Origin of the sequence: Paenibacillus taiwanensis DSM 18679 (assembly GCF_000425125.1) — a bacterium.
Lineage (GTDB): Bacteria > Bacillota > Bacilli > Paenibacillales > Paenibacillaceae > Paenibacillus_B > Paenibacillus_B taiwanensis.
The window spans coordinates 346,508-404,178 of the sequence record NZ_KE384307.1; the positions used below are offsets into that span (position 1 = coordinate 346,508).

A 57,671-nucleotide genomic window follows, 5' to 3' on the forward strand; every position below is an offset into this window, starting at 1 on the left:
AAGCCGATAGCCGCAGGCGAGGGCATGAAGGAAGCTGGCTCCGGCTCGGAAGGGCAGCCGAACTTAGCGATGGGTCCATTTGGTATTATTACCCCTTCCTATGCACCTGATGGTGTTGCAATCAAAGAGAGTTTGGAAATTCCAAATAGTGATAACCATGCTGTGCTGATCCGTTATTCAGGCACGTATACGTACACCTTAATGGAATCCCGTCCTAAAGATGTGGAAGTAGGAGTCATATGGGGGCACGGCATTGATCTTGGCTTTACTTTAGGGCAGTTGACGGGAGATGAGCAGAAGTCGCTCACCTGGATGTATGAGGGTGTGAAGTACCGCTTGACGTCCAGTGATCTTCCGCAAAATGAGATGGTAAAAGTCGCACAATCCTTGGTAGATCAGTCGGGAAAATAATAAATGTGATGCGTTTCTCTCTGTAACTTCCATTTCTAATTTCTGTGTTGTTCGTTGACAGTCTTCCTGTTGAGCATTAACATATGTTTGTTAACGGATTGATACGGAGTGAGATGAAAGTGAAGAAGGTGACTGATATGGAAACGTACTATCGTCCGACGCGGGCCGAAATTAACGTAGATGCACTGCGTCATAACATTAAAGCGTTTCGAGAGGCACATCCGCACGAGGTGAAGTTAAGCCTATGTGTGAAAGCCAACGCCTACGGTCACGGAGCAATTGAAGTGGCGCGAGTGGCTGAACAGGCTGGCGCAGATTATTTGAATACAGCATTTTTTGATGAAGCCATTCAACTGCGGCATTCTGGGGTTGTAATGCCAATCCTCGTATTAGGCTACACGCCGCCGGAAGGGATTCCGACGGCGTTTTGCCATAACATAACATTAAATGTGTTCTCTCAGGAGGTTCTTGAAGAACTGGAAAATGTTAGTTCCTCATTAAGTGCGTCATTTGGTGGACGGCGATTGAAAGTCCATGTTAAGATTGACTCCGGCATGGGTAGACTCGGATTACGTACACCAGAAGATGCGGTGGCGTTTATGACACGATTGTCAGCGATTGATGGTGTAGAAGTGGAGGGTGTGTTTACCCACTTTGCTTGTGCCGATGAAGCTGACAAATCATACACTACGATGCAGCATCAACGCTTTCAAGCTGTTTTAGAGGCTTTGGAGCAAGCAGAGCTGCTGCCCCCTGTCATACATGCAAGCAATAGTGCAGCAGCCATTGATACACCACAATACGCACATAATATGGTGCGGATCGGCGTTAGTTTATATGGGTTGTATCCTTCTGCTGAGGTTAATCATCAGACTATTAACCTTCAGCCAGTTCTTGCATTAAAGACCAAGGTTGTGCATGTCAAGCAGGTTGAAGCAGGTGAAGCCATAAGCTACGGAGCGCGCTACCATACGCAAGCAGGCGAATGGATAGCAACTATTCCGATTGGTTATGCCGATGGATATTCCCGCTTATTGACAGGCAAGGCCGAAGTGCTCGTACGCGGCAGAAGAGTACCTGTCGTTGGCACCATTTGTATGGATCAATGTATGTTGTCGTTGTCAGTACTTGGTGAAGAAGCGGGGAACATACAGACTGGTGAAGAAGTAGTCCTGATTGGCTCGCAAGGAAGTCAGCAGATATTAATAGATGAAGTTGCCGACAAGTTGAATACGATTCATTATGAAGTCGCTTGTATGTTAGCGCATCGGATTCCACGTGTGTATGTAAGTGCAATGGAGCCAGATATTGTGGTGAACCCTCTATGGCACTCATCCTCGGATGCGTCAGACTGCACATCTTGTTAGCAGGTTCCTGAATTTACATGAAATTGATCATGCGAATGGGAAGGAATTTGGACAACACGGCTCGAATACAGAGTTAGGGTTGCGAAATATTTTGTATTGCATGAAATTTGCTCCTTGATCAACATACTTGATCTGCATGAGGCATATATATGCTTTTGTATAAATTTTCTATGGATTGACATAATGGTTACTAGGTAGGAAAGGTTTTGGGGGTGCGAGGACAGGTGGCCAACATTCAGAACACCAAAAGGATTATGATCAGCTTGCCCGACCAATTGTTGCAAGAAGTGGACGGCATTGTAGCTATGGAGAATTCTAATCGTAGTGAATTTATCCGACAAGCGATGAAATTGTATTTGAATGAACGCAAGAAGCGTCATATTCGTGAATCAATGCAGCGAGGCTATATGGAAATGGCCAAGATTAATTTGACGATGGCATCCGAGGCGTTCTATGCGGAAGAAGATGCAGATGGCACGCTTGGCCGTTTAGTAAGCGGGGTGTAGACATTGATCGTAAAGCGCGGCGACGTTTTCTTTGCCGATTTGTCACCCGTCGTTGGTTCGGAGCAAGGAGGGGTGCGTCCCGTCCTTGTCATTCAGAATGATATTGGCAACCGCTTTAGTCCAACTGTAATTGTAGCCGCAATTACTGCGCAGATACAAAAAGCGAAGCTTCCGACCCATGTGGAGATTGACGCGGCTACTCATGGCTTTGATCGGGATTCGGTCATTTTGCTGGAACAGATCCGCACGATTGACAAGCAACGCCTGACTGACAAGATTACGCATCTTGATGAAGAGACGATGCGTAAAGTGGACGATGCGCTACAGATTAGCATCGGCTTAATCGATTTTTAGTAAGTATATAAGTTAGAGAAGGGATTGGCGCGTTGAGCCGATCCCTTCTCTTTGTATTTGCACGGCGTGGCGTAGCGACGATAAGGTGGTAACGTCCACCCAAGCGGACATATTGGGGTGATGCTGCCTCTTTGAGAGCTGTTGGCTGAACCCAGCTTCACTTTTTCTTTGTTCGAAATATATAGGTTTTAATTACATACTCAAACAAGAGATACATCTGCCCCATCATGGAAACGAAAAGCGCAATAGAAAAAGCGGCTGCAAGCCCTGAGATGGATACATGCGGGAAAATGTGAAACACCACATAAATCACAAGCGTATCTCCCAGTACATTCACAATCAAAGCTGTAAATTTTGTCGGTCTTTTTTTGAGCAGTGCAACTATTGCAGCATACATAAACGGGTGTATAAAGGACTCTATCACCACAAATAAAATGATAATGTAGATGGCTACCGTAAATGCAGCGTAGGTATTCGGGAATGATAATGCATTGAAATAATCGCCAATACTTAAAAGGGTTAACGAGAATAAAAAAGAGATGGCAGAAACGATAGTCAATAGCAAAAGCGCTAATAATGGAACCAACCATAATTTAATCATGAAGGGCGGCTTATGCTCGTTGTCTTCACGGCTCACGATATAATGAATAAGGTGCATAAAGCCAACAAAAATGATCACAACAAAAAGTAAATATATCATATTCTCACCTTCATAATCAGGAAATAAGGGGCAACACAATTAATTCAATGTATCGTGGATAGGGGAAGGCACAGCTAGGGATGGGAACGGGGCAGTCTTTTACGGAAAATAAAAGAGAAACAATAATTGTCAATTATAAATATATGTTGGACTTATGGGGAAGTCAAAGGAACATCAAACTTTAGCAACGATTATTATGTATATATCAGCATACTTACATAAGAGTGGATTTTATAGTTCATTTTTGCGACAATAAGGGATAGGTTTGTAAAGGGTTACACGAACAGGTATGGAAAGGAAGTTTATACATGACCGTACGTGATGAAACGAAAGAACTCAAGGCGTTAGATGCGTCGATTGAACAAATGAAAGCAAGCGAACCAGAACGTTTGCTTAAGCAGCTTACGGCTGAATTGTCTCTTGGGAAGGGACAAGTTCAGCGTACGATTGAGCTATTGGACGAAGGAAATACGATCCCTTTTATTGCACGCTACCGCAAAGAAATGACAGGTGAGCTTGACGAGAATCAGCTTCGTGCGATTGAAGAAAGACTGGGATATTTACGTGGATTAGAGGAACGCAAGCGAGAAGTGCTACGTCTGATCGACGAGCAGAATAAGCTTACGGATGAGCTGCAGCAATCTATTGTGAAGTCGGTCAAGCTGCAAGAAGTAGAGGACTTGTACCGTCCTTATCGCCAGAAGCGCAAGACACGGGCGAGTGTGGCAAAGGAACGCGGCATGGAGCCGCTTGCGAGCTGGATACTAACAGAACCGAAGACTGGCAGTGTAGAGGCAGAGGCAGCCAATTATGTAGATGCTAATAAAGGTGTCGATAATTATGAACAAGCACTTCAAGGAGCGCTTGATATTATTGCAGAAATGATCGGAGACGATCCTGATATTCGTAAATGGGTTCGCCAATATACGTTTGATCAAGGTATTTTGCGTACAGAAGCAAAAGACAAAGCACAAGAGTCCGTATACGAAATGTATTATGCTTACCAGGAGCCTGTGAAACGATTGCCATCACACCGTATTTTAGCGATTAATCGTGGTGAACGTGAGGACATTTTAAAAGTCGCTCTTGATGTGCCAACGGAGAAAATAGCGGCTTACATGGAACGCAAGACGATTCGTGGCGCATCTATCGTTCGTGATTTGCTAATTACGACAGCAGAGGATGCTTACAAGCGTCTTATTGCGCCGTCTATCGAACGTGATGTGCGCAATGAGCTGACGGAGAAGGCAGAAGAACAGGCGATTCAAGTATTCGCGAGCAATTTACGCAGTCTGCTCCTACAACCGCCTGTTAAGGGGAAGACCGTGCTTGGCGTAGACCCGGCTTTCCGCACGGGCTGCAAGCTGGCAGTCGTAGACGATACGGGCAAGTTGTTGCAGGTAGCGGTTACTTATCCGACGGCGCCGCATCACAAGGTGAAGGAAGCGGAACGTACCTTTACAGAGTTGGCCGATCGTTACGCCGTGGAGTTGGTCGTTATTGGGAATGGTACCGCATCACGCGAGACAGAGCAATTCGTGGCCGATTGGATCGGTAAGCGTAAAGCAGAGAAGGGCGAATTGCTGCAATATGTCATCGTTAACGAGGCAGGTGCAAGTGTATACTCGGCTTCCAAGCTAGCACAAGAGGAATTTCCGGATTTGGATGTTGCAGAACGAAGTGCAGCCTCAATTGCACGCCGTATGCAAGATCCGCTGGCAGAACTTGTTAAGATTGAACCCAAAGCGATCGGCGTTGGTCAATATCAGCATGATGTCGCACCTAAGCGGCTTGAAGAAAGCTTGGGTGCAGTTGTCGAGTCGGCTGTTAACCATGTCGGCGTAGATGTGAATACTGCTTCACCTTCACTATTATCTTATGTATCAGGGATAAATACGACGTTGGCCAAAAATATTGTCAAATATCGTGAGGAAAACGGCAAGTTTACTGAACGCCGTCTGTTGCAGAAAGTTCCCCGCTTAGGGCCAAAAGCGTACGAGCAGTGTATCGGTTTTATGCGGATTACGGATGGGATAAACACACTCGACAGCACACCAATACACCCGGAATCGTATAAAGTAGTGGCGCAGCTATTTAAGCAGCTTGGCGTAACGGACAGTGCAATCGGAACAAAAGAGTTGACGGATAAGCTTGCTCAAGCAGACGCTGCAATTCTGGCCGATCAGCTCGGCGTAGGTATTCCGACATTAAAGGACATTGTGGATAGCTTGCTTCGTCCGGGACGTGATCCACGTGAAGAATTGGCGCCGCCGATCTTCCGTACGGATGTATTGCAGATCGAGGACTTAAAACCAGGTATGGAATTGCAAGGAACGGTTCGTAATGTGATTGATTTTGGTGCATTTGTAGATATTGGCATTAAAAATGATGGGCTTGTTCACATATCACAATTGAGCGGCCGTTTTGTTAAACATCCACTGGATGTTGTATCGGTGGGAGATAACGTAACGGTATGGGTACTCAGTGTGGATCTTAAAAAGGGACGAGTAGGTTTAACGATGCGAGCACCAGAGCAGTAAAGCGAGTTGTAAATAAATTGGATTTGGACAATGTTGAGTAATCTAAGTCTGCCTGTCGTGAAGACAGGCAGGCTTTTTGCTATTGAGATAGGCGTACGCCCTGACACAGCCACATACATCTTCATATGCTACAGATAGGCAGATATGGACTCCTATAAAGGGGAGGGATGTAGTTATGGCGAAACGTTGCAAAAAGAGTAACAGAGGAATCTCGGTCAGTAACCCACTGCTGGCGCAATCCCAACTCTCCGATATGGCTGAGAACATCACCAACAATAAATATGAGCTGACATCCGACGATCTCGCCTTAATTGCCGGTTATCTCGGTGCTTTTGGCAGTATTATTGCACTGGCTTCCTTAATCAAAGCGAATCAAGAGAAAGCGGAGGAAGAGCAGCAGAAAGAGGATCAAAAAGATGCACCGCTTAATACGGAACAGATCGACGAAGTTGTGCTAGCCAGTATCAAGAGGCTGAAGCAACGTAAGAAGCTATAGCCTCTTGCTTAAAGGTTAATACCAGAACATCGGATACCGTCTTCCGGGTTCCAGATTGTTGATTACCAGGGCGAGCAGGACGATAAGGAGTGAGCCGATCAGCACAGGGCTAACTAAATAAGACCAACCGCATCCCGCAGTAATAACGACAATCGGATCGGCACCTGCCGGGGGATGAGTCGTCTTGGTGAGCATCATGGCACTAATAGCAAGTCCGACTCCAAGAGCAAGCGTCATCGGACTTGATCCGCCTAAATGATATACACATAAGCCAATACAAGTGGAGATCAAATGCCCACCGATTATGTTGCGCGGCTGCGATAAAGGCGCATCCCAGAGGCCAAAGGCCAGAACAGCGCTGGCACCAAAGGGAGCCATAATCCAAAGGGTTGAAGTCCAACTGCTAAGAAGTGCGAGCAGCAAAATCGAGATAAGTCCGCCGACAAACCCAATCACCGACGAGCGCAGGGATACTTTAAGGGGTGATCTGGCAGTAGTGAACATTTTAGACCAATATCTCCCTTGGTTCCTTAAAGCGAGTAGGTGCTGCGGAAGCGGAGACGAAGCGGGTTGAGACGGGGATTGAGAAGCAGACTGAGAAACAGACTGAGAATGAGACATGAGTGAACACTCCTTTTTTAATGACAAATTAATAAATACATAGGTTACTAGGTATTTAATGAAATAATAAATGTAATTGTAAGGTGTGTCAATCCCAATTCTTTTCTGCCATCATTTTTGCCTAAGTTTGATGCTACTAGACGTTCACGTTTAAGCACGAGTTATGTATGAGTTAATATTACTTAGGTAAAGCAGGCTGCATCCTCATCGCCGTATTGGGGGGCATACGCAGGGGATTGGCTGCTTGCGTGGGAGGTTCATTTCCGATATTCTAATATTATAAAATCAAAAACATACTTAACTATGTATTTATGTATTGGTTATGAATAGATGAACGATAGCGGGGGAGTTGTTTGTGGACGAGCATCAATTATTTATGCAGGTGGATCCAACGTTAACCTATAGTATGAATACCCAAGTCAAGGAACAACTGAAGTGGCTGATCGGGATTGGGCAGATTCAGCCTGGCGAGCTTTTGCCGCCGGCAGTTCAGTTGGCTGAACAGCTTGGACTTAATCGAAATACGATTAATGCCGTGTATGTGCAGCTTAAGGAGGAAGGGATTGTTTCGATCCAGAAAGGAAAGGGCACTGAAGTACAGCATAGTGAGCAGGTGAGGAAGCTTAAACAAAGCCGAGGCATTATGTATGAGCTATGGCACAGCATGTCTGATGAAGCATGTGATCGTCAGTTGGATGTGCGGGAATTAGCCGTAGCGGGACTCGCTTATACGCAATTGTTTCAGCTTCCTGTTCGCCATATACCTGAAGTGTTATTTATCGAATGCAAGGAGCATGATGCTCCTTTTTATGAACAGGAAATTGTCCGTATTACCGGAGCCCATACAACAACGCTTTATCTGGAGGATATAAGACACTCCCATTTATCGTTAGAAGACAGCTTAAGCCGCGCGCAATATGTGGTGACCACGCTAAATCATGCGCAGGAAGTACAGGCGCTTCTTGGGGATAAGCATGAAGTTATTGTGCTTGGTGCGGCAGTGGAATTTCATGCGCTGCTTGATCTATCCAAGCTTCAGGCAGGGACGAAAGTCGGTTTTGTATGTCTTGGCTTAAAAGGCGGGCAGTGGATGGCTGCAAAAGCAGATGAGGCAGGTATTGACCATATTGTTGCAGTCCCGCTTGGGATGGATCATCCTGATTCATTGCAGCAGTTTATAGCTCAATCTAGTTCTGAGCACAGCAGACTGTATGCATCACAAGCTGTATATCGTCACGTTCAAGCGGTTGCTCCCGATCTTGCCGTCCATTATCCGATGAGGCTGGAAGCAAGCAGTGAGAGCTTGTTACAGAGCATCCGTCAGGAGGAGTAATCGATTTGAAAAATCCCGCCATCAGATAGGATGTGCGGGACTTATGGGCGCCAGCCCGCAAATTAAGTTTGCTGATGAGAGTCGTTGCTACCATCTGGAGGTTCAGGCGGTTGGGGGGAAGAGGCTTGATTAGCTCGTTGCAGACGTCGCTGCTTCCATTTAATAGCGAGCTTGTGGATTCGTACGGTAAAAAAACCAGCACTCATTCAGCAGCTTGATTTGTCGGCGGTCCTTCTTTTGAAAGGCGCGCATCAATTGGTTGCTCAACCATTGCGGCATTCGTATACCTCCTTTGGGGAGATGCGGATTCTCGTTGTACCGCTATATTATGGGCGGGGGTGGAGATACGTGCAGGTCCGCAGGAAAGAAATAAAGACCGGAGACCGTCTGCATTAGATACAGAAGTCTACCGGTCTATTCTTATGATGTCTTACTTATGACAGCTCTGCTTCTTCCTCATACCATTGTTCCAACTGTGCGAGTAATGCACGAATCTCGGTTAAGAGTGAAATCAATGGATATTCCGATTCTTGGATAGCTGCAAAAGCTTGTTCCAGACGTGTCATATATGCGATCCCGCTAGTCAACGTGTCCTGCTCGCGAAGCAGCTCAAGTTGATCACATTCTGCTACTGCAAAGGGAAGGCGAGGCACGTTATTGGCGGTCAGCTTGCCAATCTCTTTATTTAAGCGGAGATTTAATGCGCTTAGTTGATAGGCGTAATCCGCTGGCATTTCGACGAACTCCAGTTGTGTGTCCTGTTGAAAGATGATATAACGCATCTTCGACATAGGGTAGTCCTCTCCTTCATGTCACTTCTATCGTATAAATGGCAAAGTTCTTATGGGATACTCTTGACAGTGTAAAGGAGTTCGAGTACAAATTCAAGTAGGATCACCTTTAGCATAGGTTAGCAGTTAAACGGACGAAAGGCGGACACAATGACAAACAATTGGTCCAATGACGGCCTACAGCGCTGGATCGAGCAAATATCGGCTCGTGACTTCGGAAAACCTTTCCGGCATTACGCGCGGTGGAATACACGCTTGTCTTCGACCGGAGGCCGCTATCTTTTGAAGTCTCATGATATTGAAATTAATCCGAAGCAATGGGAGGCTAACGGTGCAGAGGAAGTGGAACGGATCATTAAGCATGAATTGTGCCACTATCATCTGCATTTAGAGGGAAGAGGTTATCAGCATAGAGACGCTGATTTTAAACGTTTGCTTGCTGAAGTGGGCGGGTCTAGGTATTGCAAGGCGCTGCCAGCCATACGGAAGAAGCGAACGGAACCTTATCGATACTTCTTGTTGTGTCAGGCATGCGGTCAGCGTTACAGACGGAAACGAAAGGTCGATGTAAAGAAGTACGTATGCGGCAAATGCCGAGGCAAGCTAACGCTTGAAGCTATAGCTGAATAACGAGTTAGCATCTTATTGGAGGAGGGATTATCGGATGGCAAAATTGGAAGGCAAAGTAGTCGCGCTGACAGGCCCGCGCAAGGCAGAAGAAATGTCCGCACTTGTGCGGAAGCAGGGTGGGACGCCTCTTATTCGTGCCACACAGGGAACACTGCTTGCAGGGTTCGATCATCTCGACAATGAAGTTGACAAGCTTTTGAATCAGAATCCGCCAATGGATTGGGCAGTCTGGACGACCGGTATGGGGCTGAACATGCTAATTGAAGCGGCAGTGGATGCCGAGAAGCGGGAGCTATTGCTGCAACAGTTTGCAGGTATGAAGCATGCAGCGCGTGGTTACAAAACCATTAATGCACTTCGCAAACTAGGAATTACACCAGATGTCCGTGATGACGACGGCTCCACACTGGGGCTTGTACGTGGTATGCAGAGTCAAGGCATTGAGGCTTGGAGCGGTAAACATGTGTCGCTACAGCTTCATGGCGATCCTGCTCCCACACTGGTCAGCTTTCTAAAGGAAGCTGGTGCAAGTTGGACGGAATTGATGCCTTATCGCCACACACCTCCTGCGGAGCAAGAGTTGGCGCTATTTGTGCAAGAACTGCTTAGCGGCAAGATTGATGCCGTTGCGATGACTAGTGCACCGCAAGCGCGTTTTTTATTTCAATATGCGCATAAACACGGACTTGCAGCTGAATTACGCCGAATATTTGCTGAGCGTACTTTAGCAGCGGCAGTAGGCAAAGTCACTGCTGCTGCGTTGCAGGATGAGGGTGTGTCACGTGTACTTGTGCCTGAAGAGGAACGGATGGGCGTTCTAATTGTAAAATTGTCACACTGGTACGATGAGAAGCTAGTTTAACGAGATAGGTGTGACAGGGGAGTTAGGGTGATACGTCAACGAGGGCTCTCCTGCCACATCAAATGATTCGTATGTAATTGTGGGCTATTTTTTCTTTTGAAATTGTAAGGCGCGGAAATGGTGTTGACACTTATCGTTGTTTATGATAAATTTGAAATTGTCATTCCCTGATAGCTCAGTTGGTAGAGCACTCGACTGTTAATCGAGTTGTCACAGGTTCGAGTCCTGTTCGGGGAGCCACTATGGAGAGATACCCAAGAGGCCGAAGGGGGCGCTTTGCTAAAGCGTTAGGGTGTAACAGCCGCGGGGGTTCGAATCCCCCTTTCTCCGCCAGTTTATTTCATACTTTTGAAGTTATGAAGAGAATCCCGTGAGGGATTTTTTTGTTTTTGGCTTTTATGGATTGCTGCGTTCTTTTTATATGTCCTCCTTTGTTTATCCTCGTTCATGTAATGATTTAGAATATACACCTTATGTGTTTTCAAACCCTTTCAGGCATCTAACCGTCATCGAAACGGAATCGTGCTGCATATCTCGCTAGAATTTAAAGAGGATACTGACCTAAGCGATACGGATGCAAAATATATCTCCAGTGGGCTGCTGCATGGGTAACGAGCTGAGGGAATTCTTGTCGCGAAGCTGAAAAGTGAGGAGAAATACTATTTTCATACCTGCCAAACTTTTTAAAAAGTATCAAAATAATATTCATGCTACATATACATTTATAATAACGAACGTTGCAGGTGAATTTAAACGGCCTCAGTCTATTTAATTCAGGATCAAGGCCGTTTAACTATTTTTTAGTATTTGAGCTGTCTACTGGGCTGGGTGCAGTTCTCTTAAACTGTAACCTCTTAGTACATGCAATACAGAACAAGTAAAATGAAATGGAGTTCTTCATATGTAAACTTATAACTTATGATCTGTTGGAACTAGCCTCATGTTCATAAGAATATTGCGCTCGCAAATGTCTTCTGCTGCTGTTGGTGAGTATTAAGATAAGGGTGATGATTAATGGAACTACGCTCAACGGCTGCGTGGAAATAGTAAGTACGAGATGAAAGATCGTAGAAGTTACGATTGTTTTGAACCATTGATTTTTTATGCTGTACAGGCTTAAGATCACAAGGCATACAGGTATAAATATGCTGCCTATAAGTTTTCCAAAATGTGCCTCGTTGAATTCACTTGCACTGATACCTAGGCGGCTTCCTAAAAATCCATCCTTGAAGCCTTCCCAGACCGAACCTCCAGGAATAAAAAAGGAGCCTGCAAGCAGGATATATGCTCCATAGTATGCTAAACCAATTATTTGTATCCAAAAAACAACCTTAATACTCATAGGTCTGTATGTCATTCTGAGTATCCTCCTGTTCATCTTGTTGTATTCTAAACTTCATAAATAATCTTCTGCTTACTCATTAATGAAATGCCTTCGATTTCCAATTTTCATAATCATATACTTGTCCAAATAAGATTCTATCACAATAAAATAAGTAAAGAACATTTAATACTTTTTCATTTACGCAATTATTGTTTACGATGCTTCGTATGGTGTTAATGGAAAGGATGGGACATGATATACAGATAGATGTCTCTAAGGGGATGAGTTAAATGAAACAGGGACCAAAAATAGAAAAGCGGGCATCGTTGTATGTGGCAGGCAGAGATGTAGCAGAAGCAGCAGAGCAAATATTAAATAATGAGCAGGTGAGTAACCGTGCTTTGATGCAAGAGCAGTTCAAAAAGTGGCAGCCTTATGATCTGTCAGTTGCTTATCGTGAACTGGAGTTAAGGCATAGATCGCTCTTAATTGATCTTATTACACTTGAACCTCTCGTTGACATGATGCGAGAACTCGAGCCCCGGCTTCAAATGGAGGTTCTACAGCTAGTTGGCCGTGCACGGGCGGCTGAGGCGCTTAACCGGATGGATAACGACGACTTGGCGGATATGATGGCAGAAGTGCCTTATGATGCGAAGGAGTACATGCTTTCGTTGATGGAGCAATCCGAGAGGGATACGGTACGTGAGCTGATGACATACGGGCGCGAGACGGCTGGTGGCCTGATGACGAATCGTTACGTATGGTTCTATAACCGGTATACCGTTAGGGAAGCGGTCGAGAAAGTGAAGTCCTTTGCAGAGTTGACTAAGCATGTGCATTATTTTTACGTCGTTAGCGAAACGAAAGAACTGTTGGGGCGTTTAACTTACCGGGAACTGGTGCTTGCACAAGAAGAAGATCGTATTGAAGATCTGATGCAGGAAGATGTCATCTCGGTAACAGCTGATACGGATCAGGAAGACGTAGCCCGCTTATTTGAACAATATGACTACTTATCAATGCCTGTTGTAGATGACAGCAGTAAGCTGCTCGGCGTGGTCACCATTGATGATGTAATCGACGTTTTGCGCGAAGAAGCACACGAGGATATTAATAAGTTATCTGCGACAGACAAGACGATAGATTTTCGTACCCATCCGTTTACAGCCGCGCGCCGTCGTCTTCCTTGGTTGATTATGCTGCTTTTGCTGGGACTTGTATCCGGCAGTATAATTAGTGGTTTTGAAGATACGCTTAGCAAAGCTGTCGCCCTTACTTTCTTTATGCCGATGATAGCGGGCATGACAGGGAATACTGGTACACAGTCTTTGGCTGTTGTCATACGTGGTCTGGCATCCGAGGAAAATTTGGACAGAGGGATCATCACTCGTCTGCTGTGGAGAGAATTGATGGTCGGGCTGCTCATTGGAACGGTATGCGGAGTCAGTGTTGCACTTGTCGCTTTGTTTTGGCAGTCCAGTCTTGCGTTAGGGGTTGTTGTGGGCAGCTCTTTGTTTCTGACGATTATTATAGGTACGATGGCGGGAACCATTATCCCGATCCTGTTGTTTAAATGTAATACCGATCCGGCAGTGGCATCTGGCCCGTTAATAACAACACTGAATGATATCTTCTCATTGACGGTGTATTTTGGAACAGCAACACTATTCCTTAGTTATATTATGGATTAGGAATTTGGCGGGAATGGACGGTACGTAGAGAGGGGATAATAAACGAAAGGTTGTTGTTATAACCGCTGAAGTACTGTACTGTATATTTGCTATTTTGTGGATAGGTAAATGTGAAAAAGCTGTGCATACTGTAGTTAGTCTTGTGGAAATAATAGGTTTTAAAAAAAGGCTTGTCAACTTTGTTTTCGTTTGATATACTCTTACTTGTCGCCGATGAGGTGACGGACGAAGATGAACGACATGGCCCGTTGGTCAAGGGGTTAAGACACCTCCCTTTCACGGAGGTAACAGGGGTTCGAATCCCCTACGGGTCACCACTAACTACTCAACTGTAGTAGAACGTGTGGCACACAGCCGAGTTCAGACATCATGAGCCATTAGCTCAGTTGGTAGAGCACCTGACTTTTAATCAGGGTGTCGAAGGTTCGAGTCCTTCATGGCTCACCAGTTATTATTTCTGGTGAGATGCAATAGCATCAACCCCATATGTGCGGTAGTGGTGGAATGGCAGACACGCTATCTTGAGGGGGTAGTGGGCGTACGCCCGTGGAGGTTCGAGTCCTCTCTACCGCACCATAACTTTAATGTAGACAACCTTCGTGATACGAAGGTTTTTTTTGATTTATTTTAAGGTTAAACTAATGGAATCGCAGTATTATTTTGCGACTCTTTACATATAAACGGGCTCCAATTGCATTTTGTCTTTCTCACGGATTCCTGTTATGATCATAATCATGAACGCGATACGCATCATACTGTGTATGAAGCAGAACGGTTATGTCAACGAGCAAAGAGGTGCTAAAGATGATTATTATTAAGAGCAAGGAAGAAATTGCGAAGATGCATGAAGCTGGCAAAGTGCTGGCTGCTTGTCATAAAGAGATCGCTAAATTGATCCGTCCAGGCATTACAACGCTGGAAATTGATCGTTTTGTTGAGCGGTTCTTGAAGGAGCATAACGCAACACCAGAGCAAAAGGGTTACATGGGTTATCCCTTTGCAACATGCGCTTCGGTTAATGATGTTATTTGTCATGGTTTTCCCAATGAAACCGCACTTAAAGATGGTGATATCGTTACGATTGATATGGTTGTGAACTTAAATGGCTGGTTAGCTGATTCTGCATGGTCTTATGCAGTAGGCAACATTTCTGAAGAAGCGGCTCATTTGTTAAAGATTACGGAGCAATCCATGTACAAAGGGATTGAGCAAGCGATTGTAGGTAATCGACTTGGTGATATTGCAAATGCGATTCAGACACTTGCAGAGTCTGAGGGTTTCTCTGTTGTGCGTGAGTTCATTGGGCATGGCATCGGGCAAGAAATGCATGAAGATCCGCAAGTGCTGCATTATGGTCCTGCGGGCAAGGGTACACGCTTGAAGGAGGGCATGGTTCTTACGATCGAGCCGATGCTAAACACAGGCGTATGGCAGAGTAAGCGAGATCCTGACGGCTGGACGGCTAGAACGCGCGATGGCGGTTTATCCGCTCAGTACGAGCATACACTGGCGATAACGGCGGACGGTCCGCTTATTTTAACCAAGCAGGATTAATCATTAGCTAGCAAGTAATAATATATAACGAAGGGCACCGGTCTATGCTCGGTGCTTTTTTTGAAAATGTAACTGACATTTATCATCGTCTGGTGCACAGTACAGAATAGTACCAAAAAGAGGAGCCATCCAAAGGCTCCTCTTTCCGTTCTAATTACGATTTGATATTGCGTGTTGCCAATTTATAATACAGACAATGAATAAATTTCTATATTAGACATGCGATGTAAAGAATCTACACTACGCTCTTGTTAACACTTGTTCAATTCGCTCTAGTGCCCAATCCAGCTCTTCTGTCGTAATAATTAGTGGAGGCGCAAAACGAATCGTGTTGTCATGTGTTTCCTTGGCCAGCAAACCTAAGCGTTGCAACTGTTCGCAGTATGGTCGGGCTTGTTCATTCAGTTCCAGTCCGATTAAGAGGCCGCGACCGCGTAGTTCTTTAATGAGTGGCGATTGCAGTTGGCGAAGCCCAGCCATAAAGTAATCGCCAAGCGCTTGCGCACGATCAGCAAGCTTCTCGCTTGTGAGAACGTCCAGTGCGGCGCAGGCGACCGCGCTGCCGAGTGGATTGCCGCCGAAGGTTGAGCCGTGCGAGCCAGGCGTATATGTGCCGAGCACTTCGGCATCGGCTGCGACGGCGGACACGGGGATAACCCCACCGCCTAGCGCTTTGCCAAGAATGTACATGTCGGGCACGATGTGTTCCCAGTCGCAGGCGAACATCTTGCCAGTACGGCCTAGACCAGTCTGAATCTCGTCAGCAATCAGCAGAACGTTGTGCTGTTTACACAGGTCCTGTGCTGCCTGAAGGAACCCCGGTGCAGGCAAAATAATGCCGGCCTCTCCTTGGATCGGTTCAACCAAAAACGCGGCTGTATGCGGTGTTATGGCTTTCTCAAGTGCCGCTATATCACCATATGGGATCAACTTGAAGCCTGGTGTAAATGGACCAAAGCCGCGCTTGTAAGCCTCCTCCGATGAGAAAGAGGTAATGGTCACGGTGCGACCGTGAAAATTACCGTCACATACAATAATTTCGGCTTGATTATCTGGAATGCCCTTATGCTCATATCCCCAGCGTCTTGCGGCTTTAATAGCTGTTTCGACTGCTTCAGCACCTGTATTCATCGGGAGAATCATAGCTTTGCCCGTAAGCTTGGAGAGACGTTCGTACAAATGTCCAAGCTGATCGTTATGGAAAGCGCGCGAGGTTAGTGTCACCTTATCAGCCTGATCCTTTAAAGCTTGAATGATAGTCGGATGGCGATGTCCATGATTAAGCGCCGAGTATGCGCTTAACATATCCAAGTAACGATTGCCTTCCGGGTCTGACACCCAGACCCCTTCCGCTTTTGAGATGACGATTGGCAGCGGGGTATAGTTCCGTGCTCCATACTTCTCAGTCTGATCGATGATTTTAAAAGTATGATTCAAGCGTCGCGCCTCCTTTTGTTCATGTTGTAAGGTTACAAAATTTGTTCGCCCAGCAAGGAGCCGATAAGACCAATTGCTAATTGAACGGTACGTTTATTTGAATCCAACAGTGGATTCACTTCAACAAATTCGGCAGATGTAATGAGGTTTGATTCATACATAAGTTCAAGTGCAAGATGTGCCTCGCGGAAACTTACACCTCCAGGGACCGCAGTTCCAGTGCCAGGTGCTTCGTAAGGATCCAAGCTATCAATGTCAAAGCTGAGATGGACTCCGTCTGTGCCGTCGCCGACAATGCGTAAAGTTTGCTCCATAACGTATGGCATCCCTTTGCGATCGATGTCATGCATCGTAAAGCAGGTAATGCCTGCTTCACGGATATAATCACGCTCTCCTTGATCTAATGATCGTGCTCCGATAATGACGACTTTAGCAGGGTTAATAGGGGAACTGTGCTGTCTAATTTGTGTAAGCAAGGGGTGCCCCTGACCTAGATTCACAGCTAGTGACATGCCGTGAATGTTGCCGGTAGGGCTTGTGTCCTCCGTATTCAGGTCACCGTGGGCATCAAACCAAATGACCCCTACGTTGTTATAACGGCGTGTAATGCCGGACAGTGTGCCAATGGCAATGCTATGGTCGCCGCCGAGAATAAGCGGGAACCGCTCTTGGCTTGCGATAGCTGCTACGCGATCTGCCAATGCACGGTTGAGAGCGACAATTTCGTGCAGATGCTTTAGCTTCTTGCTGGCGGGCGGCTGCTCTTCTATAACAGGCGGAGGGGTCACCGCACCCTCATCTATTACTTGCAGGTTTAATTGATTTAAATAACGAACGAGACCAGCCTCCAACAAAGCTGCTGGACCTGCTTCGGCGCCAGCTCTGGCGGCGCCCTTTCCATAAGGGACACTTAACAACGAAATAGGTCTACGGTTCATACGTGGTGCTCCTCTCGAGTGGCAATAATCGATTTTTAGGATGAAAGCGTTAACAAATGCTCGGGGATAAATAAGGATGTAGGGGGAGATTCGTGTATTCATGCTAATCGGTGACGTTCTCATTTTAAGAAAAATAGATTACGACAATATAGTACGACAAGTTCGAGGCATAGTGCCAGAGCTAAATGCTTGCTCACACAACAAATGATGTCGCTAAAAGCTTTAAATTTAAGCATTAAGAAAGGAGGTGATGTATAATATGTGCATATAAAGGCTGCATAAATGTATAAAATGAGGGTGGTTACATTGTAATATCGTACCAGTATGTGGATAATTATTTGTAGATCATGAATGGACTTGAATGTAAATGCATCTATATTAACGGCAAACTGTTTTGAATATTGATAAAAATTATGCGGGAAATGAAATTGAATTTTTGTAAATAGAGTCTTTACATTCGTCATGGAACACGATACAATAGCAATTGTCCCTTTAAAAAGGTAAAACATGCGGTAGTGGTGGAATGGCAGACACGCTATCTTGAGGGGGTAGTGGGCGTACGCCCGTGGAGGTTCGAGTCCTCTCTACCGCACCATCATTTTTTTATAAATAATGTAGGTTATAAATTCAAACTAAAGACCGATATTTACCAAGTTTATTTTTGGTGAATGTTGGTCTTTTTTGCTGCTTGATGAATAGAGGGTTTAAAATGAATAAGGATTTATACAAGTGAAGAGTTAATGGACAGTTGATTTACCTCCTTTAATCTTCTAATTTAGGTAAACTAATGAAACTGATTCATAAGCCCGATAATAATATATAGGTAGACAAAATATATTATTAGGGAGATAGAGAGAATGAAGAAAAAGTCCTATTTATGTATCATTGTTAGTATTTGCGTAATGTTTCTTGTTTCAGCCTGCACAAGCAACGAAGAAAAGGTCGCAGCTATTAAGAGTGAGGTTGATGCATTAGAGGAGAAAGGGCAATATAAAGAGGCTATCATTAAATTTGAAGAAATATTAAAAATTTCTGATGAGGATTCATATAAGAGGGAGCTTACTAAAAAGAAAAAACAATTAGAAGACGACCAAAAACTTATTAACAAATTATCGGAATATCGAAAACTTCTTTTGTCCATACAACGTGATAAATTAGCTAAAACGAAAAAAGAAATTACGTATGTCGACTTGCATTATATACTAAATGATATAAAGCCGATGTATGATGAAATTAGCACGATTAAAGCTGATAGAAACAGGGATGTAAAAATGTATGTTAAAAAGCTAGTTGATGCACAAAGTTTAACTCAATACACTATGCCTAATTTGTTTACTGAAGAATACGCTACATCTGTTGATGCTGCTCGAAGATTAGATCTTCCTGGAATAAATATCGGTGGTGAAATAGGGTCCATGTTGGACGATATTAAAATGCTGGATCAAATGTCCAAAGATTTGCATATATCAGCGGTGGATCAATACGTAGAGGATATATTAGATGTCCCTGTACCTAACTCGCTTAATATCTAGGAATCAATTTAGTAATTGATAATAGTTAATATTATTGCTTTACCCTAAGCCGAATATTACAAGTTGGAATCTTTTAATATGTAAAAAACCTTACTTTAATGGTAAGGTTTTTTTGCGTGTGGATAAGAGAGTAAAGGAACGGTTTATTTATAGTGTTAATATCATTTTGTGTTCAGCGAACGAAAACTACAGGTCTTTATAACTATATGTTATAGTAAAAAGTGTTCATATGAAAAATATTTCACATTAAATTTGGCCTAACTATTAAGTTTGGTAGAAAAATGTCGAAATATATACTGAATATACTTTTTCATTTTTTCATTTTCATTTCATTACGGAAATATAGATTGGAGTGCGATGAGTCAAATCAACAGGAACAGTCATCAAGTCAAAACATTATAGGAGTGAACCAAGTGAATAGACTGAAAAGCATGTCGTTTTTTGTGAAAAACTTATTATTAACCTCCGTAAACATCATTTTAATTGGTACGATCCTTATTACAGTCAACTATTTAAATACGGAGTACATATTAACGGATCAACTGCACAAGCAGATTGAAACCGTGACTGACAGTTGGGTCAAAGGTCTTGATACGAAAGCTATAGCTGCTGCGATTAAAGAGAAAGATTACGACGGACCTGTACAAACCAAGCTTCGTCAGTATTTAAGTGAAGTTTCGAAGTATAACCCTAACATTGCACAGGCTTACGTATTTGGTGTCGAGCTACAGGACGGCAACAAAACCTCTCTAGTGGCCATGCCTAACAACTTAATGGAAGATTTCAGAAAAAATAATGTATTTATCGGGGATTTGTACGAACAACCGGGAGAAGTTGCGAAAGCACTGGGTAAGATGATGGAGTCGGGCGAGCCTACATTTACAAGCTTCTACTCCGACATGTTTGGTACATGGACTACGATCGCTTATCCACTTAAAGATTCAAGCGGTAAAATTTTCGCTTATTTTGCAGTTGATGCGGATGCAAGCATGGTACCAGAGGGGCTTCATTCACTCCTTTGGAACGGATTGCTTATTTTGCTTGTTCTTTTGATTGTTGTGCTAGTTATACAGTATTACATTGTACGACTCACGTTGTCGCCGATTAAAGATCTGATTAAAGGGATTGCAGAAGTTAGTCAGGGCAACTTCGACGTTCAGATTAATACAGGTAAAGATGACCTAGGTGTCGTAAATGAGAGATTTAACGAGATGGTGCTTAAGATTCGCGATATGATCGTAAAAGTACAACAAACGTCGATCGAAGTGACAGAATCGGCTAGAGGACTGCTGGCGATTACAGAAGAGAACACAGAGCGGGCTAACGTCATTACGAAAAATATGCAAGAAGTATCTCAAGGCATTCATATGCAAGAGCAGGCAACAACAGATAGTGCGCGTGCGATGGCTGAGATGGCGACTGTCATTCAAACGATCGCAAGCAGCTCTTCTACAGTATCGGATGAAGCTTATGCGATGGAGGAAAAATCGCTCAAGGGGAACGAAATTGTACAACAAGTGGCAACACAGATGGAATTGATAACGAAGTCAGTTGACCATACGTCCAGAGTCATTAAAACATTGGAAGGCCGTTCAAACGAGATTGGCGACATTTTGCATATTATTACGGGCATTTCAAGCCAGACAAATCTGTTGGCGCTAAATGCGTCCATTGAGGCGGCTCGTGTAGGCGAGCATGGCAAGGGCTTTGCGGTCGTTGCAGGAGAAGTTCGTAAACTGGCCGAGCAATCGGAAAATTCTGCGAAGCAAATTGCAGAACTGATCGGCGAAATTCAATTGGAAATCGTAAATGCGGTTAAAGCGATGGAGAAGGGTACGGAAGATGTGCAGCGGGGACTTGTAATTACCGAACAAACGGGACGCCTCTTTAATGATATTTTAAATGCGACTAAAGCGGTAACAGGTCAAATTCAAGATGTTTCTAGTGCTACGGAAGAAATATCAGCAGGTACGGAAGAACTGACGGCAACCGTACAAGAATTGTTGGCGACAGCACAAACGACCGCTGAGAGCAGCAGCGCGATTACATCTACGGTGGAAGAACAAACGGCATCGATGTCTTCTATCCTGCATGAATCGAACCGATTAACGAAACTGTCTGAACAGCTGGAAGATTTGATTACGATGTTCCATGTGAGCAAGGACACCAATGCAGATGAAGGTTCAAAGTAATCTCGATTAGTCTGGATTAGCAGCATGGCATTAACTTTCAACTATAAAAAAAGAGAAGCCTATATTTAGAGATAAGGTGTTGGAGGCAAACGTACATGATCGCAACTTCTATGAAACCAAACACACTTGACAAAAGTACCATACTGCCTATGCTGCAAGTTCCTTTGGACGCGGCAAGACATCTGCGCACTTACGATTATAATGAGTTAACTTTTGACTTTTCTGGAAAATGGAATAGCGAGCTGGCTGCTGTCATTCAAGCAGACCAGCTTCATCCTGTGTTAATGGCTGCCTATATGGTCTGGATCCACCGTATGTCGGGAGAGAAGGAGCTTATGGTGGCTACCAGCAATACCGATGGACTTATGAGTGCGGTATTTGCCTCGTTGGAAGGTGGGCAGACGTTCCAGACATTAACGGACTCCATTCAAGCTCAGTTGGCTAGCAGTCCGCTGCTGCATGAAGCTGTAGGCACAGATACGGTGTTCCAAGTCAATGCGAAATCAAGCCGTGACGTGAAGCCGATTATGGCATGGAGCGTTCATACGGATAAACAGCAGTTCCGGCTGCTCATTCAGTATGACCAGTCTCTTTTGCAGCGTGTAACGGTTGAACGATACGTTGTTTATTTCAGTAAGGTGCTTGATGCGGTATTTCATGACCCGAATGTACGTATTGGCGACTTTGATATACTAACTGAAAATGATCGCAAAGTGTACGGGCAGTTAAATGATACCCGCGCCGATTATCCCGAGGAGCAGACTATTCACGGCATGTTTGAAGCTGCGGTAAGCCGGTTTGCAGCACGTACAGCTATTTCGTCGCTCGAAGCAAGTTATTCTTATGCGGAGTTGAATGCTCGTGCTAATCAGGTCGCTCACATGCTGCTTGCTAAAGGATTAAGCAAAGGAGACTTTGTGACGATCTATATGGATCGGAGTCTCGACACCGTTATTAGCTTGCTAGGGATTATGAAGGCTGGTGGTGCTTATGTTCCGGTTGACCCTGAGCATCCAGAGGAGCGTAATCAATATATCGTAGAGGACACGAAGTCTGCCTTTATTGTTACGAAACGACAATATACGGACAAGGCAGCACATTTATCATCTACCATTTCGACGGTAAAAGAACTCGTCCATATCGATGCTGACCTGAGTGTGTATTCAACCGTTGATCCGGCAGTGGACGTTCAGCCTGATGATCTCGCCTACATCATCTACACGTCAGGCTCGACGGGCAAGCCTAAAGGTGCACTTATATCGCATAAAGGTGTCGTTAACCTGGGATTTGTCGTTCAGCAGGATTGCCAAATAAACGAGCATGAGGTGTTGACCCAATTTGCCACCTACAGCTTTGACGCATCGGTTTGGGATACGGTAGGTGCGCTGTTCTTTGGTGCACATTTGTACTTGTTGTCGGCGGAAGAACGTGTATCTGTAGAAGAGTTTGCAGAAGCCATCGCACGGACCAATACGACGATTATTACGATACTGCCGACCGTATTTTTTAATCAATTGGCGGCACATCTGTCTGATGAAGGCTATAAGAAGCTGTCCAAAGTAAAATTAATTACGGTTGCGGGTGAAGCCCTTTATGGCGAGCAGGTCCGTGCATTCCAGCGTAAGTTCGGCGAGCAGATCGAGATTGTAAACGTCTATGGACCAACAGAGTGTACTGTTTGCACCACGACACATAAAGTGAGTGAACTCGTACCGGAATCTTTAAGTAACATTCCGATCGGGAAGCCGATCAGCAATTATAAAGTGTATATTGTGAACGAAAACGATCAGCTTTGTCCTGTTAATGTACCTGGTGAAATATATATTTCAACGGTTGGACTTGCCAAAGGATATTTAAATCAGCCTGAGCGCACGGAGCAGTCATTTGTTTCCAGTCCGTTTGATGCAAATGAGCTCGTGTACAAATCAGGTGATATTGCACGTTTGTTGGCGGATGGAACGATTGAATATGTGACCCGTAAAGATTCGCAAATTAAAATTCGTGGACATCGGATCGAGATTGGGGAAATTGAGGATAAGTTGGCTCAATATCCAAATGTTCAGGACGTAGCTATTATTGCCAAGAAGGACGATGAGGATCAAAATGTTCTTGCTGCGTTCTTTACGACCAAGGATCAATCACAAGTATCGATTGCAGATGTACGCGTGTTCTTGGGAGAAAAGCTGCCTTCCTATTTTGTGCCAAAATATATGACGCAATTAGAGGCAATGCCAATTTCGCCTACTGGAAAAATTGACCGCAAGGGACTAGCGGCGCTTGAGATCGAGCAGCAGCAGCTAGCAGAGCGTGTATACGTAGCGCCACAAAATGAAACGCAGCGTCAAATTGCGGAAGCATGGGAGCAAGTGCTGCATGTGAAGCCGATTGGCATCCATGACAACTTTTTTGAGATAGGCGGAGACTCTTTGCGTGTAATTCACGTTCTGGCCCTGCTCAAGCCGCATTTTCCGAATTTGCGAATTAATGATTTCTTCCAATATAAGCAGCTAATTGAATTGGCAGAGCGTGTGCAGGCCCTGTCGGAATTGTCCAGCGTGACGGATGAAACGCAGTCAGCGGAGTGGATCGTAACGGATTTGAATGAGCATCCGGTCCGGTTAGAAAGTTCACATGCTGCGCAGAACTTTAAGCAGCCACAGCATGTCCTGTTAACGGGAGCAACGGGATACTTGGGATCACACATCCTGTATGAACTATTAAAACGATCAGATGCGACCGTATACTGCTTGGTGAGAGCGTCGATGTCAGGAACAAGCTTTGGACGGTTACAGGATACGATGAAGCAGTATTTTGGCGATTCAGTAACAGCGCTTATGCAGGATCGTGTACGGGCTGTTGAAGGTGACTTGGAACGTGATCATTTAGGGTTATGTGAGGATGATCAGGTTTTACTGCGTGCGTGTGTTGATACAATCATTCATAGTGCAGCAGATGTACGCCACTTTGGCGAAGTCGAGCAATTCGCGAAAACTAATGTGGCAGGTACGAAGTTCCTGTTGGATATGGCGATGGCAAAGCAAGGTGTCCGATTCCATCACGTGTCAACGATGGGGATACCGGAGGACTTGGCACTGGAAGGCAAGTGGGATAAAGCGCTGCAGGAGCAGGAACTCGCAGCCGATCTTGCTGCGGAAAATGTATATACGAACAGCAAGCTAGAAGCGGAGAAGCTGTTGTTTGCCGCGGCAAAGCAAGGGGCAGCGGTTAATATTTACCGCGCCGGTAATTTAACTTGCCATTCGGAGCATGGCCGATTCCAGAAAAATATCGACAGCAACGCTTTCTATCGTATGATTAAAGCGATGCTTTTGCTTGGCAAGGCGCCACAAGCGAATTGGTATGTAGACTTTACACCGATTGATTATGCAAGCCAATCCATTGTCGCATTAGCGTTAAGACCCGACACGAGCGGACAAGTATTCCATATTTGTAATCCACAGCAAGTTTTGTATGCTGATTTTATTGAACTTATTAATCGTTGTGGATACGATGTCGAATTAATGAAGTTTAACGCCTACAGCAATTGGCTGTTTGACGCGGCGATTCATAAAGATACAGAAGCACTGCATCTTGCTATGGCTCAGCTAGAAGGAGACGGTGCTAAGAACTCCAACTATCGTTATGGCTGTGTGCATACCGCAGCAGCGCTTGCAGAGACAGATGTTAAATGTGCACCTGTGGACGAAGCCTTTATTCGTCGGATGATTGCACATGCTGTTGACGTTGGATATTTTCCACAAGGATAATGTATCCTTTAGAACGCTGACGATGTGGTTATATTTATCCCTTATAAAATGAATTTTTGGAAAGCCGCCCCCTACTTGCTGCAAAAGTAGGGGGCGGCTTTCTTAGCTGGATTATTTCCTGGCGGCAGGGTTGACAATAGTCAGTAAATCATATATCTTTAATTCAAGATAAATAAAATAAAGATATATCAACATTAAGTTTGTGTGCACAGATAATAAACAGATTATGCTTTATGCAAAGCCCCAGTTGTGAAATGGCGGATGATAAAGCTCAATTCTCGGATGCATACTCGTCAGGGTTTTGTACGTGTACGTTAGAAATCTTGATCTCAAGAATATTGGGATAAGAATATGTAGTTGAGGTGCGTACAGGAACAACAGTACATGTCACTAAGACGTAGTTCACAGGCAAGAGGCTCTGGGCATTAGCATCACGTCAGGAAGTGATGACAGAGCATGATATCACATAAGGAGTGGATGAAGATGACTTTACAAACAGCAGGAATTCATCATATCACCGCATTTGCAAGAGACCCGCAAGCAAATGTAGATTTTTACGCTGGCGTACTTGGACTTCGATTAGTAAAAAAGACGATTAACTTTGATGCCACTGAAGTATATCATCTTTATTTTGGCAATGAAGCAGGAAGCCCAGGCACAATCATTACGTTTTTCCCGTGGCCAGAGTCACGGCGAGGTCGTGTAGGCGGTGGTCAGGTTGGCATAACGTCCTATGTGATCCCACCTGGTACGATGGATTTTTGGGAGCAGCGGCTGCACAAATTTGGTATATCTACGATGAAAGGCTCCAGATTTTCAGAGAGCTATTTACAATTCACTGACAATGAGGGGTTAAAATTAGAACTAGTGGAGCGTGAAGCAGGAGTCAATAGTGAGTGGTCTTTTGATGGAATAACGCCCGATAAAGCAATAAAGGGGTTTGGTGGGGCTGTCCTTTACAGCGTCAATCCGGACCAGACGATATCTGTGCTGGAGCAGGTGCTTGGTCTACGAAAAGTTGCTGAAGATGTGGGATATGTTCGTTATAAAGGCACAAGTGATATTGGAAATATCATTGATGTTCCAAGAGCCAGCATGGATTGGGGGAGTGGCGGAGCAGGCACGGTCCACCATATTGCGTGGCGCGCGACAGACTATGCCGAGCACGAACAATGGCGAGACGTTGTGGAGCAGCATGGATACCAGGTCACGCCTGTTATTGATCGTCAATATTTTAATGCGATTTATTTCCGCGAAGGTGGAGGCATATTATTTGAGATCGCAACAGATCCTCCAGGCTTTGCTAAGGACGAATCTGCTGATGCGCTTGGTAAAAAGTTGATGCTGCCTGCATGGTTTGAACCCCACCGTGCTGAGATTGAAGCGAACTTACAGCCCATTACATTGCGACAATTGGAGGGGAAATGACCATGATGAAACACATTTTTATAAAAGGTACGGATCCTTCTGCACCAACGCTTGTGCTATTTCATGGGACTGGCGGCACTGAACGCGATCTTTTACCGCTAGCTTCTATTATTTCACCACCATCATCGATATTAAGTTTAAGAGGAAATGTGTCAGAGAACGGCATGCCTCGTTTTTTTAAACGGCTGGCAGAAGGTGTGTTTGATGAAGAAGATCTTTTGCTGCGCACGGAGGAGGTCCATACTTTTCTTGATGAGGCAGCACTTCAATATGGGTTTGAGCGAAATAATATGATTGCAATCGGTTATTCTAATGGTGCTAATATCGCAGGAAGCTTGCTGTTCCATTATGATAACGCCTTAAGAGGGGCTATCCTTCACCATCCAATGGTACCGCGACGTGGTGTAGATCTGCCAGATATGACGGGCATGCCAGTTTTTATCGGAGCAGGCAGCAACGATCCGATATGCGCTCCACACGAGACAGAGGAGCTGCGAGGTCTGCTTGAAGGCGCTGGTGCAGAAGTTAGGCTGCATTGGGAACGATTCGGTCACCAGCTTACAGCGCAGGAAGTCGATGCAGCAGCAGCTTGGTTTAAAGAGCACGTAGTCGATTAAAGTGGGGGCAAGCAAATGGAGGATATAATGATTTCAATTGATCCAGCAGAGCAAACGGATCATGATAATTACAAATTGCTAATCGGAAGTGTCGTTCCGCGGCCGATCGCTTTTGTAACGACGTTGTCGCAGGAAGGAACGCTAAATGCAGCTCCATTCAGTTACTTTTCGATTGTGGCAAGCCATCCGCCGCTGCTGTCTCTATCGGTGCAGCGTAAAGCGGGTAAAGTCAAGGATACGACGAGGAATACGATTGATCGTGGTGAACTGGTCATACACATTACAGATGAAACGATTATAGAGCAGGTCAACCTTACAGCATCGAATCTTCCTCCGGACAAAAGTGAAATAGATCTGACACATTTGACCCCAGTGGCAAGTGATTTGATCGCTGTACCCGGTATTAAAGAACCTAAGATTCGGATGGAATGCAGGTTGGAACAGGCGATTGCACTTGGAGGGACAAACGAGCAGCCTGCTTGTGATTTATTGATTGTGCGTGTAGTTCGCTTTCATATTGCGGAGGACGTATACCAAAATGGCCGCATTTTAGCAGAACAGCTACATCCAATTAGTCGTATGGCAGGGCATGATTATACGAAGCTTGGAGAGAAGTTTACTTTGGCAAGGCCAGAGTGAGCGAGGGCGTCGCAGGGATGAGCCGTTTAAATACGAGTCAGTGAAAAAGCACCCGTTTTCACCTTTCAGGTGAAGCGGATGCTTTTTCTGCTGAACGAAGTCAGAAATGCAGTTATTTTGCGAAATTAAGCAGTACAACACCACCGATGACAAGCAGGATACCTATACCTTGTAAGGTACTAAGTTGGTCTTTAAATAAGACGTATCCTATAATCGCCGTGAGTGCCGTGCCAATACCGGCCCAGATCGCATATGCCGTCCCAAGAGGGAGTGTCTTTAATGTTAATCCGAGCATGTAAAATGCTGTTCCATAACCTGCAACAACGCCAAGCGAAGGCCAAAGCTTGCTGAATCCATTTGAGTATTTGAGCATCGTGCTTCCAAAAACTTCGGTTACAATGGCTACTGCCAAAAAAATATACCCTTGCATCGTAAAACTCCTTTATTTCTGTACAGGTCCGCCATGAACGGTTCACATGTAGACGAGAAGCCTGATGAATCGTTAGCTGGTCCTTTGTTGTCAGGCCGCCTTGGAGGCTGTATCGGAGCCCTTTTCACCTAAGCCGTTAAAGATTAGATTTAGCACAATTGCTGTAAAGGTACCTGCTACGATGCCGTTTCCAGTAAGAATTTGCAAAGTGGTAGGAAGTTGGGCAAACAAGCCAGGCACTGTTGTTACACCGAGGCCCATACCTACGGAGCAAGCGATAATAAACAAGTTTTCGTGACGATTTAAGTCTACCTCTGCGCCTAGCATTCGCATGCCTGAGGAGACAACCATGCCAAACATGGCGACCATCGCGCCTCCGAGCACGCTGTGTGGAATGAGAGTGGCAAAGGCAGCAATTTTGGGCACAAACCCAAGCAGAATAAGCAGACCGCCAGCTACTACAATAACGTCTCGTGTCTTTACGCGGCTCATTTGCAGCAGCCCAACATTTTGCGAGTAGGTAGTATACGGAAATGAATTAAAGACCCCTCCAAGCATAATAGCAAGACCCTCGGCACGATACCCACGCGACAAATCTTTGGAGGTTACGTCCTTTTCTAATATTTTACCGAGCGCCATAAAGACACCGGTTGATTCTGCCACACTTACGATTGAAACGATGATCATAGTCAAGATGGGAGTAATCGCAAATGAAGGCGATCCAAAATAAAACGGCTTAACCATATGGAACGTCTCAGCTGCTGAAACCTTACTAAAATCGACCAGCCCGAAGAAAGAGGCTGCAACGGTTCCCATAAACAACCCGATCAGAATCGATACGGAACGAAGAAAGCCCGAAGAAAGCTTGTTCATTAAAATGATAAAGATTAACACGCCAAAACCAATGCCTAGATTTTGCAAGCTGCCGAAGTCTGAGGCACCGCTTCCCCCTCCCAGGTCTGTGAATGCGACCGGAATCAAGGTGACACCAATAATGGTTACAACTGAACCTGTCACTACGGGTGGGAATAAGCGAATGAGCTTGCCGAACACGCCGCTGCACAACACGATAAAGAGGCCGGAGGCCAAGATTGCACCATATATATACGACACCCCATAATCGGGGTCGTTACCAATTGCAATCATGGGGGTTACGGCTTGAAAGGCACACCCTAACACAACAGGGAAGCCGATGCCAAACCATTTATTTTTCCAAACTTGGAGCAACGTTGCCACACCGCACATTAACAGATCAATCGCAACTAAGTAAGTCAGCTGCTCTTGGGTGAATTGTAAAGCTCCGCCCACAATAAGGGGAACAATAACTGCACCTGCATACATGGCTAGAACGTGCTGTAGCCCTAGTGAAAAGGTTTGAAATGGGTGGCGATTGCGCTGAAAGACGCGATCTTCTAGTTGCATGACAACTTTTCCTCCTCAAGATGAAAGCGTATAGGGGATAATGTTAATCCTTATTAATTTTTACTCTTCTACAAATTGTACTTGTCCATTGTGGAGAGATTTGATGCGCGCCAATGATTCCACACGATAACCGGCTTCTACTAGATTGCCTCGGCCAGGCTGAAACGATTTTTCAATGACGATCCCGATGCCGGCTACAGTTGCACCGACCTGCTCTGCGATGCGGGCAAGACCAAAAGAAGCTTCCCCAACCGCCAAAAAGTCATCGATAACAAGCACATGGTCATCTGGTGACAAATATTTTCGTGACACGGTGACATCATTTGTTGTTTGCTTCGTAAAGGAATGTACTTTTTCAACGATTAAATCTTCGGTTAACGTTAGCGACTTTTGTTTACGAGCGAATACAAGCGGCACTTGTAAGGCCAATGCTGTTGTTAAAGCGGGTGCGATACCGGAAGATTCAATGGTGAGCACTTTTGTAATGTTCTGATCAGCAAATCGGCGCGCGAATTCTTTACCCATTTCCATCATTAACACGGGGTCCATCTGGTGATTTAAAAAAGAGTCTACCTTTAGTACAGTTTCGCTTAGTACGATACCTTCTTGTGAAATTTTGTCTTTTAGCATTTTCATAGTGGAGTTCCTCCTTGGTAGTTGGGTGCACAGAACACGAAAAAGCCTGATCGAGCAGTATCAGGTGTGATACCGGCAACATCAGGCTGAAGAGCTTGTTCGTCAACGATGGATGAAAGGGTGCAGGCAAGCGACTATCGCAGCTGTCAGACTTTCATCCTTCCGCAGGTATGAACAGTTAACTCCCGTAGTCCGATCATTTCGGTGATCTGGTAGAAACGAACAGGCCTATTCCTGCACATATACGAGATAGATAAGTTTTATTGTTCGGAAAAATAGACATATCCCAGTATACTTGATATTAAGGCAGGAAGAAAGTGGTCAATTAAGGTAAATGAAGAGAAAGTGACGGACGAAAGGAAGCGGCTGTGGTACAATCAGGATAAGTTTGGCAGTCGGTGGATAATGAGATGATCTGTGGGTTGGATAAATCGATATATCTGTTCATCGGTACGAAAGGAGACGGTTGTCATGCAATTACATGATGGATACAAGCTAGTTGTTATTGGTGATTCTATTACGGATTGTGATCGAGCGCGTCCTGTTGGAGAGGGGAGCGCTCATAAGCTTGGTAACGGTTATGTTGCCTTATTGCAAGCACTGCTTCAGAATGAACATCCAGCTACCGCCATTCGACTCGTCAACATGGGGATAAGCGGTAATACGATTAGAGATCTGAAGCGCCGTTGGGAGGACGATGTGATTCGGCAGCAACCTGACGGTGTGATCATTTGTATTGGTATTAATGATGTATGGCGCCAATTTGACGTGCCTTGGATGCCAGAGCATGCTGTCTATGCGGACGAGTATGAGGCTACGCTGCACCAACTGGTGCACGATACGTTAGCGTGGCAAATAGATGTCATGCTGCTGACGCCGTTTTACGTAGAACCGAATGAGCAAGATCCAATGCGGGCAGAGATGGACCGATATGGAGCAATCGTAAAGCAGATTGGCGCGAAGAACAACATAAAAGTTATCGATATACAGGCGGTTGTAAACGAACTGTTAGAGCATCTGTATCCTTCCATCATCGCAGCTGATCGTGTACATCCAGGTACAACTGGACATTTAGCCATAGCAAAGGCAATTTTAAAGCAGCTTATCGTATGAGCAATTAGAGCTTTTATTCACACGTTGAATAGAGGCTCTTTTTTGTACAAAGTCGTGTAATTTGGTAAAATAAACAAGTGTTATGAGGTTCAGGTATGAGAAGGAGTGATCATGTAAGGCTATGATTTGGACAACGGATGGTCTGCTCTTTCTGCTTGGTTTGATGCTGCTTGTTGGAGTTGTCGGTTCTAAGATGACAAATAAGCTTAACGTGCCTTCACTTGTGCTGTTTATCGTACTGGGGATGGCCTTGAACCCACTTATTTATTACGACAATGCAAGCTGGACCCAATTGTTTGGTATTTTGGCGTTAATCGTCATTTTGTTTGAGGGCGGGATGCATACGAACTGGAGCAGAATGCGGCCTATCTTGTCTCCTGCCTTGTCATTATCTACAATTGGAGTCGCTGTAACAGCAGGTTTGGTGGGGGTGTGCGCCAAGTTTATTTTGCAGCTGGATTGGTTAGAAGGACTGCTCATCGGTGCTATCGTTGGATCGACGGATGCGGCCGCTGTATTTTCTGTCCTGGGCGGTAAGCCGATTAGGCGTTCATTAAAGGCTACTTTAGAAGCGGAGTCTGGTACAAATGATCCGATGGCGGTCTTCCTTACAATTACGATCATTACCCTTATTGAGCAACAAGAAGCGACTTCATGGGTAAGAATGATCGTGCTTTTTGTTTGGCAAATGGGAGCGGGTTTGCTGCTAGGTCTTCTTTTTGGTTATTTATCTGTTCAATTATTAAATCGTATCCGTCTTGATAATGCCGGCTTATATCCTGTATTAGCGATAGGACTAGGCATCTTCTCCTACAGTGGGGCGGCTTTAATGGAATGCAGCGGCTTTCTTACCGTCTATGTGATGGCCATTATTTTAGGAAATGCGGATCTAACTTATCGATTTTCCATTATACGGTTTAATGAAGGATTTTCTTGGATGATGCAAATCATGATGTTTATTTTACTTGGTTTGCTTGTGTTTCCGCAGCAGCTGCTTGGGATTGCATGGCAAGGCCTGGCCTTGTCGCTTATTCTTATGTTTATTGCACGACCGATTGGCGTATGGCTAAGCTTGTTATTTTCCAAGTTTAATTATAAAGAAAAGACACTCATTGCATGGGCAGGGCTTAAGGGTGCAGTTCCGATCATTTTAGCAACCTATCCGTTAACGGCACATTTAGAAAATGGAAAGTTGTTTTTTAACGTGATTTTCTTTGTTGTTCTGACCTCTGCACTGCTCCAAGGTGCAACGATTTCGCCACTGGCTGAAAAGCTCGGGCTTGCCAGAGGAAGACAGACAGACCATGTACATACAATAGAACTGTTGCCTGGCGCGGACACTCATATGGATATGATTTGTCTTAAAGTTTGGGCTGGCTCTATTGTGGAGCATTCGACGCTGGCTGAGCTGACACTTCCATTAAATACTTCCGTTACAGCTGTCATGAGGGATGCACAGGTGATTGCACCGAATGGAGCAACGAAGTTCCATGCGGGGGATATGGCCTATGTACTTATCGCCAAACATAACCATGAACAGATCAAGGCGCTGTTCCAGCGGCAGATGAGATACGATGAAGACGAAGAGGATAAATAATTATAAATGAACATTTAAGCATATATTAATATTTATTTAATTATGCCATTAAATCTATAGTTTATCTACTGTTTACTTATGCACTTCTAGTGCACAATATAGGCAGGTGCATGTATGCGTTTTCAATGCAAGGCGTTATAACACCGTTATTCCTGTTCAGTTTAACGGGGCATGCTCCATCTCCAGGGGATGAAACACAGCAGGCACATCCGTATCCCCCCAAGATCGATTGATGTTAAATATTGTGTTTTATCCTCTGGCTGAGCGCATATGCACACTGCATTTGCGCTTTTTTATGTTACGAATTCAACATTTTACAAGTTTTTTTGAATTTTTATGTGAAAATTGCAAAAAAGTCTTTTGAAATGCATTCAAACAGCCGATATTATTATAGAGGTTATCCATTAAGAAGGAGTGGGCGAAGTTGGTGTTAACCTATGAAGCAATCAAAAAAACATGTAAACACGTTGGATACCATCCAGGCCGATATTTACATATCGTGGACGTGACCTGCAAGACTATAGATTTTGATTACAGTGAGAAAGAGCGAGTAGATCAACTTGTGATTGGCTCTGACGAACCTATGACTGAACCACAATTGCGGACAACGTCGAGAGAGAAGCTTATTGAAGAACATCCTGACTTTCAGTTTTATCGTGAAGTGGAAATTATCGGATTGGATGTTGTTGAAGCTTTTGACCGCGAGCTGGTTTAATCCCCTTTACATGTCTTACATACCATCAGCACATTTACTTTACTGCCTTTAGCATCCACGAATATAAACAGCATAGATTATGGTTTAAAGTGACAAGCAGATGGGATATCGTTAACGCGTCACCTTTGTCCGACAAGGGATCGTTTAATCTTCTTGTATACAGAGGTGGCCTGCAATACATAGTGCAAGTCATGCATAAGATCATACAGAGACAAGGGAGTTGGACGAGTTATGAACGGTGTTCCGCGTATTAAGCGAACCGTCGAGAAAACGCTTTCCAGTATGAAGAGCTTGCTAGACCTGAAAGCGCTCAAAATGCTTAAAAACCCACTTCAATCCGTGGGTGGAAAGCTGTTTGTCATTTTCGTCGTTAGCATTATTGCATTTGTATTTATTGTGGGGATGCTGTCATACGTGGTGTCCAAAAATGCTATTGAGCGTAAAGTATCCGAGACGAGCTATCAAACGATGATACAGGGCGCAGAAAAGCTGGATATGCAGCTGAGTCAGTACATGAAGATGAGTATGCAAATTATGTTTGATCCTAACTTGACTAAATATGTAAAAAGTTTGAATGATCTTCAAGCCAATACATATGACATGGTGCAAACGTTAGATAGCATTCAAAAGACACTCCAAGGGTACACACTAGGCAATGAACTAATGGAGAACATTTATCTCGTTCCCTTAACGGAGAAGAAGCAGACGTTGGCTGCTCAAGGCTACAATATAGATACACAAATGTTTTATGAACAAAAGTGGTTTGATGAGGTAAAAAATAGCAATGGCCAACCGGTGTGGTTAGGTACGATGCCTAATGGTATTAACAAATCGACGACGCCTACTATTGGACTGGCGCGTCAGATGAAAGATGTGTCCACAGGTACAGCTGAATACGTCATCATCATGGAGCTAAAACTGGCAACTATCGCCAACCCGATCAAGGACATTGAGATTGGTGAGGGCTCTTCTGTCCAAGTGATTAACACAAAAGGCGAATACATGTACGCAGCGGATAAAGCTAAGCTGACAACTGCTGCTGCCAAATGGCTCGTCCCGGAACGCGAGAAAGAGTCAGGCAGTCGATCTGGCAGTGCGCTAGTTTCCACGGATAGTGGAGAGCGTGCGCTGACTGTATTCCATGAGATGCAGTCTACGAAGTGGGTTCTGGTCGGAGCAGTTCCTGTAAAAGAACTGGTGAAGGATGCTTCAATTATTTTGTTAGTGACCTTTATTAGTATGGCAGTTGCAGCCATTATTGCAATTGTAATTGGCCTATTAGTAATGAGGATGATTTCGAAGCCGCTTATGACTATTCAACGGCTCATGAATGAAGGCGCGCAAGGGAACTTGGCTGTGCGGGCTGAAGTGAAGACACAAGACGAGATTGGGAAGTTGTCTGCTGCCTTTAACGTCATGATGGAGCAAATAACAGGACTGGTGAAACAGACGGAGGAAAGCGCTCGTTCCGTACTGGAGACAGCAGCATCATTGTCGGATGCATCACGCAGCACAGCGATATCAGCCAGGGAGATAGCGGTTGCTACCGAAGAAATTGCCAAAGGAGCGACCAGTCTTGCGGTTGAGGCGGAACGTGGTCATGATTTAACACACAATATGGCGGAACAGATGACTAGTGTGGTTGAGGCCAACACACGGATGGATCAATCTGCACAAGATGTCGAGCAGTCCAGCTCTTCGGGCGCATCAAATATGAATGCGCTGATGGAGCGTACAAAGTCAACAGAAGACATGATGCGCTCTTTAGCTGGAAAAGTGAATCAGTTAAGTGACAGCACCAAGTCGATTCGTCAAATATTGGACGTGCTAAACAATATGACAAAACAAACTAACATTTTGTCGTTAAATGCCACTATTGAAGCGGCGCGTGCAGGCGCGGCGGGAAAAGGCTTTATGGTAGTTGCTGACGAAATTCGTAATCTGGCGGATCAGTCTCATCGGTCAATTGACGTTGTTGGACAGATTACGGAGAAAATTCAACAAGAAATTATCGAGACAGTTGAAGCTTTGTCTTCTGCATTCCCGATCTTCCAAATGCAGACGGACTCTGTTCGTGAGACCGACGTTATATTTAATCAAGTACAGCAGCAGATGGGCGGTATGATTGGCAATTTGCAGCATGTGACAGGCTCGATCGAGCGTTTGAGTCAAGCTCAAGCAACACTCGTTGAAGCGATGAGTAATGTGAGTGCGGTCGCGGAGGAAGCCTCGGCAACTTCTGAGGAAGTGGCGTCGTTGAGCGGCGAGCAACTTAACATTTCTACTCGATTAGTAGAGTTGTCGCAACAGTTGGAAGAAGTGTCTACACAACTAAAAGATTCTTTGTCTCATTTTAAATATGAATAATTAGTATACAGAAGTGCGATAGCTCACTGATCCTTTACAGGATGGGTGGGCTATTTTTGTTGGGCAACATACACGGTGACAATAATGAAAGGGTAATGAAAGAAAAATCAGACTCTTTTCAGCATCAATTGGCTTATGCTGTTGTTAACCAACATAAGCAATAGAGGAGATGAACTTAGGTGGAGATGCTCAAAGTCAACAAGCTCGTTAAGACTTACGAGGGCAAAGTTGCCACTCCAGTATTAAAAGGAATTAATTTGGCTGTACGGCAAGGTGAATTTGTAGGTGTAATGGGTCCTTCAGGAAGTGGTAAGACAACACTGCTTAATATGGTGGCAACGATAGATTCGCCATCTTCTGGCGAAGTAATCATTAATGGTATGAACCCGCACACGTTAAAGAAGGATAAACTGGCGTCTTTCCGTCGCCGTGAACTCGGGTTTGTATTTCAATCTTTTAATTTGTTGAACACGTTAACGGTTGAAGAAAACATTGTACTTCCACTTACGTTGGAAGGGGTTAGCGTTCGCAAAATGAGAAGTGACGCTCGATTGCTCGCGGATCGGCTAGGTATCACGCCTATTTTGGACAAGCGTTCGTATGAAATATCTGGCGGTCAAATGCAGCGCACAGCTATTGCCCGGGCAATTATTCATCGCCCGAAGTTATTGTTGGCGGATGAGCCGACAGGCAACCTGGACTCGAAATCTTCCAAAGATGTAATGGAAACGTTGGAGAACATTAATAAGTCGGATGGCACAACGATGATGATGGTGACTCATGATGCATTTGCAGCGAGTTATTGTGACCGTGTCATTTTTATAAAAGATGGTGAGCTGTATCATGAAATTTTTAATACGGGTAATCGCCAAGTATTTTTCCAACAAATTATGGATGCCCTGTCTATGATGAGCGCTGACCACAGCGAATTCTCAACTGTTCGAGTGTAAAGTGGGGGCGGACATCATAAACAAAGCAGATGTGTGCATAATGAGGAGGTACCGCAAGTGAATTTCAGACAGTTTGCCTTTAACAATGTGTTTCGCAACAAGCGGACCTACGCCGCTTATTTTTTAAGTAGTGCGTTCTCCGTAATGATCTTCTTTATTTATTCGGTCATTGCGTTTCATCCAGAGATGCAAGAAGGTATGGTCGTTAATTTAGCATCGCAGGCGATGAAGATTGCACAATGGATCGTATATGTCTTTTCGTTTTTCTTTATTTTGTATTCGGTTAGCGCCTTTTTGAAGACGCGGCAGCATGAATTTGGCGTGCTTATGATGCAGGGGATGTCCCACCGTCAAATGAATCGACTTGTCTTTCTGGAGAACATGATTATTGGGATAGCTTCCATCATTGTTGGTATAGTGGTAGGCCTTGTTATGGCGAAGGTCGGTCTGGTAGTGGGCGGTAACATGATGGACGTTCAGCTCAGCTACTACATTGCGCCTAAGGCATTAACGCTTACAGGAGGGTCCTTTTTTGTTCTGTTTATTGTGATTTCCTTCTTAACGCAATTTATGATAGGAAAGAGCAAAGTGATTCAATTGCTGCAAGGTACAAATAAGCCTAAGCCAGAGCCGAAAGCTTCTTTATTGCTTTCTCTATTAGCAGCGATACTGCTTGGGGGCGGTTATTTCTTAGCAGCAACTGCAAATGCCGGTACGATCGGAATATTAATGCTGCCGGTTATTGTAATGACGATTATAGGATCTTATTTTTTATTTACACAGCTTAGTGTATTTATTATCAATCTGATTAAGAAGAACCGCAATTTTTTTTGGCGGCGAACTAACCTGATTACGATCTCGGATTTGGCATATCGAATGAAAGATAACGCACGTATGTTCTTTATGGTTTGTATCGTGTCCACAGTTGCCTTCTGTGCGGTCGGTTCCTTGGCTTCCTTCGGTGTGCTTGGTAAGCAGACAGAGCTTAGCTATCCGTTCCAGATAAGTTATTTGTCTAAAGAAGATAACAAGCGAGCGAGTGAGCATCTGGATCGTATTGAAGCTGATTTTAAAAATGCGAATGCTATATATGAAAAAGTGACAACGACAGTGCTTTATCAGACGAGTAAGCAAAGTGAAAGCGGCGTGAGCTTGCTGAGTGCTTCAGAATATAATAAACTCGCAGCTTTGCTTCATATCGATCCTATTCAACTTAAAGGTACTGACGCGATGGTTATGCCGCACAACTTCGAGTATAAGAAAATACTTGGTGCGGGTAAAAGGGACATCACGTTAAAAGAGTCCGGAATAAAGCTTCGTTCGATTGGTGTGGCAGAAGGCCCGGTAATCAGTCAAGGGATGGGGTCGAACTGGGTAATCATTAGCGATGAAGTCGTGGAAAAGATTCAAGGCTCGTCTAAGAAAGGGATCATAACCGGTTATCGCCTAGATGCTTGGGAGGATGCAAAGGATGTAGGTCAACATGTTAATGAGGAGCTTAAATCCTGGTACGAAGCACATGCAGAGGATCGGGAGGCTAATCCGAGCTTTGGCTTTACATCGCTTGCTGATTTGCTGGCGATGCAAAATCAGATGTACAGCATTATGATGTTCTCTGCATTGCTGGTAGGTGCTGTTTTCTTTATTGCTTCGGGCAGTTTCTTGTATTTCCGACTATACACTGATCTGGAACAAGATAAGGAACGTTACAAAGCGATTGGAAAAATAGGTCTTAAGGATAAGGAGCTAAGCAAGATAGCGACAACGCAGCTGCTGTTATTGTTCTTTATACCGATTATTGTCGCCATCATCCACAGTGTATTTGCTTTTATGGCTTTACAAAGCTTGATGGATTTATCCATCGCAGGACAGGCCTTTAAAGTGTTAGGCGGTTTTACAGTTGCCCAAATTATTTACTTTATGGCAATCCGCTGGCGTTATATGAAACATTTGCGCGAAGCACTGCATTAAGCAAATTAGAAAAGTAATGAATGAGCAGAAATAAACTTATAAATATGGTTATTAAATGACTCGTCTAACATATTAGTGTTATCTAATGTGTTAGGCGAGTTTTAATTTAATGCATCCTAACATTGATTTAATTGTAGGATGAAACGAAAGTTCACACATAGTAGCACCGCTATCGAAAAGCGATAATTACGTTGTCAGTGAGGAGTGCTCTATTAGATTAGGCTTATCGTTCTCTTTGATCGGATTTGTTTGAGGTACATTCGAAGTAGCTTGGTCAGGTTTCAATGGAGGTGAGTGTGAGTCTAAATTGAAATAAAAGGAATAGACCAAGACTGAAAGGACGATTAGTAAAGCAATTAGTATCGGAAACGTTATAGTTTTTTCAATCATCAGCCTCTTTAAATAAACAAAGAAATAGATTTTATAATTTTTTTTTTAATATTGGATTAAAAATCAAACTATATACTTTTTGGTTACTCTATTTGCCGCCAAACTCAAACCTCTAACGCTGTATTTTCAGCTTTGGACATAAAAATGCTCCTCCTCATGCTAAACAGGTAAAAAAATTCACCTTTTAACGTAGGAGGAGCAAATCAGGTTTTGGGCCAACCTTTTTGTTTGCGCTCTGACGTTGCTTATTTCATGATGATTTACGTTGATTGTGTTAGTTTCCCGATGCCTTAGCTTGGTTGGGGAGGCGACTTGGCTTTAATTCGTTTTTATTGGAACCCCATAAGCCTTTCTTTTGCTTTCGGGCCTTGCGCTCAAGCTGCACGAAGTGCTCTGCGTACATAACGTTAGGCGGAATCGTCATTGCATTGGCGTACCCTTCAGTCACTAAAGTTTCATTAAACATTTGGGAGTTATTATGTATAAATACATAACGCAGAAGCCGACCGTATTTGTCTGTATTTCCTGTGTCTGAAAATAAATAGACCTGCTTGCCTGTCAGCGTTTCTTTAGTGAATTGGCTGGCTTCCTTGCCATAATACTGAACTTTACCATGAGTTTCGGGGGTATTTACCCCAATGAGCCTAACCTTCTGGCCTGATTTGGTCACAAACGTATCACCATCTACGACACGCTGCACGGTGTCTGACTCATATGTTTTTCCTTTAAGCTCCGGATAGTGTTGGAGCAGTTCCTGAACGGTGGGGTTTGCGTTCTCATTTGTTGTGGAAACACATCCAGCTAACAAAAATGCTGCCATCGCGAGTACGACAACATATTTCAATAGCAGCTTGATCATGTGAGCGGGTAAGAATGCTTGATGTTGGTTAGTATGACGCATGTTTTAATCTCTCCTTCTTCTAACAGTATGACAAAACATCATGCTAGGAAGCAAGGTAGAAGTAGTAATGGAAGAAATAACCGAGTATGCTATTGCCATATTGGTAAATTTATGATATTATATGTTCAATCTTAATATGAATCGTGAACGGAAGAACCGTCATGAAGCGATAAGCCACATTAGTGGCTGAAGCTTTATGACGGTTTTTTTGCGTTCCTGAGGAGGGAGTATGACACATTTCGGTAAACAGGACTGGATTATGGCGTTGCCGGATAAGCGTTTAATTGATTGCATCTATGATTACTGGAGACATAGTGTTTATGCGGATGAAGTGCGGCTCCGTGTATTTTCACAGCTGGATACGCTTCAACATTATTTGACGCTCCAATCGGGTACCCTGCTGCTAGTTGTTGATGCAGGATGGTTGGGTGAACTTCGACAGCATCCAGATTGGACCCGTATTAAGAATGCCATGCAGGTTGTGGTGATGTCCGAGCAGAATTCAGATTTTAATGTGGTGGAGCCCACAGTTACTCCTTACCAGCCATTATCGAAGTTATTTGAGCAATTATGTTCTATAGCTCCGCGGGATGGTTCTTCTCCTTTAAGAACAACAGTGGATAAAGGAGAAGGGGTTAGCTGCCAGACTCGGGTATTAACTGTATGTTCGGCAGGCGGTGGTAGTGGTAAGACGACTATAGCGTTTCATTTAGCCAAGCACGCATCAGCATGTGGTCAACGTGTATTTTATTGGAATTTAGAAATGCTTCAAGATTGGAGATCACTTCTTGATCATCCTAAGGATGGAGATTGTTCTACGAATGTGAATCGCTTTTCTAGGCTGCTCTACCATTTACAATCTGCGATAGAGAAGCGAGCGAGCATAGACGTTGAATCCTACACGATCGAGATTCCAGCAATTCGTGCGACGACCTTTACGAGTGATTGTCGTCAAGAAGAGTGGAAGGTGCTTAATGACAACGTGTTCAGTTTGTTGTTGCAATGGCTAATAGATTCAAGGCGGTTTGATTTAATTATTATTGATACAGGTGTTATGAACAGTTGTATTACGGCTGCCCAACTCAAGAGTCAGACTATTATATGGATGCTTCTGGATGATCTTCCATTGCTCAGCAAGACAGAGCAGTGGATGCAGCAGCAAGGAGTAGAGACTCGAGACTGGGCGTTGCAAGTGCTTCCGCGGACTAAGTTTATTGTGAACCGATACATGGGAGCGATGCTTAATCGATGGAACAGTCAGGAAGTAAAGATTAGCGGTTTTCTACCCTATATCCCTTCATGGAAGCAGCTTCATCGACAGGAGCAGTGGTTTGGCTCAGCCGTGTTTCAGGCCGCGTTAGAAGAATGGATTGGTATACACCTGCCTTGGTTGGTGCGAGGAGGGGGAAAGGTATCACATGAACAACATATTCGGTATGGCTAACAATCCTAATAAGTTGCTCATAGAACAAGCGAGAACAATTGATTTTGCAGATGGAATTGAACAAGGTGAACGTATTAATCTGGATCGGCTCTATCTGGACATACGACAGCATGTTAGGGGTTTGATGGAATGGGAGGAGAACATTGAGGATGCTGTCCTTTATGGAAGAATTGAGAACGCCTTGTTTGCACAGCCGATGGCAAGCAAATTAACTTCTACAGAGATGATCAGCGTTGTACGAAGGGTCTTCTATTCTTTTCGTGGTTTAGACGCGCTGCAACCTTTAGTTGATGATCCGGCAATTACAGAGATTATGGTAAATAGTCACGAAGAAATATTTATTGAACGCTGCGGGAATATGGAGCAGCTAGCGATGAAGTTTGAGAGCAGGGATAAGCTAGAAGATGTAATCCAGTCCGTAGTATCCAAAGTAAATCGTGTAGTAAACGAGTCCTCTCCTATTGTCGATGCTCGACTAAGTGACGGCTCAAGAGTACATATCGTACTTCCACCCGTCGCGTTAAAGGGACCAACTGTCACGATCCGTAAGTTTCCAGCTGAGCCTATGACGATTGAGGCACTTGTTCATCAAGGTGCTCTCAGCAAGGGGGCGGCAGAGTTTTTGCAACTATTAGTTCGGGCGAAGTACAACCTATTTATCAGTGGTGGGACAGGCTCCGGGAAGACGACATTTCTTAATGCATTATCACAGTATATTCCGTCTACTGAGCGTGTCATTACGATAGAAGATGCTGCCGAACTTCAGATTTTGACAGTCCCTAACCTTGTTGCATTAGAGACACGTAATGCGAACACGGAGGGCAAAGGTGCGATGGAGATGAAAGATCTCATTCGTGCTTCACTTAGAATGAGACCCAATCGTATCGTTGTTGGGGAAGTAAGAGGGGGAGAGGCTCTCGATATGCTGCAAGCCATGAACACTGGGCATGATGGAAGCTTGTCTACCGGCCATGCTAATGGTGCTAGGGATATGTTGAGTCGTTTGGAAACGATGGTTCTTAGTGGGACGCATATGCCACTACCTGTCATTCGTCAGCAGATAGCGTCTGCACTTGATGTCATTGTACATTTAGCAAGACTCCGTGATGGTTCACGAAAAGTGATGGAAATAGCTGAGGTTAAAGGTGTTGAGGAAGGCGAGATTGTATTGTCACCACTTTATGTATTTGAAGAGCATGATGAACGGGATGGAGTCATCTATGGACAGTTGGAGCCAAAGACGGAGCTTTTTAATCGTTGGAAGCTGAAGATGGCTGGAATGAGACTACCTGAATAGGCTTTAGCTTATCTTGGGTAAGAATTAAAGTTGGATCGGGGAGTGGAGTCGTTGAAGAAGGGCATTCAGACACTGCCCAATTATTCAGTATATAAGATGTCACTCATACAATATGTACTTGCTAGCTTCATTGGAATTACTGCCATGTGTCTAGTAGGATATTTATTCTACCAGCATTGGCTCGGTGTGTTTGTTATTGGATTGATTGGCTTCCACTATCCACGTATTCGTACAAAGGAATTGCTTAACAGGCGCAGATCACAGCTAACGACTCAGTTTAAGCAGGCGTTGTATTCACTAAGTTCCTCGTTATCAGCCGGTCGATCGTTAGAGAATGCATTTAAGGAGGCAATTCATGATCTGACGCTGCTGTATCCTGGGGTGGATGTGGATGTTATACGAGAGCTTCGTATTATAAGTACCCGGATGGATAATGGGGAACCAATGGAGCAAGCGTTACTGGACTTTAGCATCCGCGCTAACCAAGATGACATCTCGAATTTTGCAGATGTAATCGTGACTTGTAAGCGTATGGGAGGAGACTTGATTGAAGTGGTCAGGAGAACCTCCTCAGTTATCAGCCAGAAGATGGATGTTATGTTGGAAATAGAAGTGTTAGTGGCACAGAAGAAGCTAGAGATGAAGGCGATGATGGGAGCACCTTTTGTATTTATTGGACTACTTAAACTGAGCGCATCTGATTTTCTAATGCCGCTGTATGAAGGGGCAGGCAGAATGATTGCTACGGTCGCCCTTTTATTATTGTTTTTTGGGATTTGGCTTATTAGCAGGATGATGGATATTCGAGTTTAGACAGGAGGAAATCTATTTGTCCAAAGGTGTATGGTTAGTGGCGGCATTCTCATGTTTTGGAGTGTTATGGTTAGCTAACAGGCGCACAAAGACTGTGTATCAAGACATTGTCCGCTTCTCTAATTCTACGAATTTTGCTTCATGGCTACCTATCTTTCTCTACTTGAGTACGTTCATCCAATCATCTCTCGATACACATCCGTTGCTTGTATCGATCCGTCAAGCTATATATCAATTATATGGACCTACCCAGTTCTACAATCAATTTCGATTATTTGTAGCAGAGATTATGTTCATTACTTATGTTGGGATACCTCTAGGCTTTCTACTGACAGCAATGACAGATGGCAAGATAACAAATATGACAGTGGGAGGTTTATTAGCATTATTGCTATTGCTTGCGCGTGTTAAAGATGTATTAAACAGAGCCGAACGGAAACGGCAGGAACTCCAAATGGAACTGCCAGAGTTGCTAAGTAAACTGACATTGTTAGTTCAAGCAGGGGAAACGGTACAGAAGGCTTTATACACTTGTGTGCAGAGAAAGTCCATGCAACTAGAACATCCACTGTATAAGGAACTGGATCGAATGATGAAGGACGTGCAGAACGGATATGCGTTTGTACAAGCGCTGGAGCAGTTTTCTAAGAGGTGCGCCACACAGGAAGTGGCGATGTTCTCTACAACCTTACTTCTTAATCAGCGTAGGGGTGGAGCATCATTTGTTCTCGCTATGGAAGAGCTGGCAAGACAGCTCTGGGATAAGCGTAAAGCGGTAGCACGCAAGCGTGGAGAAGAGGCATCAACGAAACTCATTTTACCAATGATGCTAATGTTTTTAGTTATTTTAGCAGTAGTAGGCGGGCCGGCTTTCCTTATGATGAAGTAATAACATGAACATTAGAGAGGGGCATATAGATGCTACATTGGTTAAGTGCAACAACGAAGTCATTATTGCAGGACGAAGAGGGTTTAGGCATGGTGGAGCTAGTCGTAATTATCGCAATTATCGTTGTGATCGCCATCATTTTTAGAAATGAAATTACTAATTTTATTAAAAGTTTGTTTGTGAAAGCGAGCAACAAGTCAGAGGAAATATTTAAGTGATCCGCATTAGCAAGCGCAGGAAGCCAGGAGAGATATGGCGTGGATTAAAGAAAGAGAATGGCTCAATGGTCATTGAAGCATCTGTTGTTTTTCCAATTATTCTTTATTGCTCTTTGGCCATGATTTTTATGGGGATGTTTGTGTTTTTAAAGGTGATGGCGACACATGCAGCTGCTTTAGCCGCTGACCGGGCCGCTGTCGTTTGGACTAATAGCAGCAAAGACCCCAAGACTGGATTATTCCCCGATAACACGTATGATCCGTTATATTGGCGTGTATATCAAGACCAACTATTAGATCGAGTGTTGGATATTGGCACGCAACAAGACAACTTTCAAGTCCCTATTCCAAGCACAGAATGGAATAGTTTGGCTACAAAGAAGCTGCATAGCGCAGTAGGGTTTGTACCGCTTTTCTACACAGGCAATATGAAATTTAATAATTCGCTTATGGAGCGCACTGTAAGGGCTTCATTAGCTAGCCCCATGTTAGATTATTCGGTAGGACGAATGCTCAAGCAGGAGATCAATATAGATGGCGAAGCAGTCAGTGCTGTCGTAGAACCAGCAGAATTTATTCGAACCGTGGAATTTGTAAGATTTATGACGGTAAAGCTGAAGTCACTAGCTCCATTAGGTGCCGATCCTCGCCAAGCGGGTCAACTTATTATGCGTGTTGAATCTTCCCCACCATAACATTTATGAAGAGCGAGGATAATAGGTATGTTTTGTTTATACAGGAGGCTCAACAGAAGTGCTAGGTTGTTAGTCTTAAAGAGGCGGACAATGGTATGTGATGAATGTGGCGCAGTCTCTATATTCCTCATATTTGTAATTATGGTTGTATTCACACTTATGTCCGTTTTAATTGATTATGCGCGTATTGCTGCATTGGAATGGAGAACCGAAGTGGCCGCCCAGACGGCTGCTCGTTCAGTGATGTCGGCATACGATCCAGAAGTACAGCAACGCTATGGATTATTTGCTTATGGGCTGACAGATCCTGACCCTATTGTAGAAGAAGTACTGAATAATCATATTCCACATACTGATGAGGATTCTTTTGCATGGGTTAACATGGAGATTAGCAGTCACAAAACTGAAGTAATACGACCTATAGGAAGGATAGAACAATTTGAGCACCAAGTACAGGAAGTGATGAAGTACAAGGCTCCAGTCCAGATTGCTTATGAACTGATAGGCAAAATGAAACCTTTGTCAGGAGCGATGAAGGAAGCTGCACAAGCAACTGAATTGCTGCATAGCGTTAAAAAAGATATTGACGAGCGTAATGCAGCACTTGAACAGGTACTCAAATTGCAGAAGCAAGCACGAGCTTCTGCAACCAATGCTGAAGTAAAGCAACAACTTACACGGCATAATCAGCTTGAGCTATCTGATATGCCAATTGGTCCTGTAACGACTGCATCAGACATTGTGTCACAATACAATGACTATTTAAACAGGCTCGCTGACAATACGATTAATGAGAAGACGGGGCACATGAAGCACCAACTAGTAATTAATAAATTTGAAATAGACACACGCAAGCTAGCTCAACTTTTTGAAAGAAAGGTGAGTGCTGCGAATCAACAGCAGATGGAAAGTCTGCAAGAAGCTAAACATACTTTGAATAGAGCACAGAATAACAATGATGTAATCAAGGACAGAATTCGTCAAATAAGGGCTACTAGTCAAGGGCAGGGATATGATCAAGTACAGCAATCCTCCATAGGGCTATCAGTTAGTAATGAGGAGGAGAAAGCAGTTGTTCGTAAATTTAAAGAATCAATAGATTCACTTGTTGTGGCAGATGACTTTTTTGTCCAGTATGAAATGGAGTTGCAAGCACAGGCACAACAGTTTGCTTCTATAGCTCAAGAGATTAATCGATTTCAGAATCTTGTAAATTTAATGCCCGAGGCGGGATCAAAGGCTGACTTGCAGAACTTTGTATATAACATATGGAATCTTTGGGGAGTGTATGAACAAGACTACATCCGCAGTTCAGGTAATTTGATCCTAGTTAAGGAGAAGGAAATACGAGAGATAACGGGTAGTGACGCTCAGCGTCGCAGTTTAGACAAAGAGACAAAGCAGGAGTTAGGCAAGGTGTCCAATATGCTTAGCTCATTAAGGAAGATAAATGCCCAACTTAAAGAACATCAAGCTGTATTTGATGACGTAAAGCTGAAGGCTGAACAGGTTAGATTATACAACAAGAGGGAATATCAAGCTGATCTGAAAGTTAGTGGTGTAGAAAGTGATCCTACTAAGCAAGCTGCTGATTCTATGAACGGTATGACTGCCTTGTATAATAACTTAGGGAGTATGGTCGGCGGAGCAAGGGATCGTTTATTCCGTAATGAGTATGCCTATTTATATTTTACAAGCTATGATCCTATTAAGTTAAAGTCTTTGTTTCAGGATAGTGATCCGTCACATGAATTGCTGCAATCGTTAAGTATTTATAATCAGGAATTAGAATATGTGATGTACGGCTGGGCAGATCCTGCTGCAAACTTAGCCGCAGCTTATGGCGAAATTTTTTCGCTACGAGTGGCCGTTCGTACAATGGAAGGAATCGTTCAGTCGGCTCATATGATTAACCCTATGGTGATTCTAGCGTCAGCTGTACTATACGGTGTAAGGATGGCGCTCCAAGACATGATAGTACTATTGACTAAGAATGAAGTTCCTCTATCTGCATATGCACCAATGGTAACTTTGTCCTATAGTGATTTTTTACGGTTATTTATGATGCTGCATGGAGATAAAGAGCAAATGTCGATACGTATGCTTGCTCTTATACATAACCATACAGGCGTGGATCCTAGTGTGAGGGGCACATATGGCCAAACGGAATTAAAGACACGGATGAAACTATGGTTTCTTCCAGGTGTTATCAAACTTCTTGGTGAATCTGGTTTAGTAGGAGGGCAAATTACAGATGGATATTATGAAACGAGTCGTCGTTCTGTATTTTCCTACTAGATTAAGTAAGCCATACCACACTTTTGTATCAAATTGGGGGAGATCAGAAGGTGGAATCATTCTGGAAGCGGCCATATTGTTGCCGATGGTACTTCTGCTCTTTTTGTTTTTAATTTATATGATACAGGCGGCACTGATAGCAAGTGCTTTACAGTCAAGTGCTACAAATTCAGTAAAAATGGTCGCTGCCCACATGTATCCTGTCGCATTAGCCCTACAGAATGTTGAATCTAGCAGTGCAGGTTCTCAAATTAAGAAGTTTTCTCGTCCTCCAGCGATGGCGATTCGCTTAACAGTTAATGAATTTGGCCACAAATTTGGGCGCGTTCTTCCACAACCTGCTGGAACATGGGTGGAAGATAAGGCGAAGTGGGCAGGCCTATATGCTGAATCATTAGGGGAGCAGGCACAGGCTGTCGTTGGACAAGCTTTGTTTCAACCGTTGTTAGCACGTTACGGCGTTCAAGGTGTATTAACGTCAAGTCGTATTCGTGTAACACATTTAAAGCTGCCCGACCTCAAGGAGAAGCAAGAGCCTTATATTGCACTTGAGCTTGAGTATGATTTGCCGATGCGTGTACCTCTATTAATGAAAACAGTGACGTTGAGAGCGCGAGCGGCAGAGCGTGTCTGGATCGGGGACAGCCCATTAGCAGGTTCTGGCACGACTCCTACGCAGAATGATAAACCAGTACCCCAAATCATTAAGTTGGAGCCTAATCCACTCAAACCGTGGGGAATGGCAAGGCTAACTGCCAAAGCAGCGCCACATGAACGAATTAAGCTTATGGTGTACTACAAAAGTGGGGAGAGCGTAGCTAAGGGACTTGAATGGAAGCATGCGGATGCTGAGGGGAATGTATCTTGGGAGTGGAACGTGTCGGGGCATACTTCTGCAGGGATTTGGCGCTTACAGGTTATAACAGAAAATGGTATGTCGGCGGATATGAATTTTCAAGTGAAATAGTTAGCTCTGATAGACTGATTAGACATTGGAGGAGGATGTCTTTATTGCAATTGGCTGAGGGTGCAGCCGCCGTTTTGCTGATTGCGGCTGGCGTTGCGGATATACGGACTCGTAAAATACCTAACAAGCTTAATTTACTCGCAGTTGTAACAGCATTGTTGTATTACACTGTTGTTGATGGAATGAACGGAATCGTAACTAGTGGATTCGGAATTCTAAGCGGCTTCGGACTATTGTTATTGTTGTACCTAGCAAAAGCAGTAGGTGCTGGCGATGTAAAGTTTTTTGCTGCGCTTGGTGCATGGACGGGCAGTCACTTTGTGTGGAACACATTTTGTTATTCCATCTTATATGGTGGCGTCATTGCTTTAATGTATTTGTTATATCATTACCGATCATGGGGGAGACGATTTATCCTGATGGTGCTGTTGGTTATAGGAATGAAATCCTATGATATGCTTCGAGAGACCGTTCTTCGACCGTCTACTTTCCCATTTATGCTGGCAGTGATCCCGGCTGCACTGACTGTACATTTTTTAGGCACTGGATGACGACCAAGGGTTACGTTTTATAACATTTAAGAAGAATACACTTGTTAAAAAGGAGTGAGACATGTCAACGACATATGGGTATCATGCAGACTTTATAAAGGATGGTACTGTGTGCATGAAGCTGTTGAGAGATCCGCCAGTTAAGTCAGAAGAACTGGATGTCCATCCCATAAAGATGATGCGTCAGTGTTCTATTCCTCATTTGCTAGCATTGGATGTTCGAGAGATCGATTATAATGTGCAACTGATTTATGATATTAGCGGCAAGAAGATGCTACAGCAGCAGCTTCGGAGTGAATCCATTTCCGAACTGCAATATTATGAGTTTTTGTTGCAATTATTGGGTATCGTGGAGGAGTGTAGAACGTATTTACTGCATCCAAACCAACTGCTTCTGCACGAGCAATTTATGTTCATAGAAGGCGGATTATCGCATGGTAGATTGTATATCCCGTATATTCCTGTGCAGGAGGCGATACATGAACATGCAGCTTTGCATGGTATTCAACATTTAGCTGTTCAATTATCCGGTAACGTTCAATCATGGAGTGGTGATAGCTTTCAACGTGTCATTCGTATGCTGAACGACGGCAGCTACTCCCTATCCCAAGTTCGTCGCTTTTTACAAGCCAATCTCTCCCCAACAATTCAAGATTCAACGTATATTCATAATAATAAGGAACAGTTTGCTCACTCTGAAATGTCTATACCTCTCCAACGGCAGCATGTCAATACGCATAACAAAGATCTGTTAAACGTAGAGTCTCGACGACATCTCAGCAATGCAGAGCATCTATCAGTATCAGTACATGAAGCTACTCCAGTTCACTTAAGGAGCGGTTGGCAGCATAGGTTTTCAGGGCACGAGCAATTTGCGGAAAATACAATCGCTGAGCATGAGACGGATGAGGGTAGTTATGGATTTGGTGGACGGGAAAAGGAAGAAAATAGTGTATGGAATATGCAAGCGGGGATCACTGACTATGAGGATAGCGTTCAGATGGCGAGCAGGGTGCCGAAGAGAGCAGGCATTATCGGTGCTGCCATTTCAATTATTATTGTGACGGCAGGCTGGGGATTAGGCTATCTAAGACGGAACGATAATTTAGGTTTGATACTAAGTTGTGGTACGACTTTAATTGGCGTATGGCTAGGTTGGGCATGGAAGAAAGGGTGGATTTTTTCCCTGTTCTCACACTTGCGCGATCAAGCACGGTTACAGCGTTCAGATCAAACGGACTCGGGGCGGGTGGAATTACCTGACTTCGCCTCGGTTGAGCTGACATCTCAATTGCGTGACAGATTAATAGAGCCGCATCAGATGCAGCAGAAGGAAATAGAGCCGATTTATAAAGAGACTTCTGCCAATACGTCTGGCATGCATTATGACCAACTTCCATTTCAGACAACAATGCTAGAAATGTCACAGCCAGACGCAACGGTGATGTTAAGTGATATGGTGTACGCAGAGCAAGGACATCAAGGTGGGATGCGTGTAATAATAGAACGGCTTGGCGACGACAATAAGACTGTAATTGATTCCATCGAAGCTAATGAGTGGCCCTTTGTTATAGGTCGAGCTGATCAAGGTGTACAGTATTACATTCCGCAGAGGGGGATTTCTAAGCTGCATTGTGAGTTAATAAGTGAGGAGACGCATATTAGCATTAAAGACTTGGGTTCTAAGAATGGAACTGAACTTCATGATGAACTATTAATCCCCTATAAGTCTTATTTGATTCAGAACGGTGATAGTTTTAAATTAGGTGCTACAGTGCTAAGGATGGTTATAAGAGAGAGTGACGCCACAAGTAGGTATGTGAATGGTAAGTTGGTGGGAGATACAAGGTGTGAGCAAAATGAGAGCAAAAATGCAAGCAAACTGCTAACGAAGATGTAAGCAAAGTTGTAAGGGCTATTTCGTCAGGCGGGATGCTGTTGACGGAATAGCCCTTATAACTTCTAGCTGTATAATGCGGATTGTCTCAGTGCCCGAAGGGCACGCTCTACGGAACCATATTGAAATGTGAATCCATGCTCCAATGCTTTAGAGGGGTATACGCGTTGACCCTCAAGCAGGAGTGATGACATTTCGCCTAACAACAAGCGCAGTGACCAAGCAGGAAGAGGCAGCCAGTAAGGGCGATTGTATACGTTGGCTATTGCCCGTCCAAATTCTTCATTAGTCACTGATTCGGGAGCGGAAGCGTTCACAACACCGCTCAAACTCGAATCTTTTACGACAAAATCAATTAGCTGCACGAGATCATCAATATGTATCCACGAGAAAGGCTGCTTCCCGCTGCCTATGCTTCCCCCTACACCTAATTTAAAGGGAAGTAGCATTTTGGGATAAGCGCCATCGTCGGTTGAGAGGACGGGGGCAATTCGTAACTTAACCGTTCGCTTGGCAGGGATGGAATCCGCACTGGCCTCCCATTGGCGAACGACATCTGCCAGAAAGTCATCTCCGTCAGGTGGACTAGTCTCGTCAAAAACACCAGTTAAGGAGGAACCGTAGACGGATGATCCAGAGGCGCTAATAAATAAAGGAAGCGGGGTGCCTAATGATTGTACCCATTCGTTAAGCCGTCTTGCAGGCATAATTCGTGAAGCAACAATTCTATTCTTGGCAGATTCGGTCCATCGTTGATTAATAGTCTCACCCGCCAGGTTGACTGCTACATCTATGTTCTGGCATGACGTGGACTTTTTTAAGTCAGCCCAGCGCAGAAAAGAGGGCTGCTTACCTTGAAAGCTGCGGCGGGGGGCGGAGTGGGACCTGGTGATGATGACAACCTCATGTCCTTCATTAAGCCACCATTCAGCCAAAGCGTGTCCTACTAAGCCCGTGCCGCCAGTGATTAACATTTTCATACCATTCCTCCTCCCTTGCTACTCAACCCCAAAACATTTCCTAGTTGATCTGATTGTGCTCGTGTAGACTAGAAATTTGAAAATGCTATGCAGCAGGTCAAAATGTGCTTGTCGTGAGAGGTTAACGCCTTCATTTACTGCGGCTCAGCTATATGAGCGGTACATCAAAAAAAATGAAAAGACAATCATTTTAATAAGTGTTCAAATCGGGAATAATCTATCTGGTGACGCTTTAAGTTTTTGACGAGAAAGGAATAATCCCGCCGTGGGGTCGCTTTAATGTAACCTTCGATACAATGATCACGTGTGACTTCGGTTGCTCCACTTTCTACCGCGACCTGTCCGATCTTGGCTGCAATCGTATGCTTGGCAATATCGCGGAACGCTTGGGGAACAGGATCAACGAGCAGCTGTAGGAACTCCCGAGTATCGTCGGTCCACAAGGGACGACTTTTCTCTACCCAATAATTTTGCCAATCCAGTTTGGACTTGCCATCTTTCATGGGCAACACTTTCATAAACTTGCGAAACATAAAAAATCCGCCTATTGCCATAAAGCCAATCATCACAAATCCCCAGAAAGCGATTGAATTCATAAACCAATTCGGAGGAGTGGTGCTGGCTAGTGGCAATAAAATGTGAGCTGTGTACATGATAAGGATCACCTCGAGGTCGTTACCTAAATTTACAAGTGTAATTATACGAATTATACCGCATTCCTAGATTTATTTCGATATTACCTGTAAAATAAGGGACATTAATTGAAGGGAGCTGTACTATGTTAAAGATCGGATCACACGTTTCGTTTTCGGACAAAGGTTTGTTAAGCGCAGCTACAGAAGCTGCCACCTATGGTTCGAGCTCATTTATGATATATACCGGCGCTCCGCAAAATACGCGTCGTAAGCCTATTGATACGTTATATATAGAAGAAGGCAAGGAATTGATGAATAAAAATGGTGTGGATGAAATCGTTGTACACGCACCGTACATTATCAACCTCGGATCATACAAACCGGATACGTTCGAACTGGCGGTAAATTTCTTGCAAGAAGAAATTCGGCGCACGCATCATATTGGGGTGAGAAACATCGTACTTCACCCAGGCGCTTATACGGACAAGGATGCGGAATTTGGCATCAACCGGATCGCAGAGGGATTAAATGAAGTGCTCAGAAATACGAGCGAAACTGACGTTAATATTGCACTGGAGACGATGGCTGGCAAAGGCACAGAGATAGGCCGGAGTTTCGAGGAACTTGCAGCAATTATAGACAAGGTAGAGTTAAACAATCGTCTGACGGTATGTATGGATACGTGCCATATTCATGACGCTGGCTATGATATTGTAAACGATTTGGACGGGGTATTGGAGCAGTTTGATCGGCTAGTAGGCCTTGATCGTATAGCGGTCGTTCACTTAAATGACAGTAAAAATCCAGCTGGAGCAAGCAAGGACCGCCATGCACCGGTTGGATCAGGGTGGATCGGGTTTAACGGCATAAACAACGTGGTGCAGCACCAAGGACTGCAAGGCCGGCCGTTCATTTTGGAGACCCCGTGGATCGGTAAAGATTCGAAAAAGCAGCGCCCGATGTATGAAGCTGAGATTGCACTTCTCCGCGGTAACGTGAAGGAGCGGTTTGGAGATACGTTTATTGAGGATGTTGAACGTTTGAGCCATTTCTTCGTTAACGAAGGTATAGATCGTCGTGGGTTCATACTAGATACGTGGAATTTGCTTAAAAATGATGCTAAGGCTAAAAAGGCCGATCCGCGTGAGCCATTGGAGCGTTTGTATGATCAAGTTATGGCAGCGGGATTGTTGCCTGATCTGGCTGAGGAGCAGGTGAACCAGCGGCTTACAGTATGGCTAGCTGGAACGGACGCTTTAAAGTAAAGCGCACAATTACACAGCAAATCAACCGATTTTCAATTTAGTGATGGTTTATAGATAGAGGGAGGGGAGCTTATGACACACCAACACACGATAACCCATAACCGTGCAATCGCGGACAACCTGTCAGTGCATCGCGCACGGATGCTGATTTCCTGCCCGGATCGTGCGGGCATCGTTGCCACTGTATCTCAATTTTTGTATGAGCATGGTGCTAACATCGTTCAATCAGACCAATATACGATGGATCCAGACGGTGGCATGTTCTTTATGCGAATAGAGTTTGATATGGACCATTTGCAGGATCGTCTGCCCCAAGTGAAGCAAGATTTTGCTTCCATTGCAGGTGAGTTCCAGATGGAGTGGCGTATCTCTCGTGTAAGCGAGAAGAAGCGTCTTGCCATTTTTGTATCAAAAGAAGATCATTGCTTGCTAGAACTGATCTGGCAATGGCAGGCGGGTGATTTGGATGCCGACATTGCGATGGTTGTGAGCAACCATAACGATATGCGTGAGTATGTGGAGTCGTTTGGGATTCCGTATCACTATATTCCAGTTACACCTGATACGAAGCAGGAGGCTGAGCAAAAGCAGCTCGATCTAGTAAACGGTCAGGCAGATGTTATTATCTTGGCTCGTTACATGCAGATTATTCCGCCACGCTTCATAGAAAAGTATCAGAATCAGATGATTAACATTCATCATTCGTTTTTGCCGGCATTTGTCGGCGGTAAACCCTACCATCAAGCCTATGGGCGCGGGGTTAAGCTGATAGGGGCGACTGCACATTATGTGACGGAAGAGTTGGACGGTGGTCCGATTATTGAACAGGACGTAGGCCGTGTGACCCATCGGGCAGATGTAAATGAATTAAAGCGGATCGGACGCACGATTGAGCGGGTTGTACTGGCGCGAGCTGTTCATTGGCACGTTGAGGATCGCATACTCGTCTATCAGAACAAAACAGTTGTTTTTAATTAGACGTTATTTAGGTCATAGGTGTGTTTAATAGTAGAAGCTGTCCTCTTGCAAAAGGAGGGCAGCTTTTATACGTTAATACGCAATCGTATGATGTGGAATAAAAATACAGGTGTCGTTTACAGATTAGCGTTGTTACGAGTTGAATCAAGGAGAGCAGACCATTTTACCAAAATAGCTGTCGAAATGTACTGAATGAAAAGCAACTAGCGATATCTATCGTATACTGCTATAGTGAATGATGTGATAGATAGGTTATGAACGACGGGTGTGAACTCATATGAACCATGATAAATCAAGAGATTTGGCTGCATGGGTAGAGAGTAAGCTATTACCTGATCTAATTATATATAGTGAATCCCCAGATGATCCGGTAGTGGTGAAACATGTGCCTGAACCGTGGATACTGTTAGGTACTGGTAATTATGCGGCTGTGTTTGCTAATAGTCATGACAGTGAATGGGTCGTTAAAGTATATGCAGAAGGACGGCCTGGCTTAACTGGGGAGGCCGAGGTATATCGTATGCTAGGTATTCATCCGGCCTTTTCCGAATGTTTAGGTGTGGGGCATAACTACTTAATATTACGACGGCTGCGAGGAATTACATTGTATGATTGCTTGCTGCAAGGTATCCCTATACCCCCTTCTGTCATTTCAGATGTGGATGAGGCGCTTATTTATGCAAGAGCTAAAGGGCTGAACCCAAGAGATATTCATGGTAAAAATATATTAAACGATAACGGTCGCGGCTCAGTCGTAGACGTTTCTGACTTTTTGCTGGAAGGCCCTGACCGATTATGGCGTGACATGAAACGTGTGTATCAATGGGTGTATAGACCCCTGCTGCTAAGGTGGACATTTCGATTACCTGCCTTTGTGCTGGAGGGGCTTCGCAAAGGCTATCAACGTATTCGTAAACAACGAAAAAACAAGTCCATAGATCTGTAGTTTATAGATGCGTGCTGCCACTTACAATGATAAGGCCGCCTATTTCTAAGACCGGTACGAATTTATTTTAACCGGTAAATAAACTGAAAGACAGCATAAAGGAGCTGGGGTGTTTTTGTTATGTCAGATGTTTTGGTCTGCATCACAACACCTCGGCTTATTTGACTTGTACCTGCAATTTTAGCACATCCTCGCCTAAATCATCTCAAAAAAGGGCATACAATAGATGTCCGCATCTGCTTCGTTTTTAGCGATGTGTTTAACAGCTGAGCTGCGCTTCGTCAGTGAACCTCTTTGTAGTTTAATGATCATTACGAATACAATTGAATTGATAAGGGAACTAGACGTCTGGAGCGATATCGGAGTTCAAAGATGTATCGTTCTCATTGAAAGTGTAAGGGACATCATGATGTGATGTTGTAGGATCATTTTTTATTACGTTGAAGTAGCATAGTATACGAACAAATGGTACAATAATGCAAAATGCAGTAGACAAGCTGAGTGTGAGTGATATACATCATATGCATTTTTTTCAGCTTGTACATAGAGAGGGAGGAAATCAGCAATGACAGCAACGCCATTAAACATCGATCAACTTTCCATCGCTTCTATCCGTACTTTGGCGATCGATGCAATTGAGAAAGCGAAATCCGGACATCCAGGTATGCCAATGGGTGCCGCACCAATGGGGTACCACCTGTTTGCCAAAGCGATGACACATAACCCGACTAATCCGACATGGATTAACCGGGATCGTTTTGTATTATCTGCAGGTCACGGCTCCATGTTGTTATACAGCTTGCTGCATCTGAGCGGTTACGATCTTCCTTTAGATGAAATTAAAAATTTCCGCCAATGGGGAAGCAAGACGCCAGGCCATCCAGAGTTTGGACATACGGCAGGTGTTGATGCGACAACGGGTCCGCTTGGTCAAGGGATTGCGATGGCGGTAGGGATGGCAATGGCAGAAGCACAACTAGGCGCGACGTACAATCGCGACCACTTTAACGTGGTGGATCACTTCACATATGCAATCTGCGGTGATGGTGACCTTATGGAAGGTGTTGCTAGTGAAGCAGCTTCGCTTGCAGGCCATTTGAAATTAGGTAAATTAGTCGTATTGTACGACTCCAATGATATAACACTAGATGGCGAAGCAAACCTCTCATTTAGTGAAAATGTACGTCAGCGGTTTGAGGCATACGGTTGGCAGACGCTGCTCGTTGAGGATGGCAATGATTCTGCTGCAATCGAAGCGGCTGTGAACACAGCCAAGCAGGATACAAGCAAACCTACGCTGATTGAAGTGAAGACGGTTATCGGCTATGGCAGTCCGAATAAGCAAGGTAAAGGTGGGCACGGCGGCACACATGGTTCGCCACTTGGTGCGGATGAAGCTAAGTTAACCAAAGAGTTCTACCAGTGGGGACATGAGGATTTCTTTGTTCCAGAAGAAGTGTACACTCACTTTGAAACAGTAGTGAAGCAAAAGGGAATCCAGGCTAATGAGACTTGGGACAAGCAGTTTGAGCAATACGCTCAAGCTTATCCAGAGCTTGCTGCCCAGTTTAAT

At 44.3% G+C, this 57,671-nt stretch carries 50 protein-coding genes, 6 tRNA genes and 1 riboswitch (1 of these 57 cut by a window edge); of the genes, 43 read left to right on the forward strand and 13 right to left on the reverse strand.

Annotation, left to right across the window (positions count from 1 at the left end; all coding sequences use genetic code 11):
• The 4 genes from H509_RS25570 to H509_RS0115520 form a co-directional block, all read left to right on the forward strand.
• Positions 1-411: DUF4367 domain-containing protein (locus H509_RS25570; RefSeq protein WP_157277814.1), on the forward strand; the 411-nt coding region annotated here is incomplete at its 5' end.
• Positions 412-548: 137 nt separating this feature from the next.
• On the forward strand, positions 549-1,778 hold the full coding sequence (alr, locus tag H509_RS0115510) for an alanine racemase (protein WP_028545884.1): 1,230 nt from the start codon (positions 549-551) through the stop codon (positions 1,776-1,778).
• Between the two features lie 224 nt (positions 1,779-2,002).
• Positions 2,003-2,284, forward strand: coding sequence for a CopG family ribbon-helix-helix protein (locus tag H509_RS0115515; RefSeq protein WP_028545885.1), 282 nt, complete (start codon positions 2,003-2,005; stop codon positions 2,282-2,284).
• 3 nt (positions 2,285-2,287) lie between these two features.
• On the forward strand, positions 2,288-2,638 hold the full coding sequence (locus tag H509_RS0115520; protein ID WP_028545886.1) for a type II toxin-antitoxin system PemK/MazF family toxin: 351 nt from the start codon (positions 2,288-2,290) through the stop codon (positions 2,636-2,638).
• A 157-nt stretch (positions 2,639-2,795) separates the two neighbouring features.
• On the opposite strand, the gene H509_RS0115525 is transcribed toward H509_RS0115520, so the two are convergent.
• Positions 2,796-3,275, reverse strand: a complete 480-nt coding sequence (locus H509_RS0115525; protein ID WP_157277753.1) for a hypothetical protein — start codon at positions 3,273-3,275, stop codon at positions 2,796-2,798.
• Between the two features lie 371 nt (positions 3,276-3,646).
• On the opposite strand from H509_RS0115525, the gene H509_RS0115530 reads away from it, so the two are divergent.
• Positions 3,647-5,878, forward strand: a complete 2,232-nt coding sequence (locus H509_RS0115530) for a Tex family protein (protein ID WP_028545888.1) — start codon at positions 3,647-3,649, stop codon at positions 5,876-5,878.
• A 175-nt stretch (positions 5,879-6,053) separates the two neighbouring features.
• Entirely contained in the window at positions 6,054-6,374 is a 321-nt protein-coding gene (locus H509_RS0115535; RefSeq protein ID WP_028545889.1) for a hypothetical protein, read from the forward strand.
• Positions 6,375-6,389: 15 nt separating this feature from the next.
• Here H509_RS0115535 and H509_RS0115540 read toward each other — a convergent pair whose 3' ends face one another.
• The gene (locus H509_RS0115540; RefSeq protein ID WP_084159228.1) at positions 6,390-6,995 is read right to left on the reverse strand and encodes an HPP family protein; all 606 of its coding nucleotides are present in this window, start codon (positions 6,993-6,995) and stop codon (positions 6,390-6,392) included.
• Positions 6,996-7,350: 355 nt separating this feature from the next.
• On the opposite strand from H509_RS0115540, the gene H509_RS0115545 reads away from it, so the two are divergent.
• Positions 7,351-8,328, forward strand: a complete 978-nt coding sequence (locus H509_RS0115545; protein ID WP_051287231.1) for a GntR family transcriptional regulator — start codon at positions 7,351-7,353, stop codon at positions 8,326-8,328.
• A 159-nt stretch (positions 8,329-8,487) separates the two neighbouring features.
• Here the strand turns inward: H509_RS0115545 and cmpA are convergent, their stop codons facing one another.
• Both cmpA and H509_RS0115560 read right to left on the reverse strand, forming a co-directional pair.
• Entirely contained in the window at positions 8,488-8,607 is a 120-nt protein-coding gene (gene cmpA / locus H509_RS27740; protein WP_157277755.1) for a cortex morphogenetic protein CmpA, read from the reverse strand.
• A 155-nt stretch (positions 8,608-8,762) separates the two neighbouring features.
• Complete coding sequence (locus tag H509_RS0115560) at positions 8,763-9,119, reverse strand: hypothetical protein (protein WP_028545892.1); 357 nt, start codon at positions 9,117-9,119, stop codon at positions 8,763-8,765.
• A 150-nt stretch (positions 9,120-9,269) separates the two neighbouring features.
• On the opposite strand from H509_RS0115560, the gene H509_RS0115565 reads away from it, so the two are divergent.
• The 4 genes from H509_RS0115565 (at position 9,270) to H509_RS0115580 (ending at position 10,944) form a co-directional block, all read left to right on the forward strand.
• Positions 9,270-9,749 (forward strand): SprT family protein, encoded by a 480-nt coding sequence (locus H509_RS0115565; RefSeq protein WP_028545893.1) that lies wholly within the window; start codon positions 9,270-9,272, stop codon positions 9,747-9,749.
• 34 nt (positions 9,750-9,783) lie between these two features.
• The gene (locus H509_RS0115570; RefSeq protein WP_028545894.1) at positions 9,784-10,611 is read left to right on the forward strand and encodes a uroporphyrinogen-III synthase; all 828 of its coding nucleotides are present in this window, start codon (positions 9,784-9,786) and stop codon (positions 10,609-10,611) included.
• Between the two features lie 164 nt (positions 10,612-10,775).
• Positions 10,776-10,851: transfer RNA gene (locus tag H509_RS0115575), tRNA-Asn, on the forward strand.
• A 4-nt stretch (positions 10,852-10,855) separates the two neighbouring features.
• Positions 10,856-10,944, forward strand: a tRNA-Ser gene (locus H509_RS0115580).
• A gap of 583 nt (positions 10,945-11,527) precedes the next feature.
• Here the strand turns inward: H509_RS0115580 and H509_RS0115585 are convergent.
• Positions 11,528-11,968 carry a hypothetical protein gene (locus tag H509_RS0115585; RefSeq protein WP_028545895.1) on the reverse strand — a complete coding sequence of 147 codons (441 nt, stop codon included), beginning with the start codon at positions 11,966-11,968 and terminating at the stop codon, positions 11,528-11,530.
• 257 nt (positions 11,969-12,225) lie between these two features.
• Between H509_RS0115585 and mgtE the strand changes: the two genes are divergently transcribed.
• The 5 genes from mgtE to map all read left to right on the forward strand — a co-directional run bounded on the left by mgtE (position 12,226) and on the right by map (position 15,183).
• Positions 12,226-13,629, forward strand: a complete 1,404-nt coding sequence (gene mgtE, locus H509_RS0115590) for a magnesium transporter (protein ID WP_051287233.1) — start codon at positions 12,226-12,228, stop codon at positions 13,627-13,629.
• Positions 13,630-13,871: 242 nt separating this feature from the next.
• Positions 13,872-13,946, forward strand: a tRNA-Glu gene (locus tag H509_RS0115595).
• 54 nt (positions 13,947-14,000) lie between these two features.
• Positions 14,001-14,076, forward strand: a tRNA-Lys gene (locus tag H509_RS0115600).
• 43 nt (positions 14,077-14,119) lie between these two features.
• A tRNA-Leu gene (locus H509_RS0115605) sits at positions 14,120-14,205 on the forward strand.
• A 228-nt stretch (positions 14,206-14,433) separates the two neighbouring features.
• Positions 14,434-15,183 (forward strand): type I methionyl aminopeptidase, encoded by a 750-nt coding sequence (map, locus tag H509_RS0115610; RefSeq protein ID WP_028545897.1) that lies wholly within the window; start codon positions 14,434-14,436, stop codon positions 15,181-15,183.
• 240 nt (positions 15,184-15,423) lie between these two features.
• Here the strand turns inward: map and H509_RS0115615 are convergent, their stop codons facing one another.
• The gene (locus tag H509_RS0115615; RefSeq protein ID WP_028545898.1) at positions 15,424-16,620 is read right to left on the reverse strand and encodes an ornithine--oxo-acid transaminase; all 1,197 of its coding nucleotides are present in this window, start codon (positions 16,618-16,620) and stop codon (positions 15,424-15,426) included.
• Between the two features lie 32 nt (positions 16,621-16,652).
• Entirely contained in the window at positions 16,653-17,558 is a 906-nt protein-coding gene (rocF, locus tag H509_RS0115620) for an arginase (RefSeq protein ID WP_028545899.1), read from the reverse strand.
• A gap of 509 nt (positions 17,559-18,067) precedes the next feature.
• Here rocF and H509_RS0115625 point away from each other — a divergent pair.
• The 7 genes from H509_RS0115625 to H509_RS0115655 all read left to right on the forward strand — a co-directional run bounded on the left by H509_RS0115625 (position 18,068) and on the right by H509_RS0115655 (position 27,733).
• A tRNA-Leu gene (locus H509_RS0115625) sits at positions 18,068-18,153 on the forward strand.
• 262 nt (positions 18,154-18,415) lie between these two features.
• The gene (locus H509_RS0115630) at positions 18,416-19,090 is read left to right on the forward strand and encodes a hypothetical protein (protein ID WP_028545900.1); all 675 of its coding nucleotides are present in this window, start codon (positions 18,416-18,418) and stop codon (positions 19,088-19,090) included.
• A 413-nt stretch (positions 19,091-19,503) separates the two neighbouring features.
• Positions 19,504-21,282 carry a methyl-accepting chemotaxis protein gene (locus H509_RS0115635; RefSeq protein ID WP_028545901.1) on the forward strand — a complete coding sequence of 593 codons (1,779 nt, stop codon included), beginning with the start codon at positions 19,504-19,506 and terminating at the stop codon, positions 21,280-21,282.
• Positions 21,283-21,392: 110 nt separating this feature from the next.
• Positions 21,393-25,049, forward strand: a complete 3,657-nt coding sequence (locus H509_RS0115640) for a non-ribosomal peptide synthetase family protein (RefSeq protein ID WP_425414244.1) — start codon at positions 21,393-21,395, stop codon at positions 25,047-25,049.
• 483 nt (positions 25,050-25,532) lie between these two features.
• A complete protein-coding gene (locus H509_RS0115645) occupies positions 25,533-26,477 on the forward strand; it encodes a ring-cleaving dioxygenase (protein ID WP_028545903.1) in 945 nt (314 codons plus the stop codon).
• Positions 26,478-26,482: 5 nt separating this feature from the next.
• Entirely contained in the window at positions 26,483-27,094 is a 612-nt protein-coding gene (locus H509_RS0115650) for an alpha/beta hydrolase (protein ID WP_028545904.1), read from the forward strand.
• Between the two features lie 27 nt (positions 27,095-27,121).
• Positions 27,122-27,733: a flavin reductase family protein gene (locus H509_RS0115655; RefSeq protein WP_028545905.1), complete on the forward strand. Its 612-nt coding sequence runs from the start codon at positions 27,122-27,124 to the stop codon at positions 27,731-27,733.
• A 112-nt stretch (positions 27,734-27,845) separates the two neighbouring features.
• On the opposite strand, the gene H509_RS0115660 is transcribed toward H509_RS0115655, so the two are convergent.
• From H509_RS0115660 to H509_RS0115670, 3 genes are all read right to left on the reverse strand, one after another.
• The gene (locus H509_RS0115660) at positions 27,846-28,163 is read right to left on the reverse strand and encodes a DMT family transporter (protein WP_028545906.1); all 318 of its coding nucleotides are present in this window, start codon (positions 28,161-28,163) and stop codon (positions 27,846-27,848) included.
• 90 nt (positions 28,164-28,253) lie between these two features.
• Positions 28,254-29,585, reverse strand: coding sequence for a nucleobase:cation symporter-2 family protein (locus H509_RS0115665; protein WP_028545907.1), 1,332 nt, complete (start codon positions 29,583-29,585; stop codon positions 28,254-28,256).
• Positions 29,586-29,645: 60 nt separating this feature from the next.
• Positions 29,646-30,221, reverse strand: coding sequence for a xanthine phosphoribosyltransferase (locus H509_RS0115670; protein WP_028545908.1), 576 nt, complete (start codon positions 30,219-30,221; stop codon positions 29,646-29,648).
• A gap of 168 nt (positions 30,222-30,389) precedes the next feature.
• Positions 30,390-30,489, reverse strand: a riboswitch (purine riboswitch).
• 203 nt (positions 30,490-30,692) lie between these two features.
• Between H509_RS0115670 and H509_RS0115675 the strand changes: the two genes are divergently transcribed.
• The 6 genes from H509_RS0115675 to H509_RS0115705 all read left to right on the forward strand — a co-directional run bounded on the left by H509_RS0115675 (position 30,693) and on the right by H509_RS0115705 (position 38,934).
• Positions 30,693-31,334: an SGNH/GDSL hydrolase family protein gene (locus tag H509_RS0115675; RefSeq protein WP_028545909.1), complete on the forward strand. Its 642-nt coding sequence runs from the start codon at positions 30,693-30,695 to the stop codon at positions 31,332-31,334.
• A 121-nt stretch (positions 31,335-31,455) separates the two neighbouring features.
• Positions 31,456-32,931, forward strand: coding sequence for a potassium/proton antiporter (locus tag H509_RS25580; protein ID WP_036697602.1), 1,476 nt, complete (start codon positions 31,456-31,458; stop codon positions 32,929-32,931).
• Between the two features lie 427 nt (positions 32,932-33,358).
• Entirely contained in the window at positions 33,359-33,646 is a 288-nt protein-coding gene (locus H509_RS0115685; protein ID WP_028545910.1) for a hypothetical protein, read from the forward strand.
• A gap of 231 nt (positions 33,647-33,877) precedes the next feature.
• On the forward strand, positions 33,878-36,013 hold the full coding sequence (locus H509_RS25585) for a methyl-accepting chemotaxis protein (RefSeq protein WP_036697605.1): 2,136 nt from the start codon (positions 33,878-33,880) through the stop codon (positions 36,011-36,013).
• A 185-nt stretch (positions 36,014-36,198) separates the two neighbouring features.
• Complete coding sequence (locus tag H509_RS0115700) at positions 36,199-36,963, forward strand: ABC transporter ATP-binding protein (RefSeq protein ID WP_036697903.1); 765 nt, start codon at positions 36,199-36,201, stop codon at positions 36,961-36,963.
• A 57-nt stretch (positions 36,964-37,020) separates the two neighbouring features.
• Positions 37,021-38,934 (forward strand): FtsX-like permease family protein, encoded by a 1,914-nt coding sequence (locus H509_RS0115705; RefSeq protein ID WP_028545912.1) that lies wholly within the window; start codon positions 37,021-37,023, stop codon positions 38,932-38,934.
• A 664-nt stretch (positions 38,935-39,598) separates the two neighbouring features.
• On the opposite strand, the gene H509_RS25590 is transcribed toward H509_RS0115705, so the two are convergent.
• Positions 39,599-40,225, reverse strand: coding sequence for a thermonuclease family protein (locus H509_RS25590; protein WP_245596107.1), 627 nt, complete (start codon positions 40,223-40,225; stop codon positions 39,599-39,601).
• A 229-nt stretch (positions 40,226-40,454) separates the two neighbouring features.
• Here H509_RS25590 and H509_RS0115715 point away from each other — a divergent pair, with 229 nt between their 5' ends.
• From H509_RS0115715 to H509_RS0115760, 10 genes are all read left to right on the forward strand, one after another.
• Complete coding sequence (locus H509_RS0115715) at positions 40,455-41,669, forward strand: CpaE/TadZ family protein (RefSeq protein ID WP_028545913.1); 1,215 nt, start codon at positions 40,455-40,457, stop codon at positions 41,667-41,669.
• Between the two features lie 124 nt (positions 41,670-41,793).
• The gene (locus tag H509_RS0115720) at positions 41,794-42,966 is read left to right on the forward strand and encodes a TadA family conjugal transfer-associated ATPase (RefSeq protein ID WP_157277818.1); all 1,173 of its coding nucleotides are present in this window, start codon (positions 41,794-41,796) and stop codon (positions 42,964-42,966) included.
• Positions 42,967-43,008: 42 nt separating this feature from the next.
• Positions 43,009-43,779 (forward strand): type II secretion system F family protein, encoded by a 771-nt coding sequence (locus H509_RS0115725; protein WP_425414235.1) that lies wholly within the window; start codon positions 43,009-43,011, stop codon positions 43,777-43,779.
• Positions 43,780-43,795: 16 nt separating this feature from the next.
• Positions 43,796-44,668, forward strand: coding sequence for a type II secretion system F family protein (locus H509_RS0115730; RefSeq protein WP_036697609.1), 873 nt, complete (start codon positions 43,796-43,798; stop codon positions 44,666-44,668).
• A 29-nt stretch (positions 44,669-44,697) separates the two neighbouring features.
• On the forward strand, positions 44,698-44,886 hold the full coding sequence (locus H509_RS0115735; RefSeq protein WP_028545917.1) for a Flp1 family type IVb pilin: 189 nt from the start codon (positions 44,698-44,700) through the stop codon (positions 44,884-44,886).
• Positions 44,883-45,581 (forward strand): hypothetical protein, encoded by a 699-nt coding sequence (locus H509_RS25595; RefSeq protein WP_051287235.1) that lies wholly within the window; start codon positions 44,883-44,885, stop codon positions 45,579-45,581. Before H509_RS0115735 ends, H509_RS25595 begins: the two co-directional genes overlap by 4 nt.
• A 159-nt stretch (positions 45,582-45,740) precedes the next feature.
• Positions 45,741-47,879 (forward strand): acyl-CoA cholesterol acyltransferase, encoded by a 2,139-nt coding sequence (locus H509_RS0115745; protein WP_157277757.1) that lies wholly within the window; start codon positions 45,741-45,743, stop codon positions 47,877-47,879.
• Positions 47,836-48,846 carry an AAA family ATPase gene (locus tag H509_RS0115750; protein WP_245596110.1) on the forward strand — a complete coding sequence of 337 codons (1,011 nt, stop codon included), beginning with the start codon at positions 47,836-47,838 and terminating at the stop codon, positions 48,844-48,846. The genes H509_RS0115745 and H509_RS0115750 overlap by 44 nt, the downstream gene beginning before the upstream one ends.
• 35 nt (positions 48,847-48,881) lie before the next feature.
• Positions 48,882-49,397: an A24 family peptidase gene (locus tag H509_RS0115755; protein ID WP_028545920.1), complete on the forward strand. Its 516-nt coding sequence runs from the start codon at positions 48,882-48,884 to the stop codon at positions 49,395-49,397.
• Between the two features lie 61 nt (positions 49,398-49,458).
• Complete coding sequence (locus H509_RS0115760; protein ID WP_028545921.1) at positions 49,459-51,297, forward strand: DUF6382 and FHA domain-containing protein; 1,839 nt, start codon at positions 49,459-49,461, stop codon at positions 51,295-51,297.
• A gap of 62 nt (positions 51,298-51,359) precedes the next feature.
• On the opposite strand, the gene H509_RS0115765 is transcribed toward H509_RS0115760, so the two are convergent.
• Together H509_RS0115765 and H509_RS0115770 are read right to left on the reverse strand one after the other, a co-directional pair.
• Positions 51,360-52,274, reverse strand: coding sequence for a TIGR01777 family oxidoreductase (locus H509_RS0115765; protein WP_028545922.1), 915 nt, complete (start codon positions 52,272-52,274; stop codon positions 51,360-51,362).
• 185 nt (positions 52,275-52,459) lie between these two features.
• Positions 52,460-52,927, reverse strand: coding sequence for a DUF2621 family protein (locus tag H509_RS0115770; protein WP_036697616.1), 468 nt, complete (start codon positions 52,925-52,927; stop codon positions 52,460-52,462).
• A 125-nt stretch (positions 52,928-53,052) separates the two neighbouring features.
• Between H509_RS0115770 and H509_RS0115775 the strand changes: the two genes are divergently transcribed.
• From H509_RS0115775 to tkt, 4 genes are all read left to right on the forward strand, one after another.
• On the forward strand, positions 53,053-54,174 hold the full coding sequence (locus tag H509_RS0115775; RefSeq protein ID WP_028545924.1) for a deoxyribonuclease IV: 1,122 nt from the start codon (positions 53,053-53,055) through the stop codon (positions 54,172-54,174).
• Positions 54,175-54,246: 72 nt separating this feature from the next.
• Positions 54,247-55,152 carry a formyltetrahydrofolate deformylase gene (gene purU / locus H509_RS0115780; RefSeq protein WP_051287241.1) on the forward strand — a complete coding sequence of 302 codons (906 nt, stop codon included), beginning with the start codon at positions 54,247-54,249 and terminating at the stop codon, positions 55,150-55,152.
• 277 nt (positions 55,153-55,429) lie between these two features.
• Positions 55,430-56,098 carry a serine/threonine-protein kinase gene (locus H509_RS0115785; RefSeq protein WP_051287242.1) on the forward strand — a complete coding sequence of 223 codons (669 nt, stop codon included), beginning with the start codon at positions 55,430-55,432 and terminating at the stop codon, positions 56,096-56,098.
• Between the two features lie 565 nt (positions 56,099-56,663).
• A protein-coding gene (tkt, locus tag H509_RS0115790; RefSeq protein ID WP_028545927.1) for a transketolase crosses the window boundary here: on the forward strand, positions 56,664-57,671 show its 5' portion. The gene runs 1,011 nt beyond the window's last position; the window shows 1,008 of its 2,019 coding nt (coding positions 1-1,008); the start codon lies at positions 56,664-56,666; the stop codon falls past the right edge of the window.

Coding starts and splice junctions, on each gene's coding strand:
- alr (WP_028545884.1), top strand. CDS start 549: ATGGAAACGTACTATCGTCCGACGCGGGCCGAAATTAACGTAGATGCA.
- H509_RS0115530 (WP_028545888.1), top strand. CDS start 3,647: ATGACCGTACGTGATGAAACGAAAGAACTCAAGGCGTTAGATGCGTCG.
- H509_RS0115535 (WP_028545889.1), top strand. CDS start 6,054: ATGGCGAAACGTTGCAAAAAGAGTAACAGAGGAATCTCGGTCAGTAAC.
- H509_RS0115540 (WP_084159228.1), bottom strand. CDS start 6,995: ATGTCTCATTCTCAGTCTGTTTCTCAGTCTGCTTCTCAATCCCCGTCT.
- cmpA (WP_157277755.1), bottom strand. CDS start 8,607: ATGCCGCAATGGTTGAGCAACCAATTGATGCGCGCCTTTCAAAAGAAG.
- H509_RS0115560 (WP_028545892.1), bottom strand. CDS start 9,119: ATGTCGAAGATGCGTTATATCATCTTTCAACAGGACACACAACTGGAG.
- H509_RS0115565 (WP_028545893.1), top strand. CDS start 9,270: ATGACAAACAATTGGTCCAATGACGGCCTACAGCGCTGGATCGAGCAA.
- H509_RS0115570 (WP_028545894.1), top strand. CDS start 9,784: ATGGCAAAATTGGAAGGCAAAGTAGTCGCGCTGACAGGCCCGCGCAAG.
- H509_RS0115585 (WP_028545895.1), bottom strand. CDS start 11,968: ATGACATACAGACCTATGAGTATTAAGGTTGTTTTTTGGATACAAATA.
- mgtE (WP_051287233.1), top strand. CDS start 12,226: ATGAAACAGGGACCAAAAATAGAAAAGCGGGCATCGTTGTATGTGGCA.
- map (WP_028545897.1), top strand. CDS start 14,434: ATGATTATTATTAAGAGCAAGGAAGAAATTGCGAAGATGCATGAAGCT.
- rocF (WP_028545899.1), bottom strand. CDS start 17,558: ATGAACCGTAGACCTATTTCGTTGTTAAGTGTCCCTTATGGAAAGGGC.
- H509_RS0115630 (WP_028545900.1), top strand. CDS start 18,416: ATGAAGAAAAAGTCCTATTTATGTATCATTGTTAGTATTTGCGTAATG.
- H509_RS0115640 (WP_425414244.1), top strand. CDS start 21,393: ATGAAACCAAACACACTTGACAAAAGTACCATACTGCCTATGCTGCAA.
- H509_RS0115645 (WP_028545903.1), top strand. CDS start 25,533: ATGACTTTACAAACAGCAGGAATTCATCATATCACCGCATTTGCAAGA.
- H509_RS0115650 (WP_028545904.1), top strand. CDS start 26,483: ATGAAACACATTTTTATAAAAGGTACGGATCCTTCTGCACCAACGCTT.
- H509_RS0115655 (WP_028545905.1), top strand. CDS start 27,122: ATGATTTCAATTGATCCAGCAGAGCAAACGGATCATGATAATTACAAA.
- H509_RS0115660 (WP_028545906.1), bottom strand. CDS start 28,163: ATGCAAGGGTATATTTTTTTGGCAGTAGCCATTGTAACCGAAGTTTTT.
- H509_RS0115665 (WP_028545907.1), bottom strand. CDS start 29,585: ATGCAACTAGAAGATCGCGTCTTTCAGCGCAATCGCCACCCATTTCAA.
- H509_RS0115670 (WP_028545908.1), bottom strand. CDS start 30,221: ATGAAAATGCTAAAAGACAAAATTTCACAAGAAGGTATCGTACTAAGC.
- H509_RS0115675 (WP_028545909.1), top strand. CDS start 30,693: ATGCAATTACATGATGGATACAAGCTAGTTGTTATTGGTGATTCTATT.
- H509_RS25580 (WP_036697602.1), top strand. CDS start 31,456: ATGATTTGGACAACGGATGGTCTGCTCTTTCTGCTTGGTTTGATGCTG.
- H509_RS25585 (WP_036697605.1), top strand. CDS start 33,878: ATGAACGGTGTTCCGCGTATTAAGCGAACCGTCGAGAAAACGCTTTCC.
- H509_RS0115700 (WP_036697903.1), top strand. CDS start 36,199: ATGCTCAAAGTCAACAAGCTCGTTAAGACTTACGAGGGCAAAGTTGCC.
- H509_RS25590 (WP_245596107.1), bottom strand. CDS start 40,225: ATGCGTCATACTAACCAACATCAAGCATTCTTACCCGCTCACATGATC.
- H509_RS0115715 (WP_028545913.1), top strand. CDS start 40,455: ATGACACATTTCGGTAAACAGGACTGGATTATGGCGTTGCCGGATAAG.
- H509_RS0115720 (WP_157277818.1), top strand. CDS start 41,794: ATGGAATGGGAGGAGAACATTGAGGATGCTGTCCTTTATGGAAGAATT.
- H509_RS0115735 (WP_028545917.1), top strand. CDS start 44,698: ATGCTACATTGGTTAAGTGCAACAACGAAGTCATTATTGCAGGACGAA.
- H509_RS0115745 (WP_157277757.1), top strand. CDS start 45,741: ATGTCCGTTTTAATTGATTATGCGCGTATTGCTGCATTGGAATGGAGA.
- H509_RS0115750 (WP_245596110.1), top strand. CDS start 47,836: ATGGATATTATGAAACGAGTCGTCGTTCTGTATTTTCCTACTAGATTA.
- H509_RS0115755 (WP_028545920.1), top strand. CDS start 48,882: ATGTCTTTATTGCAATTGGCTGAGGGTGCAGCCGCCGTTTTGCTGATT.
- H509_RS0115760 (WP_028545921.1), top strand. CDS start 49,459: ATGTCAACGACATATGGGTATCATGCAGACTTTATAAAGGATGGTACT.
- H509_RS0115765 (WP_028545922.1), bottom strand. CDS start 52,274: ATGAAAATGTTAATCACTGGCGGCACGGGCTTAGTAGGACACGCTTTG.
- H509_RS0115770 (WP_036697616.1), bottom strand. CDS start 52,927: ATGTACACAGCTCACATTTTATTGCCACTAGCCAGCACCACTCCTCCG.
- H509_RS0115775 (WP_028545924.1), top strand. CDS start 53,053: ATGTTAAAGATCGGATCACACGTTTCGTTTTCGGACAAAGGTTTGTTA.
- purU (WP_051287241.1), top strand. CDS start 54,247: ATGACACACCAACACACGATAACCCATAACCGTGCAATCGCGGACAAC.
- H509_RS0115785 (WP_051287242.1), top strand. CDS start 55,430: ATGAACCATGATAAATCAAGAGATTTGGCTGCATGGGTAGAGAGTAAG.